The following is a 41,568-nucleotide window of genomic DNA, read 5'->3' on the forward strand; positions in this document are numbered from 1 at the left end:
CAGCATCTCGAACAGCCTTGTAAGACCAATGACAAAGCACGGTTTTTTTGCTTTCCCTTCTTCTATTGAAATCTAATCATTATTTCTCTTAAATCTACATGCAACAAACATAGGATGACAACCTTTTGAATTCAAGATTAATAGTCATGGTTCTTGACTCATGATTCTTGACTCTTAAGTCTCTTTTCTATTTTTCTGAATACTAAATAAATCCGATGTCATTTCAACCCTGCCTCGCCGGCAGGCAGGTGAAGCGGAGCGGAATGGAGAAATATCAATCAAGATAGACGTTCAAAGTTTAAAAATTCAAGGTTCAAAGTTGTTGTATCGAGAAGTCTTCTTTGCGGTAATCCTTTAGGAATTTTTTCTATTTGGACTGAAAATACCATTTATGAATTAAATTATACCCCGGAATATTTAAATGAATCTTGGACAGCGGTGGCTGGGTGCTTGCTACGCCAAGGCTAATTTTATAATTGAGCGTCAAGAAAAAAGAATTGAGATACTGAATTTTTCAACCTTGAACTTTAAATTTTGAATAAAAAAAAGATCTCTCCGCTTCGGTCAAGATGACATACTTTAGAATTCAAGACTTATGGTCTCAAATTCCAACTTTGCCCTTAATGGAATGAGACATCTGTTTTCATTATACATTATACAGTTTACGGTATACATTTTACAGTAATTCAAAATTGACAGTCCTGCTTCCTGACTCTTGATTCTTACGACCCTTTTCTATATTCTAAATACAAAATAAATCTGATGTCATTTCGACTGAAGCGGAGCGGAATGGAGAAATCTCAATCAAGATAGACGTTCAAAGTTTAAAAATTCAAGGTTCAAAAGTTGTTGTACCGGGAAGTCTGTTTTCAATATACATTATACAATTTACGGTATACATTATAAAGTCATTCAAAATTCGCAGTCCTGCTTCCTGGTTCTTGACTCTTGAGTCTTGCTCTAAATTACAAATTATACAAAATACAGGAACTATCGATTGTATTCGAAATAAGGTCCAGTTTTAATAATTGCTGTTGAACTTCTTCCAGATCTTTTTCAGCAATTTGCTTCTGACTCCAGCTCGTGATTTCCATCCACTTTCTAATATCTTCAATTTTTTGACCATAACGTTCAGCAAAAACTTTATCGATTCCTGGAATGTTCAAAATTTCAGAAGATTTTTGATTTACAATATTGATCATTTTGCGCACATCAGCATAATCCAGCCTCAAAATTTCATTTTTTACGGCAATTACAAAACATGGCCATGGAGTAGGGCAGTCTGCAACTCTTCTAAACGTATTATTATCTACAAGTGGCTTGGTTGTAAAATGTTCCCACATAAAATAATCGGCACGTCCTTCTTTTAAAGCTTCAACCGCACCATTAATATCTCCAACAATTTCAAATTCTAATTGCGAAGGATCCCATCCCTGATTTTGGGCATTTACGTAAGCCATTAATTGTGATCCAGATCCTACACGGCTAATCGCTACTTTTTTACCGGCTAACTCTTCAATGCTTTGATAATTGGAATCAGCATCAACATGAATTCCCCAAATAAGTGAAGAACCAACGTACGATTGTACAATTTTAGCCTCGTTCCCAGAAATAATATCTTTTACGGCTCCCTCGGTAAGTAGTACGGCAACATCTATTTCCCCATTTCGCAGTGCTTTTGTCATGGCGCCGGTTCCATCAGGAAAATCTTTCCAGATCACATTAATATCCTGATTTTTAAATTCGTTGTTTTCAATACACAAGTGCCATGGAAGGTTGAAGTGCTCGGGGACTCCGCCTACTTTGAGAGTTTTCATCTAATTACAATTTTATAATTGGTTACCAACAAGTGACTAAAATATCTTTAGAAAGCAATAATCACTTCGTTTTTATTCGAATAAATTTTAAAGTACTAAAACGCAATCTCTTGTTTTAGAGCTTTAGGTATATTCATTGCCTCCTGATCATCGGGGTAGAGGCATTTGTATTAAAATTTTAAATACAAAGAGCTTTTATCTATTCTGTTTCTCTTCGAGGTACTTATAAATCGTATACTGCGACCTGTTCTTTTTCTCTGCTTTTCCAGCTTTTACATACTGATTAGTTTCCCCGGCATCCTGAATTCTGGCTTTTATATTATCACTCAATTGAATTTCAAGAATATCTTTTAGCTCATTAAAAATATCTTTATCGTAAACCGGCGTTACCACTTCAATCCTTCGATCCAGGTTTCTATTCATCCAGTCGGCACTACCAAAAAACATTAATTCATCACCACCATTTTCAAAAAGATAAATTCTGCCGTGTTCTAAATAACGGTCAACAACACTCGTAATATAAATATTTTCACTCAAACCTTCAACTCCTGGGATCAAACATGTGAATCCGCGTACCAAAAGTCGTATTTCTACCCCCGCTTTATTGGCTTTATAAAGAAGATCGATAATTTCGTAATCTTCCAAACTATTCATTTTAGCCGTAATTTTAGCTTTTTTCCCCATTTGGGCATTTTCGATCTCGTTATAGATGAGGGTCGTAAATTTTTGTCGGGTTGAAAATGGTGAAATTAGAAGGTGTTTTTCTCTCGGGACGATAAGCTCGCCTTCTAAAACCATAAAAAGACGTGCCATTTCTTTAGTAATATGATGATTTGCGGTAAATATGGCATGGTCACAATAGATCTTGGAGGTTTCGTTATTAAAATTACCGGTACCTATATAAGAGTAGTCAACAATATGTTTTCCTTCCTTCCGGGAGATCATCATAATTTTAGAGTGTACCTTAATTTTAGGATAACTATAAATTACATTCGCCCCTTTTTCTTCAAATTTTCTACCCCAGATAATATTATTTTTTTCGTCAAAACGAGCTTTAGCTTCTACAAAAACAGTTACATTTTTACCTTTTTCCAAGGCTTCCAGTAAACTGCTGGTTAGTGGAGAATTATCAGCAACACGGTAAAGTGAAATTTTAATATGAGTTACATTTTTATCTTTTACCGCCTGATCTAAAAAGCGTTCCACATAATGAAAAGACATATAAGGAAAATGAACCAACTGATCTTTTTCTTTTATTACTTCAAAGTAATTAGAAGCGTTTTCTAAAGTTTTATGTGGGATAGGCGGTTGTTTTTCAAAATGTAATTTAGGATTATTGGTAGGATCTTTTAGGGATAAGAAATCTTTAAAATTATGATATTTCCCTCCCGGCATCATATCTATTTTTCCTAAATTCAATAAATGCCGAACCTGTTTTTGTACTTCGCTGGGCATTGTGGCATCATACAGTAGCCTTGTGGGCTGCCCATCGGTGCGCTGTTTTAGGCTGTTGTAAATTTTCTCAGCCAGCACCCCTTCATATTTATCTTCAATATAAAGCTCTGCATCCCTGCTTAATTTCATTTCGTAAATACCGGTAATTTTATCCTCCGGAAATAGGGAAGGAAGTTCACTGCGTACAATTTCATCTAAATAGGTAAGCATGTTTTTTCCATGCTTAAAATAGACAAACCTTCCGCATTTATCTACCGGAATATTAACCACACCCAATTGATTTTCGTTTTCGAAGGTGATTAAAAAATAGATCATGGCATTCTTTAAAAAAAGGTTGTTTTCTTTAGAAATATCAACCTTTTTAATCTCCAGATGTTCCCTTACATGATCTTTAAAGTAGGTATTGGCAAAATCCTGCTGCTCTTTTGTAAAATGATCTGAATCTACTAAATGTATATTATTTGCCGCAAGTTCTCGCAAAATTTGCTTTTTATAAATATCCCCAAAGCGATCCTGCTGGTCTTTAACCTCTTTTAGAATTTGTTTGGTAAGTCGGTTTGGCTTTAATGCCAGTTTTTTACGAATACTTTTTTCTACTCGCTTCATCTGGCGAAGCTGGGAAACACGTACTCTAAAATACTCGTCCAGATTTGATGAAAATATGGCAAGAAATTTTATACGCTCAAAAAGTGGATTTAATTTATCTTCTGCTTCCTGTAAAACTCTTTCGTTAAAATATAGCCAATTAAGGTCCCGATGTCTAAATCGATCTTCGGTGGGTTGTTGCATTTTTAGTTCACTTGTGTTTAACCAAAAATACAAAGTTGCCCATTGTTCGAGTTCTAATTTTCTGTTAAATAAGGTTTAAGAAGTTAGCTTATCTAAGCAATAGCCTATTAATTTTTCCATGGTTTTTTGTGGGGAAGCCGTAAATTCTCCTGTCGCCCGATTGGCCAAAATCACGTTCATAGAAACGGCATTATGACCTAGTAATTTGGACATTCCGTAAATACCAGAGGTCTCCATTTCAAGATTGGTGATTTTTTGATCTAAATATTTAAAAGTTGCCAGTTTAGCATTCATTTGATCATCCTGTAAACCAAGGCGAAGTGAGCGTCCCTGCGGGCCATAAAAACCAATATTGGTAGCAGTGATTCCTTTAAAAATTTCTTCGGAATCTAATGTTTGTTGTAGTATTTTGCTATTTTCAACGATATAAGGATTCGCTTTTTTGGGAAACCAATCCATGTGTTTTATAAAGGCTTCGGAAAAATTCTCATCGATACATTCCTGACTTTGGTAAAAATGAAGTAATCCATCAAAACCAATGGCTTTTTCACTTAACAGGAAAGCATCTATAGGAATTTCGGCCTGAATACTGCCCGTCGTCCCAATCCTAATAATATCCAGTGATTTTAGTTGTTTTTTGACTTCTTTTTTTTCAAAATCAATATTTACTAAAGCATCTAGTTCGTTAAAAACAATGTCGATATTATCTGTTCCTATGCCCGTGGAAATTACACTAATACGTTTGCCGCGATAACTCCCCGTTTGTGTATGAAATTCCCTTTTTTGAATGCTAAATTCGATATCATCAAAATGTTCGGTAACTTTAGCTACACGATCGGGATCGCCAACGGTAATTATAGTATCTGCTAAATGTTCTGGTCGTAAATTTAAATGATAGATGCTGCCATCTTCATTCAGAATAAATTCAGAAGCTTTTAAGGGCATATTATAATTTTAATAATTGGTGTACTTCAGGATCATAAAGAAAATCATACATTCTGGCTCCTCCAAAAACATCATCATTCTTTAATTCCCTGTAAAAATTCTTTTTTGCATCCAGTACTAACTGGCCTTTTTCGGTAAGTGTCACTTTTTGTTCTTCGGCAGCATAAAAAATAGATAACTTTTTCAGGATTCGTTCCATCTGTACATGGCTATATCCATAATAGCCCTGATATTCCAAAGCGTATCCCATAAGCTGCATATAATTATTAATATTGCGTTCTTTTATTAAACGCAGGATATTTCGCTCTAAAGAATTGATGCCGGTGATACTGTTAGGAAAACGTTCGATATGTGCCCTGATACAGCTGGAAAGATACTCGAAATTGGTGTTGGTTTTTATCTGGCGTTTTAGCAATATAGGGTTGTCACTGCAATAGAGTTCCCACATAAGATTGGCCACTTCCACATCGTTTTCTACCAATAAAATCTTATTGTTATAATGATTTAAAAGTTGTTTTGCCGAGAGTTGCGAGAGCGGAGTAAGCTTTTCGTCACCTTTTAATTTTTTACTGCAAACAAGATAAAAGGGCACTTCCTTTTTATGCTCGGTAAGGTAACTAATTGTGGCCAACACGTTAATATGGCAAAAAAGATCGAATTCAAACCATAAAATAATATGGTCGTAGTCTTCGATCTTTTTAAGCTTTTTTAATTCTGAAACAAATCCCTGCTGGTAATCTTCCGGCGAAACCCCATAATAATGGTAAAGAAATTTCTTTCTTACTTTTATAAATTCAGCCGATCCGACTTCCTGCACGGCAGGACCTTCACAAAGCATTTCACGCCAAACAACCTGTTGGCCCGGTAAATCGAGCTCGGCCACGCTTTCAGCAAGGCTATCGCCATTAACAATATGTAAAGGTTTTTTTTCCAAAATTATCCGCCAACGCGTTTTACATTATACCCTTCCTTTTTTAGAATTTGCATCACTTTTTCCCGATCATCACCTTGTATGATAATTTCACCATCTTTAGTAGAGCCACCAACACCACACTTTTTCTTTAAAAGTTTCCCTAGTGCGATAAGCTCCTCATCGGGACCAACAAATCCTTTTACTATCGTCACGGTTTTACCACCGCGGCCTTTATTACTAAAATGAGCTTCAAGTCGCTGGTCTTTTGGTTTCAGGTTTTCTTCCTGTTCATTTTCTACATATTCATTTTCATCAAAATCATCGTTTGTAGAAAAAACAAATCCGCCTAAGTCCTCTAGTCCTAATTTCTTTTTAGCCATAAATTACTTTTTCAATAATCCAATCTCTACAAGTCGCTGGTTTAAAAACTCACCGGCAGTAATATCTTCGTAATGTTTTGGATTTTCTTCGTCTATACATTCTTCTAAACAATCTAAAGGCATTTCACTACGTGGATGCATAAAGAAGGGAATAGAATAACGAGGTTCACTCCATTGCTCTTTGGGTGGATTGATCACTCGGTGAATGGTAGAACGCAATTTATTATTGGTAAGACGTTCCAGCATGTCCCCAACATTAATAACCAGTTCGTCTTCACCGGGTATGGCATCGATCCATTCACCATCTTTCCTAAGTACCTGTAAGCCTCCGGTTGAAGCTCCCATTAACAAGGTAATTAAATTAATATCACCATGGGCACCGGCACGCACAGCACCTTCAGGCTCTTGGGTAATAGGAGGGTAGTGGATAGGTCTTAAAATAGAATTTCCGTTGCTGGCCCAATGGTCAAAATAAGTTTCTTCCAGGCCAATATATAATGCTAAAGCACGTAATACGTAAATTCCGGTTTTTTCAAGCATGCGATAGGCTTCCATCCCCACATGATTAAAGTCTTTAAGTTCTTCTACCTGCACATTTTCAGGATATTCTTCTTTAAGATTCGCATCTTCAGCAGGCTCCTGGCCAAAATGCCAGAATTCTTTTAAATCACCTTCTTTTTTTCCTTTTGCATGTTCTTTTCCGAAAGAAATATAACCACGTTGCCCCGCTAAACCTTCAATTTCGTATTGCTGTTTAGTTTCTAATGGCAGGTTAAAAAAAGCTTTAACCTCTTTATACAATTCTTCAACCAGATCGTCGCTTAAAAAATGATTCTTTAAAGCTACAAAACCTATTTCTTCGTAAGCTTTTCCTATTTCATCAACAAACTTTTGCTTTCTTGCAGGATCATCAGATACAAAATCTGCAAGATCAACACTAGGTATATTCGTCATTGCCATTTAATCTCTTTTTTTTATTGATAAAGCACACAAACTTAATGAAAAAAGGTCAATTTCAACAGTAATTAATACTTAGCTAACAAATACTCCTGTTGATAGTTTTATTAAAATTACATATTTTAAACGGAATATTTATCGATTAAATAATTGTTTTTTTCTGAAATCGATAGAGGCTTCATTTTCTATTTCTTTACATTTGAATATAACTTTTAGCTATGGATCATCTTTCAACAGAAATGTGTTTTGCCTCTGAAGAATATTCGCACGAATTTCTAATTGATTTATATAAAAAGCTTTTAAAGCCACGTCTTGTGGAAGAGAAAATGCTTATTCTTTTGCGCCAGGGAAAAATAAGTAAATGGTTTGCAGGTATTGGGCAGGAAGCCATTTCGGTGGGTGTGACCGCTATTTTGAATGAAGAAGAGTATATTCTCCCAATGCACCGCAATCTGGGCGTTTTTACCACCAGGAATATTCCTTTACACCGCCTGTTTTCGCAGTGGCAGGGAAAGATGAATGGTTTTACCAAAGGCAGGGATCGCAGTTTTCATTTTGGAACCCAGGAATATAACATTATCGGGATGATCTCTCATTTGGGTCCGCAACTAGGCGTTGCCGATGGAATCGCTTTGGCGCATAAGTTAAAGAACGAAAAAAAATTAACTGCGGTTTTTACCGGGGAAGGTGGCACCAGCGAAGGTGATTTTCACGAGGCACTCAATATTGCTTCGGTTTGGCAATTACCGGTTTTGTTTTGCATCGAAAATAACGGCTATGGTTTATCGACTCCTACAAATGAGCAATATCGCTGTGACCATCTGGCCGATCGTGCAAAAGGTTATGGCATGGAATCTCATATTATTGATGGAAACAATGTGCTTGAAGTCTATTCTAAATTGTCCAATATCGCCAGTGATGTTCGGGAAAATCCCCGTCCTGTTTTAATCGAATTTAAAACGTTTAGAATGCGTGGGCACGAAGAGGCCAGTGGTACCGCTTATGTTCCTGAAGAACTTTTTGCCCATTGGGGAGAAAAAGATCCGGTGGTAAGGTACGAAAGGCATTTATTGGAACGCGGAGTTTTAAACTGTGACTGGGCAGCGCATGTAAAATGGGAAATTAAACAAGAAATAGAGGAACACCTGGCCATTGCAGCAAAAGATATATCACCAGAATTTAATGAAACTAAGGAATTAAATGACGTTTTTCAAAATTCAGAAAATCAACACTTTGAATTATCAAAAGAAAAAAAAGAACTACGATTTATAGATGCCATTAGTGAAGCTTTAAAAATAACTATGCGCAAACATCCTAACCTGATTATTATGGGACAGGATATCGCCGAATATGGCGGGGTTTTTAAAATCACCAAGGGCTTTGTTGAAGAGTTTGGTAAAGATCGGGTTAGAAATACCCCTATCTGCGAAAGCGGGATTATAGAAGTTGCTGCCGGGCTTTCCATTAAAGGAATGAAAGCGGTGGTAGAAATGCAGTTTGCCGATTTTGTAAGTTCAGGGTTTAATCCTATCGTGAATTATCTGGGCAAACAGCATTATCGTTGGGGACAAAATGCCGATGTCGTGATTAGAATGCCCTGTGGAGCAGGCGTAGGGGCAGGCCCATTCCATAGTCAGTCTAACGAAGCCTGGTTTACCAAGGTTCCCGGTTTAAAAGTAGTCTATCCATCGAATGCTACCGATGCTAAAGGTTTATTGATTGCCGCCATCAATGATCCCAATCCGGTGTTATTTTTTGAACATAAAGCCTTATACCGAACGCAAAAAGAGGCGGTCTCCACTGGGGAATATGAAATTGAAATAGGAAAGGCAGCCCTCGTGAAATCGGGTAAAAAATTAACGATTATCAGTTATGGCGCTGCATTACAGGAGGCATTACAAATCGTTGAAAAAGAAAATATTGGGGATGCTGAAGTTATCGATCTTAGAAGCCTTCAGCCGTTAGATAGGGATACTATTTTCACTTCAGTAAAAAAGACGGGAAAAGTTATAATACTAACCGAAGATTCGTTGTTTGGCAGTATGGCTTCAGAAATTGCCGCGCAAATTAACGAAAATTGCTTCGAGTTTTTAGATGCACCGGCAATAAGAGTGGGAAGTATGGAAACACCCATTCCATTTTCGCACGTATTAGAGAACGGCTATTTACCCTACCAAAAATTCAGGCAAAAGCTAAAAGAATTAATAGAATATTAATAAATATTGGTTTTTTGATCTTGCTAATTAAGAATTGTTAACAGCACCTCTGTTAAAGTATTAATAATCTTTTGTTCGCACTAAATCCCTGCGCTAATTTAGGCTTAGCTAATCAAAAAAATCTATTATGATACGTTTAATTGTAATTTTCCTAATCATTGCTATTGTAGCAGCAATTTTTGGATTTGGAGGGATCGCTTCCGGAGCAACAGAGATCGCTAAGATCATTTTTTACATCTTTATCGTTTTACTGGTTATTTCTTTATTAAGCAGACTGTTTAGACGATAATAGAAAGCAGCAACGAAAATTTACCCAATGTAGACCTCACCAATATGTTGCGCTGCATTGGTTTTTTATTTATAAAAACTACTACCTATGAAAAAAGTAATTTCAATTACAGCACTACTTATCTTATTAGTGTCTTGTGGCGGGCCAAGTAAAGTAGCCAAGGAAGCCAGAAAAACATTTGATGGTACCTGGACGCTTACCAACATTACGTATCCAAATAATACAGGAACCTTTAATGTAACCTTATTTAACGATGCTTCTGCCAGCTGTTTTGAGGGAAGTACCTGGGATTTTGTGTCTAATAATAATAGGGGGACTTATCAGGTTTCTGGAGCAAACTGTGTAGCGGGCACCCGTTATTATATATGGTCTATCGACGAGGAAAATACACCACAGGGAATGTATGATTTTCTGCTAAAACCTGTAAACGAAAAGTATAAATCTACCAATGGGAATCAGGGGTTCCGATTGAATTTGGTTAGCCTGACCGAAACTTCTATGGTTTGGGAACAAACCGTAACCCTAGAGGGAGCACCTTTTGTTATTAGAATGATGTTCACTCGATAATCAAGAGTAACTAGTAAGGTGCATCGAAATAAAAATAATTTTCTTTTAAATGCCTTATGGGCCTGCCCTTAGGTAGTTTATTGAAAAAGAAATATAAAAACTAGAATATTAAATAAATAAGATGATGAAAAAAGCAATAAATAAAATCGTAGCTGTATTTTTCGCAGCCAGTGTACTTGTTAGTTGTGATGCTATCCAAAATGCCAATAATAAGCAGAAAGGTGCCGTAATAGGATCTGCCAGTGGTGCAGCCATTGGTGGTGTAATTGGTAATAATACCGGAGACGGGAATACTGCCTTAGGAGCAATTATTGGTGGGGTTGTAGGAGGTGCAGCCGGTGCATATATAGGGAACCGAATGGATAAGCAGGCCAAGAAAATAGAAACCGAAGTGCCTGGAGCCGAAGTAGAGCGTGTTGGTGAAGGTATTAACGTAACCTTCGACGAAAATAGTGGTGTTTATTTTGCTACTGAAAAATATAATATCAACGCGAAATCTGAGGAAACACTAAATAAACTTGCTGGTATTTTTAAAGAATATCCAGACACTAATATTTTAGTTGAAGGGCATACCGACAATACAGGTAGTGATAGTTATAACCTAACCTTGTCTAAAAACAGAGCACAGGCGGTTACCAATTATTTAACCGATCACGGAATTTCTGCCAGCAGATTCGATACCAAATGGTACGGTGAAGCACAACCAAAATATGATAACTCAACCGCTGAAGGACGTTCTAAAAACAGAAGGGTAGAAATTGCCATTGTTGCTAATGAAGACCTTAAAAAAGAAGCCGAGAAACAAACTTCAGATAATTAATAGATAATCCGAGTTCCATTTAAGAAAATCCCGCAGGCCGAGTGAAATCTTTGTAAAAGATATTGATCAAAGCTTACATTTTGGTGGTATTTCGATGCAAATTTTCAATGAAAATTCACTCAATGTCCCCTAAATGACTGGGAAAATCGAATAAAATAAACGAAGCCACTCTTTAAATTTAAAGAGTGGCTTTTTTATTTCATGAAAGCGATAACATAAGGCTGATAGTGCGTTAACAGATTCCTAAATACGAGTTAAACCCCTCTAAACAGCCTTGTAAAAAGATAAATGGCTTTGTACCTTCAAAAAAGCTAATAAAAAAATCAATTTATATGAAGACTGTAGATAAAATGGAGGTATTACAAAGCCAGTCGGCAGCGTATATTCAGCAGGGAGAAACCGGTAAATTTCTAAAATTAATTCCAGATACTTTTTTAATTAAAGGAAAAGAGAAAGAAGGCATTTTTAATCAGGGATATGCGATTAGACATATTAACCGAAGAGATATTATCCTTATTGATGTGGTAGAAGAAGAAACCAAAGCTGCTGTAAAAAAGCTGGTAAACGACGGATATCAGATTAAAGGAATTCTTATCACCTGCGATGGTATTTTAGATGATGCTTATGCCGATTTAAAAACAATTTCTGAAGATGCGAACGGAGCACCAATTTATGCGCATCCTAGAAATAATTTTAAAGACGACTTTAAAACAAAAGATATTACCACCCAGGCCAACGATCTTAAGCACTTTGGAATTAAAGTGATCGATCTTCCCGGTAATGGCGGTGCTTCTGTTTTAGTATATTCTGAAATCAATGATGGTATGGTATTTCCTGGTGATGATGCCGTAGGATCTGCTTACGATTCAGATCTAAATACCTTTAAGCGTCCCGAAATGAAACGAGAAAATGATGATTTTGGACTGGCGGAAAGCTGGAACGCTTTTGCTGAAGAATTCACCTATTTCTTTCCACGAAAAGGAAAACCGGCATTTAACATCGAAGAAGGTCAGCAGATCGATATCCTTAACGGCTTAAGCCGAACCAAATAATATATAAATCACTCCGACTATAGGAGCGTAGACCCTGTAATATTTCAAAATAGAAATTTACAGGGTATTTTTTTTCGCGGTTTTAAAAGTAACTAAACTCAATACAAAATTGCTGGCATCTTAAATCAAAAAAGAAACTTCGATATGAAATCTCTATCCGTAATTTTCTTACCTCGCCATCAATGTTCGGCTACGATTATCTAAAAGGTTTAGGTCATCAGCGTACGCTATTTTTTATAAAATACATGAATTCTAAAAACTATGCGAAAATTGGCTAATTTGGATACAACTTCTTGTTAAAGAAGGTTTTTATTAGCCATGTAATTCTTAATTTAAAGGATAAAAGAAACCAACTATGTCAAAATTAAATGTCACTCAAAAACTTATTAAAGACCATCTTCTTGAAGGAGATATGATGACCCCCGGAAAAGAAATTGGAATTAAGATCGATCAGGCTTTGCTACAAGATGCTACAGGGACGTTGGTACAGTTAGAGCTTGAAGCCATGGGACTTAAAAAAGCCCAAACTGAAGTTGCCGTGCAGTATGTAGATCACAACCTTTTACAAACTGATTTTAAAAATGCCGACGATCATAAATTTTTACTCTCTGCAGCCCGAAAATTTGGACTTTGGTTTAGCAGGCCGGGAAATGGAGTGAGCCATCCCGTTCACATGGAGCGATTTGGAAAACCGGGCAAAACCCTGGTAGGATCAGATAGTCACACGCCTGCTGCAGGTTCATTGGGAATGTTAGCCATTGGTACTGGTGGTTTAGATGTTGCCGCCGCTATTGCAGGACAACCCTATTATGTAAAAATGCCCCAGGTGATGGGCGTAAAACTTACCGGTAAATTACCCGATTGGGTAAGTGCCAAAGATGTTATTTTAGAGATGCTTCGCCGACATGATGTAAAAGGCGGAGTAGGAAAAATTATAGAATATTATGGACCGGGAGTAGATACCCTTAGCGCTATGGACCGCCACGTTATCGCCAATATGGGTGCAGAACTTGGGGCGACAACCACTGTGTTCCCTAGCGATCAGGAAACTAAAAAATTCCTGAAAGCACAGCAACGGGAAGAAGACTGGACAGAATTATTGCCAGATGAAGGTTGCGAATACGATTTACACGACGAGATCAACCTAAGCGAGTTAATACCGTTAATCGCGTTACCAACCAGCCCGGGTAATGTGGTACCGATAGAAGAAGTTGCTGGTAAAAAAATTAGTCAGGCGGTCATTGGTTCCTCTGCAAATCCGGGTCTTCGTGATTTCTGGATTGCCGGCGCAATTGTAAAGGACAAATCGGTTAATCCAGATGTTTCTTTAGATATCAACCCAACCTCCAGACAAATTATTCAGAATATGATCGATAACCATGCTTTTGCTAATTTGATAAAAGCAGGTGCCCGTTTCCACCAATCAGGATGTATGGGATGTATAGGAATGGGACAGGCGCCGGCCTCTGGAACCATCAGTTTAAGAACCATGCCAAGAAACTTTCCAGACCGTAGTGGTACCAAAGATGATCAGGTGCATTTAGTAAGCCCCGAAACCGCCGCAGCTTCAGCCTTAACAGGAGAGATAACCGACCCAAGGGATCTGGAGAAACTTTTTGATATGAAATATCCTCAATATGAAGCTCCTGAAATTGAAATCATCAATGAAGATATGTTAGTGCCACCGGCTGAAAACGGAGAAGAAGTTAAACTTGAAAAAGGCCCTAATATCAAATCCTTACCAACGATCGAGCCACTAGCCGATGAAATTAATGTACCGGTATTATTAAAAATGGGCGATAATATTTCTACCGATGAAATATTAAAAGCAGGTGCAGAAGTGCTACCTTTTAGAAGTAACCTGCCAGAAATAAGCAAATTCGCCTTTACCGTAGTCGATGAAACCTTTTACGATCGTGCGATGGAAGCGAAAGAAAAGGAGGGAGGCCATATTGTTGTCGCTAAAGATAATTACGCGCAGGGTTCCAGTCGGGAACATGCGGCTATTGCTCCTAAATATTTAGGACAACATGCAGTGATCGCCAATAGTTATGCAAGGATTGCCTGGCAAAATCTGGTGAATTTCGGGATCTTACCTTTAGAATTTATCGAAGAATCAGATTATGATAAAATTGAACAGGGCGATACTGTTAGTTTTATAAATCTTAGAGAAGACGTTGAAAAACGGAACAATATTAAAGTACACGTGAAAAAGGAAAATGGCGACACTGTAGAATTTGAGACTAAACATACGTTGAGTGACCGACAAATAGATGTGTTGTTAAAAGGTGGAATTATAAATGCCTTTAAACAACGTATTAAAAAAGAACAGGTGGAAGAAGGAGCCTAATTCAGGACGAACTCTATGTTCTTAATGAGAACACCACTAAAAAACCCTTTCAAAATAAATTGAAAGGGTTTTTTAGTATGCTAGTGTGTGTTTGGGAAATAAAAATGTTTTAGTGTGTTTGCATTTGCCCTTTTTTCTTATCTAGTTGCTTATCCAGATCTTTTATCGTTTGGACAGCGGCCGCTTCAAAAGAATTTGAATTAGATTCTGCGAATAGCTGCGGTCCAGGAACGCTTACTTTAATATTACATATAAATCCATTTTCATCATCGGCATGATTTCTTTTAAAATGAACTTCTGCGCGGGTAATGAAGTCATATTTTTTCTCTATTTTTTCGAGTTTTTCGTTAACAAAACTCTGTAGACGCTCGCTTTTACTTAAAGCAACAAATTGATAAATCGTTTCCATAAAAGTTTTTTTATAGGTCTAAGAACGCTAATAATCGTTATTTACACAAGTTTTTATGGCTTCTTTTAGAAACAATTAAGATAGATTTAAAAATTTATAGGTTTACCTGACTAATATTTAATATTTTTAGAAAACAACCCCTTTAAATTAAGAGTTTACTTACAAATATCAACTTAAAAAATAGAATAAACCCTTAAAATTATAGGGTTTTATGCGTTTAATTAATCGATTTAGGAAGAAAAACGACTGTTAAGGTTATTTAAGAATAATTTTATGCAGTTTAGGGATCGTTCAAACTTTAAAAGTTCAAGGTTCAAAAGTTACAGTATGGTCTTGATTCTTGTGTCTTGATTCTTAATCTCACTTCCTCTAATTAATTCATAACTTTTAAGGCTAAAAATAAAGTTTGTTTCGTATCTTACGTGTTGATTTAAAATAGGATAGTGATGAAATACCATAATCCAGAGTATAATATCAATTTAGGAATTTATAGAAGATTTTTAATGAATTTTATCATTACGATAGCGCTTTTTAGTTGTGGGTCGGCAGACTATACCATGAAGGGGATTCATAATTTTAAGGAGTTTAGTGATTTTGCACAGCAAAAGGAATTTAAAATCGAAAACCGTTGGGCTAATCCATTACGAGCGAATACCGTGAGCTTTATAAATAATCCAAATTTTAATAGCGGTAATATCAATTTAATTGGGAATACCAATTATATCAAATTTAAAACGGACTCTGTAGATATTTATCTGCCGTATTTTGGCGTTCGGCAAATGGGCGGCGGTTATAATAATCGTGGCGCTATTAAGTTTAAAGGAATTCCGCAGGAATTATCTTTTACGGAGAATAAAGAGAAAGATTATGTGCGCTATGAATTTAGCGCCAATGACGAATCTGAGAATTATCAGTTCTTTATTACCTTATATCCAAACGGCAATGCCAGCACATCGGTAAATAGTTCGCAGCGCGATAATATTTCGTATACTGGTACATTTGAGCCATTGGAAGAAAAGGAAGCGGAATAGCAAAGCGAAATTAAGCGCGTATTTAAAAAGTTTCTGTATAATTATTCAAATAGGGCGAAGATTTTAATTATTCTATTTTACATAATATAAATTATAGGTCAAAAATCAGTCCTAAAAAAGACGGTTTGGCAGTGTTAGTGACATTTTAAAATTTATAATGAAATATATATAAATTTACTATTTATTTAATTCTATCCCGTTTGCCGGCGTAGTAAAACGAATCAACAAAAATCTTGTCTTAAATCAACTCTTCGCCCCGTTAAAGAGCGCTTTTACCTCCAAATTTATCAGCTTTACCTTTAAAGATTGTTTCCATAAAGCAGAAATATGTATTTTGTATATCGCTTAAGCGCTCACTAATAAAATTAAGGTACAGATGCGTTTGACTTCATTTGAAAAATTTTTTCTGTTCTACGGGTGCCTGTTTATCGCCATCGCCTTAAACATGCACCGGCTGTTAAACTTGTTGGTTCCGGGCGTACAAGCTTTGGGTATCCCCTGGGCTTTCAATCTTCCTGAACTGCTCTACCAAACTTTTTTACATTTTGGTTTTTGTTACGTCCTGGCCCGCTTTAACCTTTTGCAACTCACTCGCTACAGTAACTGGTCTCATCGTAAACGCTTAAGCCTTATACTTTCTAACCTGTTTCTTTTCTTGGTATTCATATATTTTGCGGAGCTTAGTCAGCAGCAGCTTTTCCATAATACGGGTGATTTATTTTTATACCGGGCAGGCTATTTGTTCCGGTATATTGTTGGTGCAGGATTGGTAACCATTTTAGTAAGTATGCTTGTACTCTATCGCCAGCAGCGTCTTAAAGAAGAAGAACATGAGCGGTTAGAACGGGCTTACGCTACGGCACAATTGGAAAATTTAAAAGCTCAGATGAATCCGCATTTTTTATTCAATGCCCTGAGTAACCTCTCGGCATTAATGACGGAGTCTAGCTCAAAAGCGCAGCAGTATTTGGCTAATCTGTCCCAGATTTTACGCTATGGGATTTCAGGAAAGCAAGGGCAACTTGTACCGGTAGAGCAGGAATTACAATTGTTAAAGGCGCATTTGGAGTTGCTGAAGATCAAATATGCAGCGAATTTACAGGCGAAAGTCTGTCTGGATTTAGCCTTAGGCAAACATTTACCTTTTATGGCCTTACCACCACTGTTAGAAAATGTATTGAAACATAACCAGGTTTCAGAACAGCACCAGATGAAGATTAAAATTACCAGTGACGGGGAAAATATTTATTTTGAAAACAATCTTACCCTTCCTCCCGTCAAGATCACGTCAACCGGGATAGGACTTGCTAATTTGCAGGAACGCTATCAACTTTTAACTAATAAATCGCTGGAGATCCAGAAATCATTAACTTATTTTAGGGTGGTCTTACCTTTAATTTAATCTTATGTCTTTAAAAGTTGCCATTATAGAAGATGAACCGGCTATTGCGCAGAACCTGAAACATTTGTTATGCGAACTGGATCCTTCCCTAAAAGTACTCACCATTTTGAAGGGGGTACAGGAAAGTGTGGCCTGGCTAAAAGTACATATCACCGATTGCGATTTACTATTTATGGATATTCATCTTAATGATGGTTTATCGTTTGATATCTTTAAGGAAATAGCTCCAGGGCCTCCAGTAATATTTGTTACCGCCTATAATAGGTTTGCCCTGGAGGCCTTTAGTGTAAACGGTATAGATTATATATTAAAGCCCTTTCAATATCAGCAATTGGCACATACACTTCAAAAATACAACAGCTTGTCTTCCAGGAATGCCAGTATTGACGTGGACACGGTATCTCGGCTCCTAACTGCCTTAACGCCTGCCAGTACTTATAAGAAATCTTATCTTGTACAGTATCAGGAAAAATTAATTCCCGTTAAAGTAAGTGCCATCAGTTGGTTTTATACCGAAAAGGAGGTGGTTTATGCTTTTACTCAGGAAGGCCGTCGCTATATTGTGGAGGCTACTCTGGAAAAAATTCAGGAAGAGGTAGATCCCAATCTTTTTTATAGAGCCAATCGCCAGTTTATCGTACAGCGGCGTGCCATACAGCATATCGATTTTTATTTTAACGGTAGGCTTATCGTTCACGTACTTCCAAAAAGCCATGAAAAGATAATCGTGAGCAAAGCAAAGGCTCCTATGTTTAAAAAATGGCTTGATCATTAAACAGGCTTTACAAGCTATTTCAGGTCGTTTACCCCTTGATTTTTCAGCTTGAAGAATTTAAAACTAAAAATCAAGTAGCAGACTTCGGAAATTTGATCAAAACAATTGTTATGATCGATTTCCTAAACTATTCCAATCAACCCAGATACGGTTTGATCACCTTACTGATATTGCTTATTGTAGGCGAAATGATCTGGAGCTATCGCAATAATAAGCATGTATATGAATTACGCGATACCCTGACCAATCTGGTTATTTTTGCCGGATTTCAGTTGAGTAAACTTGCTTTTTTTGGAATAGAACTAAGCATCGGTGCTTTTTTTACCCGGCATGAACTTTTTCATTTGGAAAAAAATACCTGGGTTTTTGTCAGCTGTTTTATCCTGGTGGATTTTGTGTATTACTGGTATCATCGACTGTCGCACAAAATTAAATTTTTATGGGCTTTTCATCTTATTCACCATTCCAGCTTATATATGAACCTTACCGTGTCCTACCGGCTTAACTGGTTAAGTACCGTGCTTACGCCGTTTATTTATGCGCCACTCCTGCTACTGGGATTTCCTATAGAATTTATACTGCTTTCACTGGCTTTAAACCTTGTTTATCAGTTTTTTTTGCACACTGAAGCTATAGGAAAACTGGGGTTTATAGAGTACATATTCAACACTCCCTCTGCCCATCGCGTCCATCATGGCTCTAATGAACGCTATATAGATAAAAACTTTGGAGGTTTTTTAATCATTTGGGATCTTTTGTTTAACAGCTACGAACGGGAAACCATTAAAGCTACCTATGGCACTACCACCGGTTTTATAGGATACAATCCGCTGAAACTGAACTTTAAGGGATTTATTGACCTGTTTAAAAGTAAAATGACTTATAAAGGGTAAAACTTCACCCTTTTATTTTTCAGCTTCACCCAGAAAACATAGCAAAAGCGAAATATTGCGATTTAATTTTGGACTTAACTTTTAAAATAAGATGGTATGAAACATAATCAAGCAAAAAAAATGTTACTGTTGTTAAGCCTTTTAGGAATAACTTTTAGTTTTATCTCCTGTTCGGCATCTGATGAGGAGCAAACCGCAGAAGAAGCTCAGATAAGTGAAGAAGAGGCTGCTGAATCTTTAGCGCTAGCTATTTCGCCCAAAAGCAACGGGGTTGTACAGTTAAGCATACAGGCAAGTCTTAATATTGAAGCTTCTCTTGATGTAACTTATGAGTGCAATCAGGAATATACCAACAGCTACCAACTGGATTACAATGGTGCTGCACTTTCCTATATTGCAGCCTACAATTGGGCCTGGCAGCTCAATTGCTCCGATAATATCCTTTTGGACTGCGCTCTAGCCCTTAAAGGGACTACCGAATATGAATCGCAACGTATGAATTCTGACGGGGACATGACCGCTACTGTAGGGATCTCTAATCTAGAACAATCTGAACCTAACTACAGCTTAACTATGGATTATACTCTGATTTCTGAACAGGTTTCCAGGGTGCGTATGCAAAAATCTTTTGACAGTACGATCAAGGTTAATGGTGATGTAAGCCTAATGAAAGAAAATCAAAAACTTACCGGAGGACAGGTGGAAGCCAGTTTCACCGGGCTAAGTTCTACCGGTAATACCTATGAATATTCTGGTGTGGTGGTATTTAATGGTGATAACACTGCTACACTTACCATGCAAAGCGGAAACACCTATGCCATTAGTTGGTAATCTAGCCTAATATCTGATGAAATGTCCTTTTCGTGTTCTTACGGGAAGGGCGTTTTATTTTTATACGCACCCGGTTTTTTAGGAAGTTTACTGTTTATTGCCCTCTAAGACTCTTCAATTTTCGGTTATTAAAGCTGGATACCCGGGTTTGATCCTGCCGGTTAATGATGTTAAATACCACTACAATAACAACTAAATTTGCTTAAAAACAAAAAAGCTCACCATTTCTGGTGAGCTTTCTAATAAACCTTAAAAAACTATATATTATATAACTTCTACGTTTACTGCGTTTAATCCTCTTTTACCTTCCTGAAGATCAAATTTAACTTCGTCGCCTTCGCGAATCTCGTCAATTAAACCTGTTACGTGTACAAAGTGGTCTTTGTCTACTCCTTCTTCAGTGATAAATCCAAATCCTTTACTGTCGTTAAAGAATTTTACTGTTCCTTTACTCATGTTAATGTATTAATTAATAAGTGACAAAGGTGGAACTAATATTTGGATAAATCACTATAAGTTTCATTTATTTTAATATTTAACAATTTGATATTCAGTAAAATATTTTTTAATTTATTTTATCCCACCAATTTACCAGGTTTGCGCGGCTATTTATTGTTTTAAATATGTTCCTTTAAACGGCTATCTAAAAAAACTGATTTTTGATGGATTGAAGTTGTCAGCCTTCAATGCAATAGCTTAGCAAATTTCCTCTCCGTCTTCAAAAATGAAGGTAAATATTATAAAAAATGATATCCCCTACTCGATTTAACAATGATAGAAGTAGTAATTGACCACTGAAGTGAGGAATTTATATTGATACAAAAACTACTAAACGGAATGGCATATAAGGGAAGAAGCATTGGCAGAAGCCCTTGGCATTAAAATACTTACACAATCGCAAGAGGAAACTTATGGTGGTGGCTACGGAAATCTATAAAAATACCATAGGTAATGCCAACCTCAGTATCCCTTTTCCTTACGAGCCAGATAATGTAGAACTCCTGAAAATGAAAGACCTCACAGGTTTCAAAAACCTGTGAGGTCTAACTTGAATTCGATTGAAGAATAATAAATTTGATTATCCGTATTTGTAATAATTCGTTTTTTTCGTCATTCCGGACTTGATCCGGAATCTCAAACAGTATTAAAAATCAAGCTATTTTAATGAGACCCTGAATCAAGTTCAGGGTGACAACACTTCATTATTATCTATGGCGGACATTCAATAATAAATAGTTATAAAAGATTTCATATCGAAATCTCCTTGAAAGGGAACTTAAAATTGCGCTTCTATGATCACCGGAAAATGATCTGATATAAATTTGGAACCACGTTGGGCATCTAACACCTGATAACTTTTAATGGTTACATTTCCCTGAAAGAAAATATAATCGATAAGATCCCGGTCCTCTTTTTGTTCCATTTCGAAACCATTAAAAGTATATTCAGGGCCGTATTGTTTTGCGGCACGCAATTTAGCATCCAGTAATTTCAGGCTTTTCCCTTCGTCAGAGATCATGGTTTTATAAGCTTCAGAAGAAGGTGGCACATTAAAGTCTCCCGTCACAAAAACCGGTGTACCTTTGGTGATCTTATCGGCAATTATATTTCGTATTAACAGCGCACTTTGTTTCCGTGCTTCAGTTCCTACATGATCAAAATGGGTATTAAAAAAGAAAAATACTTTTTTATCCTTTTTTCTACGGAATTTCGCCCAGGTTACAATACGCGGCAAAGCGGCATCCCATCCTTTAGAGGCTACTTCTTCAGGAGTTTCAGATAACCAGAGTGTACCGCTTTCTAAAACATCAAACGAATCTTTTTTATAAAATATGGGCGAAAATTCTCCTTCATTGCCCCCTCTTCGGCCTACACCAATATGGCCATAATCCTTTAATCCATTTTGTAGATCTTCTAATTGAGAGTACAACACTTCCTGAGCGCCAAAAACGTCGATATTCTCAAATTTTACCATATCAGTAAACCAGTCTCGACGATAGTTCCAGTAGTTAATACCATCGCTTTCTGTAGCCATTCTTATATTGCTACTCATAATTTTTACTTCCTTTTGCGCGCTTGCGGTAAAAGCAAATAAGAAAAGGAACGCTGCTAAGATGCTGTTTTTCATTGTTGTAATTTATTTACTCGATAATCGAGATTAAAATGCTTCGATCCCATCCCAATCCCGATGGCTATCGGGACGGGAGCAGGATGCCTCTACATAAAATAATTTTCTTATAAATGCCTTATCGGCATTCTCTTAGATAGTTTACTTTATTTATATTTTTAGGTAATGGTATTAAAAAATCATGGCTATAAACTTATGGATTTATAAGGAATTTTGCCGCTCATTATGCAGAAACATATCCCGAAAATAAAGAGATTTGGTGTTAAAAAATGAATGTTGAATTTCAATAAAAACAGCCTAGGATTTATAACAATCTGATGAATATATTTTCGTTTTTTTTGAAGTTCCTGAAGTTTGTAAAAAATCACGATACCAAAGCCCCGAATTTTTAATAATTCGCTTCTGAGTGTTGTAGTCGATATATACCAGTCCGAATCTTGGATGATAACCTTCGGCCCACTCAAAATTATCGGTAAAACTCCATACAAAATAGCCATTAACATTAACGCCATGATTTTTGGCTTTTAATACCGCTGCTATATATTGCTGAATATACTGTTGTCGCTTTTCATCTTTTACCTCTCCGTTCACCAGGTTATCTGGAAATGCAGCGCCATTCTCGGTCACCAGGATATTTTTCACTCCCGGATATGCATCGTATTTTTTTAGGAGCTGAAAAAGTCCGTCAGGATAAATTTCCCAGCCCATTTCAGTAGTCGGCAGGTTTCGCTTTTCTGCTTTAATATTGGTCGCCTGTAGATACGGAATCCACCAGGCATTTTTTACAATTTCACGAGTATAATTCTGGATCCCGATAAAATCAAAATCAAATTTCAGCAGGTGATCATCTTCAGGTTTATAAAATTTATCCACCCTTTTTAAAAATGGTAATTCCTTAAAAGGATAACCATACCCAAGGCTGAGTTCTAAAAACAGCCTGTTAACCAGGCAATCTACGCGATTAGCGGCCTTATGGTCTTTTTCGCGATCCCGATAGGCTTCGATATACGAACAGGAAAAGGTAGTACCAATATTCAGGTTGTTATCATAATCCCTTAAAATACGGCCACCAATCGCCTGGCACAGTGAGGCATGGTGCATTGCCGGAATAAAATTTTTAACCCCTCTCCTACCCGGGGCGTGAATTCCCAAAAAATGTCCTGCTCCCAAAAACACCAAAGGTTCGTTTAAAACGATCCAGTTTTTTACGCGATCGCCAAACCGCGCTACGCAAATTTTTACGTATTCGCTAAACCAGTTAATAATCGCTCTATTGGTCCAGCCACCTTTATTTTCCAGGGCTTGCGGTAAATCCCAATGGTAAAGCGTTACCCAGGGCGTAATTTCCAGTTTTAGGCATTCGTCGATTAAGCGGTCATAAAAATCGAGACCTGCCTCATTAATGGCTCCGGTACCGTCGGGTAAAACCCGTGACCAGGAAATCGAAAACCGAAAATGTTTGATGTTCATCGATTTCATCAATCGCAGATCTTCGCGAAAACGATGATAAAAATCGCAGGCAACATCGGCATTCTGGCCCTGATATATTTTTCCTTTTTTATGCGAAAATTCGTCCCAGATTGATGCTTTTTTTCCATCGCTAAAGGGACTTCCTTCAATTTGAAAAGCGGCGGTAGAGGTTCCCCAAATAAAATCATTCTCGAAATCACCCGATTTTAATGCTGAAAAATATGCTTGTTTCACAAGTATCTATATTGAGAATGTTATTTATACAATTTCAGGAGGAGTAGCCGGAAATTTAAGGTCTTTTTGAGCGATGGCAATAAGCCTATCGATTATTGCTTCGGTTTCATCAGGGAAATTTACCTCGATAATTTCATCCTTTAAGAGCCATTTCTCGATGGCATGACAGGACTTCTTTTTTAAGTTTTTAAGCACCGTGATCCCCATTGTTTTAAGCATCGCGGCATTGCATTGCTGTTCAAACTGGCCTTTCATAGGCACAACCAGCAGTTTCTTCTTTAAGAATAAAGCCTCGGCCGGCGTTTCGAAACCTGCGCCACAAATAACCCCGCTACATGTGCTTAGGCTTTTTACAAAATCTTCGTTATTTACGGGACGGATGATGATATTATAGGTTGCGGAAGCTTTTTTAAAATGTTTTGAAAATATTTCGAATTTGAAATCAGGAAAACTGCTGAACAATTTGAGTAATTTCTTATCGGAATACGAAGGAAGGTATACGGTATAATGTGCTAATTTTTCAGGCTGAATTTGCCTAATCTCAGACCGTATCACCGGAGTAAAAATATAGTCATCAAAAGCTTTAAAATGAAAACCAAAACTAAAACTGCAAGGCGCATACTGTTTTAAGATCTTTAAGCCCAGCCAGTCTTCTTTTAAAGGTTTTGGTGCTAAAGGATGTAATACGGCCGATTGATGACTTAATCCGTAACAATTTTTATGCGCCATCGCACATGCCCAGGCGGTCACCGGTTCAAAATCGTTAATAATCAGATCATATTCTTGTACCGGGACACTTTTTATTTCTTTGTACAGGCGCTTCATTCGGTTTTTACGATAGGTGTTCCAAATATCCACACCGCCTTTTTTCCCGAAGATAAAACTAAGGCCCTTAAGCTGATATTTTACATGGTAAGGTAATTTTAAATCCCCCTGAATGCCGCTAACCAAAAGATCAACTGCTCCTTTTTGCTGTAAAATAGGTATAATTTCAAGTGCCCGGCTAAGATGTCCGTTGCCGGTTCCCTGGATCGCATAAAGTATTTTCATTAATGCGATATTCTAAAAAAATGGATATGATTTTTTTTCTTCAGAATAAATGGTGAGATCATCGCACTTAATCTACGCTGCACAAAAATGGCCACCAATATTTTCTGAAAACCATCTTTTAAATAATAATTTTTAGTGCGCTTAATCTTAGTGTTCCCTTTCAACATCATAAGCTTATCCATAACAGTGATTTATCACCGATAAATATATAAGACCATGACTTAAAGTGTATTACGTGTATTTTAAATAAGTGTATGTTTAAGGTTAAACCTACTCCGGTAATCTTTGATTATCGGTAAAAGCGTGTAACAGGCGGTTTTATTAGCTAAGTTTTACAGAGGTCATCGTGAGCGATCCTCCTACCGCTTTATCATTAAAAAATTCCAATTCATCTTTATCTTCCTGCAGGGCCAGGGTATACAATAAAGGTAAATAATGATCTGATGTAGGGACGGCAAGATTTACCGCTGCACCTAAATGACAATAATCCAAAAGCGAATGATGATCTTTAGATGTGATTAATTTTTTAATTTTATTATCAGCTTCTCTGGCCCAATCGAAAGCGTGATCGATTTTATTTATGTTAGCCCAGTCAATACGGCGCAGGTTATGCACTATATTACCGCTCCCGATAATTAAAATTCCTTTTCGTCGAAGTATCGCTAACTCTTTGGCTAATTTGTAATGTTGGTGCGGACTTTTACGAACATCTAAACTAAGCTGAACAATTGGAATATCTGCTTCAGGATATAAATGTTTTAGTACACTCCAGGCTCCGTGATCTAATCCCCATTGATGATCTAAATGAATCTCTTCGCCTGTGATTAAAGATGCAGTTGTTTTGGCAAGATCGGGATTTCCTTTTGCCGGATACTGCACGGAAAATAATTCTTGCGGAAAACCTCCAAAATCATGAATGGTTCTTGGATTACTCATAGCGGTTACCGCCGTCCCATCAGTAATCCAATGGGCCGAAATACATAAAATAGCGTTTGGTTTTGGCAAAGTTGCGGCAACTTTTCGCCAATTGGCTACAAATTCATTTTCTTCGATCGCATTCATCGGGCTACCATGTCCAAAAAATAGTGCAGGCATTTTTGGGGTAGATTTAAAACTTGTTGCAATATTATGGAGATCGGCTAAATGCATCATTCATCAAATTAAGGTATTCTTGTAGTTTTTGCTGGCCATAAAAAAGCCTTTCGGATAGCATACCGAAAGGCTTATAATGATTTTTCTTTTTCTCTCGGGGAATTTAAGCCATGGATGCTACTAATTCTTTTTCCGCTTTCTCTAAGGCTCCATCTCTTAATTCAGGAATGGCAATACCTTCTACCCGTATCAATTCTACATCGGTCATTCCTAAGAAACCAAATATTTTGATTAGATAATCTGATACGAAATCATAAGCAGGATTTTCAGAATACACTCCGCCTGAACTCATAGCGATATATACTTTCTTTCCATTTACTAATCCCTGAGGACCTTCTTCGGTATATTTAAAAGTAACTCCCGATTTCGCCAGGTGATCAATCCAGGCTTTTAATTGTGAAGGAATCCCAAAATTGTATAAAGGCGCGCCAATCACTAAAATATCAGCATCAAATAATTCCTGGATCGCTTCATCCTGAAAAGCTATTGTTTCTTTTTGTGCTTCAGTTCTATTTTCTTCAGGGGTAATGATCGCCTGCCATTTTTCTTCAGTAATATGTGGAAAATTTTCTGCAACGAGATTTCTTTCCACAACCTCATTTTCAGGATATTCTTTTTTCAGCTGCTCTAAAATTTTATTTCCTAAAGCCAAACTGTAGGAATTTTGCCCGTTTAATGTAGAAATTACATGAAGTATCTTTTTCATAGTATCTGTTTTAAGTAAATTACCTTAGGATAATCCCATAAGGTATGTATTAGAAAATTATTTTGTATTTAGATTATTTACCGACATTTGTATATACAAATATATAAACAATAAGGCTACGATTAAGGGTGCTTCCATAGATGTTACTACTAACATTTAGTATAGTAGATCACACATCCTGCTCTATAAACTGCTCACGGAATTCCTGCGGATTGGTATTATAGACCCGACATAACGCACTTTCGAAATCATTAAAATTGCTAAAACCACAGGACTCGGCCAGACATTCCAGGTCACAATTCTCATACTCCGGGATATTGATCATTTCTTTTACTTCAGTCACTCTTAGATCGTCCAGGTATTGATTGAAGGATTTCCGCTTGGCCTTTTGTAGAATATAATCGAGTTCTTTTGAAGTGAGCATTAAATGCTTGCTGATTTCATCTATTTTTAGATTCTGGATTAAATAAAACTTTTCCCTTTGCATGATTTTGTCGAGCAATCTGGAATATTCCAAAGCCATACCATAATCGATATAATTTAATTGTGAAGAAGAATGCTCACTCTTGTCCAATACCCCACTATTACAAATCATAATGAGAAAAAGAGGGAATAAAATAAATAAAACGAGTGTTGATCCGGAAATTGCGAATATCCCCAAACTAATTAGCAACACGAAGCCCACAATGTAAGATATGAACAAACTCATTAATGCGATTGTTTTATCTAAAAGCCTTCGTTAATAGTAGGGTGTAAAAACGCTACGGCTAAGAAATTAATAATGTTCTTTTATACTATAAGTATTTGTAAATAACTAATGCAATTGTAATGCCACAACTTCATTTTGTTTAATCTTTATTGAAATTTTATCAACACAAAGTTTATTCAGCTATTATAACGGCATTTTGTTGGTTAGATTGTATTCTAAAATAGATTGAGCTTTACTTAACGAATTAAGCTGAAATGACCTCTTTGCTTTCTTTCAAGATCGATAGTTGCCTTAAACCAATAATCGTCTTCAGGAAGTGGTTTTCCATTTAGAGTACCATCCCATTCCTCATCTTTTTTAAGGATAGTAATTAAATTCCCGTACCGATCAAAAATCGAGATTTCAATCGCATTATCACCAATTCCAATTGGTTTCCAGCTGTCATTTATACCATCGTTATTCGGTGAAAAATAATTAGGAAATCCAATTAAATAAATCTCTTCTTTTATATAAGCACATCCGTCCACTTCTACTATTTCAATCTTATGAATCCCTGGCGATATACCGTAATAATTTCCTGTAGTATTCTTACTATTATCATCTAATATGAAAATGTAATTCGATTCTTTCTCGGTTTCAAAATTGATATCATAAGATCCATCATGATTATTCTTTTTAGAAAATCGATAATTTATTGGTTTATTTCTATCAAAAAGTGTAATAGTAATCTGTGAAGATAGCACTTCACAGTTAGCGTTTGAAACCCTATATACGTATGTGCCTGCATTATCTAATTGAGGATTGAAAACACCATTTTGTAAAGTAGGTTCCCAATAGCCATTTGAATCTGGAGTGCCCTCTAAATAATCAATTAAGGCAAATGGTGTTTCGTATTTACATACGGAGATATTGGAATCTAATCCTGGGTTTGGTTGAGCCGTAAAAATCACTTCAACTATTGCAGTCTTTGACACACAATAATTATTCACGGTATAAGTATAAAGACCTTCTGCGTCTACAGAGGGATCAAAAATCGAAGAATTTGAAGTTAATCCGGGGCTCCAGGTTCCGCCTGTTTGAGCATCAGGGCCCAAATAATCAAATAAATCCACTAAGCCTCCATTCTGGCATAGATTTAGGCTTGCGTCGTTCCCTGCACTTAGTGTAAATGCTTCCTGAAAGTCATAAATTCCATTGTTGTCTTCATCTAAAGGAGTTGTATAGCCAGTTGTTTCACTAATAATTAAGCCATCTTCATCTACAGTATCTGGAGAACTTCCTAATGTTCCGTTATTATCATCATCATTAAAACCAGCTTCAAGAACATCATAACAACCATCATTATCACTGTCCAGATCTCGCTTATCTGGACTACCGTCATTATCTGAGTCACGATCGAGTATACCATTATCTTCAATGATATCTGGGATTCCGTCATTATCATCGTCCAGATCTATATCATCTGGAATACCATCATTGTCAAAATCTGGTAAACAGTTAGCCTCAATTTCCTGTCTTGTACTACATTCAGAAGGATTATTTAATATTTCAACGTCATCGTAAACTCTATTGTTCGCCAATAAATTACATATAGCGGAACAATCTGTTAATTCTTGATTACTAGAGATTATTAATCCAAGATTTCCAAAATTATTACTTACAGCATTTAAGTTCTCTAGCCCCGTTAATGCGGCCAATTTGTTATTATTTTGAATTATAAGAGCTCTGTCTATTTTTTCCAAATTATAGAATCCACTTATCGATGGTAGTTCTGGATTGCCCGTAATTACCATATTGCCATAAACACGTTGTAAATTATTAAATCCTGTAAAAACAGTTAACTCCAGGGATTCTGTAATTTCAAAATCACCTCCGCCTAAACTACCAATGCTTTCTAATTTGTTAAAACCTTCTATTTCATTAATACCAGTTCTATTTATAAATAGATCTTTACCAACGTATTTTAATTCTGAAAATAAGCCAATTCCATGTGGATAATCCCTAATAACCAGACTCCCTTTTATATATTCTACTTTATTGAAGGCTTGGTAAATACTTAATGCTATACCCAGATCATCCATTATAAGGCTTTCTTCAACAAATTTTAAATTTTGAAAGGCATCAAGGGACATCCCAAGATTGTTTAAATCTATGGTATTTACTTTCTCAAGTTTGTCGAAACCTTCAAAATAGCCACTAATTCGATTTATATTGATATTATTTACCTCGGTCAATTCGTTAAATGAATTTACATGTCTAAGCAAATTGTTATTGATAATGTTAAGATCACCATCAATTTTAGAAATTGAAAGCGTCGTAGTTAGATCTTCAATATTCGTATTGCTAATTGTAAGATTTCCTTTAATCTCTTCGATATTTTGAAGCGGAGATAAATCGATAACCAAGCTAGAGATACTAAGATTACCATTTATAATTGTACAATTTGGATAATTATTTTGAAATTGGATCAAGTCACTTTGCGAATTAATCGTAACATTACCAGTTGGGCATTGTGCTACTAATTTTAGACTAAAAAGTAGAAGACATAATATAAAGATACCTAGCTTAAAAAGATGGCTTAAATTATTCATTTTCAACCTTAAATAAGTCCTGAATACTTAAATTAGAACGATTTACCATCCATTGATAGCTATTTAAAAATAGCTGTTCAAAATAGGTGTTTTCAGCTGTTTTTTTAGAGCTTCTAGGATATTCTATTTGTTTAAAAATGGAATTCCTGAATAATAAAAAGCAGCAAATCAAAACAAAATTTCTCATGCCAGATTATGTAATTTGAGCTTGCTCAAAATTAACTTTTAGGTATAAAATATCAAGAATATCGATAATATTTTTTATGCTTTTTTTTAACATTAATTTTAACTCAAAAAAAAATCCGAAATAAAGATTAGTCCGGATTTTTAGAAATATATAGTTTATACTGAAATTCTAAATTCTTGCAGCAGCTTCTTTATCCACATACCACATAAGTTCTCCCTCGGGAGCAATAATCTGAGAAGGATATTTTTCAATATTTTTCTCTCCTTTTATTACTTCATAAAGTGCATCTGCTTTTTTAGCGCCAAAGGCTATAAATGCCACACTTTTAGCCACATTAATTAATGGTGCGGTTAATGTAATCCGGTACATATCCTGAGGTTCCAGGAAGTAAGCAGCTACTTTCTTCTCTTTTTCGTGGATTACTTTTTCTCCCGGGAATAATGAAGCGGTATGACCATCGTCCCCCATTCCTAAAAAGATGAGATCAAAGGTTTTACCATCTTCTAAAACCTTCTCTAAAATTTCAGCATATTCTTGCGCGTATTCTTCCGCAGAAATTCCGTCTTTATACATCGGGAAAATCTGATCTTTTGGGATATTCACTTTATTAAGAAAATCTTTAAAAGCATTTCCTGCATTGCTACGTTCGTCTTCAATAGGCACCCATCTTTCGTCACACCAAAAAACAAAAAGTTTATCCCAGGCTACCTGATCTTTAAACTCTGTTGTTAGCAAATCGTACATCCCGCCGGGTGACGATCCACCGGTTAAGGCAACGGTAAACTTGTCATGCTCTTCAATGGCAAGATTTGCACGTTCTACAAAATGCTGAGCTGCAGCGCGACTAGCTTCTTCTTTGGTTTGATATATATTCAGCATTCCTCTTGTTTCTTTTCTTTTTTTCCAGGTACGTTTATCGACCATACATGTCCCTGTTGCGCAATAAGGGCTTCTGCATTTTCAGGGCCATAGCTTCCTGCCTGATAATTAGGGAAATTAATCGATTCCCTGCTGTCCCAGGCTTCCTGAACGGTTTTAATCACATCCCAGGCTTCTTCTACCTGATCTGATCGCATAAACAAGGTGGTATCCCCCAGCATGGCATCAAGTAATAAAGTCTCGTAAGCTTCTGGAGTATGGGTAGAACAGCTATCGTAATTAAAAACCATTTCAGAAGGGTTTAGATTCATCTCTAAACCTGGTTTTTTGGTCATAAAACGTAACCTAATATCCATTTGCGGTTGCAAGTTAATGGTTAACTTGTTAGGCATAATGTTATTAGACTGTTCCCCGGGAAATGCCGCATGTGGTACGGGTCTAAACTGAATTGTTATTGAAGAGCTTTTCTCTTGCATACGTTTACCGGTCCTTAAATAAAACGGGACATTTTGCCAACGCCAGTTATCAATAAAAAATTTAATTGCTGCAAACGTTTCGGTATTCGAATTTTCGTTTACTCCTTTTTCTTCACGGTATCCAGGTACTTTTTCTCCTTCTACCCAACCAGCACTGTATTGGCCACGAACGGCATTTTTGCTTACTTCATCCGGTTTTATTCTACGTATAGCACGTAAAACTTCTACTTTACGATTTCGAATTTCTTCAGCATCGGCCGAAATTGGAGCTTCCATCGCTACCATACAAAGGATTTGTAACAGGTGATTCTGGATCATATCCCGAAGTGCTCCCGAGCCTTCATAATAGCCACCACGCGAACCCACACCAACCTTCTCTGCAACGGTAATTTGCACATAATCAATATAATTTCGGTTCCAAAGGGGCTCGAACAACGCATTTCCAAAACGGAAAGCCAAAATATTCTGAACCGTTTCCTTACCCAAATAATGATCGATCCTGAAAATTTGTTTTTCGTCAAAAGTCCGGCGAAGCAATTTATTCAGCTCTATAGAAGATTCCAGATCATAACCAAATGGTTTTTCGATCACCAGACGGTCTTTTTCCAGTTCTTCTACTAATTTCTGGTTTTTAAGGTTCGCGGTAATATCATCGATAAACTTAGGAGATACCGATAGATAAAATAATCTATTGGCACGTTCTCCCCATTCCTTATCGAGATTATCCAGTTTGGTATGTAAATCCTGATAGGATTTTTCGTTGGTGATATCTGATTTAAAGTAATAAATCGATTCTTCGAATTTCTTCCAAATTTTGGCATCCGGATCGCGACGGGAAAATTCTTTTAATTTTTTATAAAGATCTTTTCGGTAAGAAGCATCATCAAAATCTGATCTTCCTAATCCGAAAATGGCAAAATGATCTGCCATTCGATCATCAAGATAAAGGTTATAAAATGCGGGGATTAATTTGCGACTGGCAAGATCTCCTGTACCACCAAATATGACAATGATCGTTGGGGCCGCTTTCTTTTCTGTCTTCATTTTAGTTTTAAATTAATTGAGGCTTAATTCCACTCAGTATGAAAAACACCTTCCTTATCATTACGCTCGTATTTATGCGCTCCAAAGAAATCTCTTTGTGCCTGGATAAGGTTGGTAGGCAAAATTTCACTTCTGTAAGAATCAAAATAAGATACCGTAGTACTAAATACCGAAGATGGGATACCTTTGTCGATAAAGGTTTTTACCACCTTACGTGCTGCACCCTGCTTTTCTTCTAAAGCTTTACCTATAGTTTCGTCTAATAAAAGGTTAGGAAGCTCTGGAGATTTACTGTAAGCTTGTCTAAAATCTTCTAAACAGGCCGCTCTGATAATACAACCACCTCTCCAGATTTTAGCCACCTCTTCCAGATTTAAGCCGTAATCATACTCTTTGGAAGCGATTGTTAACTGGGCTAATCCCTGAGCATAAATGGTAATCATACCAAAGTAGAACGCATCGGTTAATGCATCAAAAATCTCTTCTTCTGAAATTTCTGAAGCATCATTCCATTTTAATTTCTTTGAAGCCTCTACACGCTCTTCTTTATATTTTGAAATATCACGCATTTCTACCGCCGCGTTAATCGCCGGGATAGGCGCCTGAATATCCATGGCGTTCTGAGAGGTCCATTTACCGGTTCCTTTGGCTTTTGCCGCGTCAGAGATATAATTCAGTAAAATACCCTTTCCAGTAACTTCATCTTCTTTTTTAAGAATTTCAGAAGTAATTTCTACCAGAAAAGAGGCTAATTCTGAATTGTTCCATTTTTCAAATAATTGCTGAATTTTAGCATCTTCTACGCCGTATCCTCTTTTTAATAGATCATAAACCTCTGCAATAAGCTGCATGATGGCATATTCGATACCATTATGAACCATTTTTACATAGTTTCCGGCAGATCCTTTACCAAGATACGTTACACAGGGCTCATCGTTTACTTTTGCCGCTACCGCTTCAAAAATAGGGCGAAGTCTTTCGTATGCTTCCGCATTTCCGCCAGGCATCATACTTGGGCCAAAACGCGCTCCTTTTTCACCACCAGAGATTCCCATTCCGAAGAAATGGATACCTTTTTCAGCAAGTTCATCTACACGACGATTGGTATCGGGGAAATACGAATTTCCCCCATCGACTAAAACATCTCCTTCTTCTAAATAAGGTAGTAACGAATTGATAGCCGAATCTACAGGTTTTCCTGCCGGAACCAGGAGCATAATCGCTCTTGGTTTACGAATTAATCCGCAAAATTCTTCTGCCGAGGTTGTTCCTTTTATCGTGTGTTCTTCTGAAGCTTCTTTTTCCAGAGAGGCCGCTTTTTCGGCATCTAAATCCAGTCCGGCTACAGAAAATTTATGGTCGGCCATATTTAGTAAAAGGTTTCTCCCCATTACTCCAAGACCAACAATTCCAAAATCGAATTCTTTCATGATTCAGTTTTAGGTTCTTAACTATTCTATTTATTTAAAATTCTTTTTTTCTATCTCTAAGACTTTATCCAACCGTCTTACAAAACGCTCGTCCTGCTGAAATTCGGCATTTAAAAAGGCCCAAATAATCTCCAGGATAAGTGAAGTCCCCAGCACTCTTCCGCCAACACAAATCATATTCATATCGTCATGTTCTACACCCTGATGTGCCGAATAGGTTTCTGAAATTAACGCCGCACGCACCCCGGGGAATTTATTGGCAACGATAGAAACACCTACCCCACTACCACAAACGGCAATAGCTTTATCAACTTTATGTGCGCTTAAGGCTTTGGCTAAAGGAGTCACCACATCTGGATAATCGTCGTCACTTTTATATTCGAAGGCACCAAAATCCTGTATCTCGAAATTTTTATTTTTTAAAAGTTCCAATAACTTTTCTTTCTGTTCTAAGCCGGCATGATCTGCAGCAATTCCGATTTTCATGAAGTGAATCTTTTGGTTTTAATCATTTCGAATGCTAAAATTAACTAATTAAATCTGTTTGGAGGCAAGACAAAACCTTATAAAAATATTAAAACCTTTGAAATGGCGAAGTTATACCAGTATTTTAGAAAATTGTGCTACACAAAATATCGATTTTGGATGTTTTTGACCTTCAATTTATTAATTGCAGCACTCCGATTAAAGAAACGATACTGATAAAAATCCATATAAAAATGGCTAAAATCACCGGTTTAATGCCCACTTGCATAAAACTTTTATAGTTTAACGTGCTTCCAATTAAAAATAATACGAGCGTTAAGCCCATTTTAGAGACCGAAACAATTTTTGGCGCCACAAATTCGATATTTGGGATATAGGTATTGGCCATGATCGCTAAAATAAAAAGACCAATAAAATATGGAATCTTAATCTTCTTCAGTTCAGTATGACTGCTTAAGGCAAACAAAACAGATACCGGTAAAATCCATAGCGCCCGGGCTAATTTTACCGTAGTAGCAATTTCCAGCGCTTCATTTCCATAAACCTGCGCTGCACCGACAACCGAGCTGGTATCGTGAATGGCAATCGCACTCCAGATCCCAAATTGATGCTGACTCATATTAAAATAATGGCCTAAAACCGGAAATAGAAACAGTGCGAGGCTGTTTAAAAGAAAAACACTGCCAATAGCTATTGAAATTTGTTTAGCATCGGCTTTTATAATGGGAGAAATTGCCGCAATGGCACTACCCCCACAAATCGCGGTCCCCGAACTTATGAGTTTGGCGATTTTTTGATCGATTTTAAAAAGTTTACCAATCAGCATCCCCAATCCAATCGTTAAAGTAATGGATAAGATCGTAAAAATAAATCCGTCTTTTCCTGCCGTTACTGCTTTGTCGATATTCATCCCGAAGCCAAGACCAATAACCGAGATTTTTAATAACCAGTTTATGCTTATTTGTGTTTTTTGCGGAAAGGGATTCTGAAAAAATTGCGCGAATACTATCCCTGCGGCCAAAGCGATAGGCGGATTTATCACCGGAAACAGACATGCCAGGCAAAGTATTACAAATACAACTGAAGTAATTACAGGTTTCATAAACTGAATATTATACTTCAAAAGTAGCTGCAGTCCTGCTCCCAATCAAATGATAAATAGTTATGCCATATAACTAAAAGTTATAATGATGCTGAAGGAATTTTAAAAACACCGAATTTAATTTAGAATGATGTCCCTGTTGCTGAATAAAAAAGAAATCCCGCTTAATTTGCAGCTCTTCGATGTCCACAATATAAAAGTCACCGTGCTTTAGTTCTTTTAAAACCGTATTGATACTCAAAAAACTACCGCTATGTCCATTAGCCAGATACGATTTTATACTTTCTGAGCTTCCTAATTCTAATTCGATATTTAGTGCTTCAACTTTTAAGTTTTCATGCTGAAAGGCTTTTAGGATTACTTCGCGCGTACCAGATCCTTTTTCCCTTAATACAAGCGGAACATCCTGTAATGCTGAAATTGAGATCTGGTTTTTCTTAGCTAATGGATGGGATTTATCGACCACCAGAACGATTTCATCTTCTAAAAAAGCTTGGTAAGCCAATTCTCGGTTCTTCGATTGGCCCTCGATAAATCCTAATTCTACCGAATTATTCATCACCGATTTTTCTACTTTCTCGGTATTCATATTCAGTAAATGGATCTTAATTTTGGGGAATTTTTGATGAAATTTTGCCAGCACTTCTGGTAAAATATACTGAGCGATGGTTGTACTGGCGGCAATTCTTAGGCTTCCTTCGTTTTTATCGATCAACGAATTCATATCAAACTCCGCTTTCTCATATTGCTGAAAAATAAGCTTGCTGTGCGAAAGCAGTAATTTCCCGGCTTCGGTAAGTGCGATGCTGTTTCCTTTACGCTTAAAGAGCTTTTGGTTAAAATGAGCCTCCATTTGCCGAATATGCCTGGTCACCGCTGGCTGTGTGATATGAAGATCTTCTGCCGCTTTAGAAAAACTAAGCCGCGACGCCACACTTTGAAAAACCTGTAATTTAAAATCGAACATTATAATCAAAAGTAATAATAAAGATCCAAAAATGAATTGGTTAGAAGAAGTTATTACAAAAAAAGCTCCCGATTTTTACAATATCGAGAGCAGTTTTAAAAAGCTTTAAAAACTGAGATTGGTTATTTTTTCCAGCTATTATTTTCTGGGGTGGCATCCATCCAGATGCCACCTTCAAGATCGATTGCTTTTACTTCTTTAGCTGTTTCAATTTGTATAGAAAAAGTATCTTCAGCATTCTTCCAGATTGTAGATTTTTGATGTATATTTTTTGTGCTTCCATCAGCGAAAGTCAGTTTTACATCAAAAGGTGCCGGCATTCCACCTACATTATTGACAACAATTTCAACCGAATTGTTATCCTGCTGTACACTTTCAATCTTAACATCGATATAATTCGGTTTAAAATACCAGCGATCCCAAAACCAGTTTAAATCTTTTCCGCTAAGATCATTAATACTGTAGAAGAAATCCCACGGAATTGGGTGTTTACCGTGCCAACGATCCATATAACCCTGTAAGGCTTTCTTAAAAAGATCGTCACCCAACATATCTTTTAAGGCCAGGTAACCAAGCGCTGCTTTTCCATAAGAATTGTTACGATACACCGGGCCGCTTAAAATATTAGACGGTGTAATAATAGGCACATCCTGTTCCATATTATCATCTGTGATCCAACGTTTTATCCTGAAGTTTTTAAAATCTTCAACCGCTTTTTCTTTGCCCAGATCTTCAATTCCTATTAAATGTTCTAAAGTGGTTGCCCACCCCTCGTCCATAAATCCGAATCTCGTTTCGTTGGTACCCATATAAAAAGGGAAATAGGTGTGCGCAATTTCATGCTCTGCCACAAAACGCGCCAGATCGGGATCTTCATGTGAATTATCGTTTACCATCATTGGATATTCCATATCACCATGACCTCTTACCAGTGTAGATTTTGAATATGGATAGGGAATACCAGGATAGTGGTGTGAAAACCAGTTTAACGCATGATGGCCATAATTCACCATTTCATGAAAATCTTTAGATTCATCATCGTAGGCGGCCTGTACACTCACGCGACGATTGGCGGTAGAATCGACCACCACACTGGCGGCATCCCAATTATATTCATTACTCACTGCAATGGCGACATCTGTAATATTCTTAGCCTTCCACTTCCAGGTATTGGTTCCTGCTTTGGTAATTTCTTTTTCTGTAAGATCTTCTGGAGTAACGATACGTATTACTTCATCACTTTGCATGGATTTCTCCAGCTTTTTGGCGTATTTTTTCTGAAGTACTTCTTCTGCATTTAAAAGATCTCCCGTAGACCAGACGATAAAATCTTCAGGAACGCTTACATTAATTTCGTAATCATTAAAATCGTTATAGAACTCCTGCATTCCAAAAAAGGTCATGGTATCCCAGCCCATATAATCATCGTAAACCGCGACGCGAGGATAAAAATAAGCAAGGAAGAACGTATTTTCTAAAATAGCACCTTCCCTCCCACTTTGTTTTGAAACCTCAAAATGCCAGTTAATACTAAGATGAACACTTTCACCGGGTTGAAGCGGCGTCTCCAGCTTAATCATTTTATTGGTGCCGTCATGTTTTGAATTCCATCCTTTTTTTATTCTGTTTTCTACATAAGAATCAATTTGGATTCCGTTGGTCATATAATCATCTGAAGCCATCCCTAAACGTGCTGCACCGGGTTTATGATTATTCAGAATTAATTTAAAATTTAGGGAAGATAAGGTATTCGGACTATTATTGGTATAGGTAATTTCTTCGGAACCGGTTACCTGACGATTGGGAGGATCCAGCTGAAGATTTATCTTGTATTTTGCCGAATTTTGCCAGTAATTTTTACCTGGTTTTCCGCTCTTACTTCGGGTTTCGTTCTCGTATGCTTTTTTAACGTCCCTTGGAACATACAACTCCTGTGCAAAAGAAAAACTTCCCATAACAAGAGAAGCGACGCATGCGGTTATAAAGGATTTTCTCATTGAATTTGGTTTATTATTGTCCTAAAATAAGTGATAGAAACTACATTTCCTTATGCTTTGCATGCTTTTCAATATTTAGTGTCTATTCTGTTGATTTATCGATTTAGTCGCATCATTTCTAACAATAATTCAAAGTAAATTGTCTTTTATTTTGAAGCATGCCGAAAGCTACCAGGACGGAAAGCGAATAAAATCGAATTTGAAAAAGCTCCAGATTCGGTTTTAATTTATGAACTATCCATTCCCTGAAATAAACTTAAAAACATGCGATTCCTCTTAAATTAAGTTAATAATTTTACAGCTCTTTCCCGATTGATTACATTAGAAAAAAGCGGAAAAAAAGAAATGAAGAAAATTGCCATTATTGGCGGTGGAGCCTGTGGATCTGCTGCTCTAATTGAGCTTATCATCCAAAGTATTAATGCCAGATTAGAGCAACAAATTTCGTTTGTGCTTATAGAGCGCAGTGAAAAAGCGGGATATGGATTAGCATTTGGATCTAAACAACGGACGCATATTTTAAATACACAGGCTGATCTTATGGGTATTTATGCCCATGAACCCACTCATTTTGCAGAATGGTTAAAAGAGCATGGCGGGAAATACCGAAGCGATGTAAAAAGCGAAAGCGACGAGGAAAATGCGTATACCAGCAGGTTGCTCTACGGTCATTATGTAGCAGAACAGTTACAGGAAACCATCAAAAAGGCCGAGGAGAAGCATATTAAAGTAGAAAGAATTGAAGCGGAAGCTTTTAATATAAATCGATTAGAAAATGAAAAATTACGTATTCATTTAACCAATAATGATACAACTGAAGTAGACGAAGTATTGTTAGCGCCCGGCACACCAAAACCTAATACTTTTAAAGAGTTTAAAGATCATTTAAATTATATCGATTTTCCCTGGCCAACTAAGAGGCTACTGGAACGAACCGGCAAAAAAGATCACGTAGGAATTTTGGGAACCAGTTTAAGTGCCATCGATACGGTAATGAGTTTGGTAGATAACGGGCATACCGGAGAAATTACCATGTTCTCTCCAGATGGCATGCTCCCCAGAGTACAACCTGATGAAAACAACATTTTTGAACGCAAATACCTAACACTTTCTAACATACATAAACTAAAGCGTGAACATGGTAAGCCTCCCAGGGCTAAAGAATTATTCCGGTTATTTATAAAAGATATCGAAGAAGCTGAAGGAAAACCTGTTGACTGGAAATCTTTAAACCGGGATGCTAAAGATCCGCTACCATTGTTAAAATACGACATCAGGATAGCTGAACAAGGTGGTGATGCTTTGCTGAATATGGCCTATGCGATGCGTTACGATACTTCAACGATATGGAGTTGGATGAGCTTACATGAACAAATTATTTTTACCAAATGGTTAGGCAGGCATTGGACTATTACACGACACGCTATTCCGCTTTATAACGCAAAAAGACTGGTCGAATTAATAAAAAAAGGGCAACTGGAAATCATACCACAGAATAACGACGTTAGTTTCCTGAAGGATAAAAACTGTTTTAAAATTACTACGGGACAGGATGGGATTTTTGAAGTGGATCAACTGGTTAATGCTACGGGAAGCGCCACGAAATTGGAAGAAATGAAAAATATTTTAATAGAAAATTTAGTAAAGAAACAATATTTAAAACCCCATCCTATTGGTGGCGCGGTGATCAATCCCCATACCATGCAATGTATTTCAGAAAATGGAGGCAGCCATATTTATGCGGTTGGCCACTTAGTAAATGGAATGTTGATGGACGTAAATGCGGTTTGGTTTAATGTAAAAACCATTGCCCGGTTAGCCTCTGAGATAATCTTTAAAACCAGCGCTAATGGACACGTTTAAATCGCTTTATCTAAGCTTGCTTCCCTATTTATGTTGTATCCCCGTTGGTTATTTAATTAATAAAAAAAAGTGGATCCCAAAGTCGTGGATCCATAAACCGCTTTTGTTTGTTTTACTGCCTATTCTGGTGATCGATCATGTTTTAGATGCCGGATTTTCGAATTTGGTAATTTTAGCGATCCTTTCTTTTTTAATGGCATTTTTAATGATATTCCCGGCAATGCTTGTCAATAAATCCATCGACAGCTCCGGTGATATTAATATTCTAAAAAGTGGTTTTTCTTATTTTAATATAGCCTTCTTCGGAATACCAACCGTTAAATCTTTATTTGGTGACGAAGCGGTAACCACACTTATCTGTATTTATGTGGGAACGGCACTCTACGGAAATATTATTGGCTATATTCAGGTAGCAAAATCTAAATTTAGCACCAAACAGGCCATTTTAGAAGTCCTGAAGGTTCCTTTTATTTATGTGATTATCCTTGCCCTAATCTTAAAAGGCTTTAAAGTTGAAACTCCTGAAGCTGTAAAGCCGGTCGTTAATGTGATGGGAACCGTTGTTTCGGTAATGGGAATGCTCATTATCGGGATGAATTTAACCAATATTCATTTTAAATCTTTAAACTGGGGATATTACGCAAAAGTACTGGGTGTAAGAGCCATTTCTGCAATTTTAATTACCGCTGTCTTAATGGGTTTAGAATATTGGCTTATAGATGGGTTGGATAAAGAGCAGCGCCAGGTGATGGCTTTAATTCCGCTTTTTCCCATTGCCGCAAACCTGGCCGTATTTTCTTCTTTCTTAAAATCCCAGGAAAAACAGGCGGCTCTACTTATTGTGTTTTCCATGATCATTTCATTAATTCTGGTGCCTATCGGAGCATTAATTTTCGCTTAAATAAAGGATGAGTTTTTTAGCGATAGAAGTATCCTATTCCACGAAAATCAGTACCAGTAATCTTGTTGCTAAAGATTCAATAAAACCTTTCCAATTCCTATTTATAATATCGATTTATCAGGTGGAAATCCTCTTAATGAGGGATTAAATAAATGTCAAAGTTTTTGCCAGAGCCAATGCAAATATTGAAATGATTTAAACTTTTTTTAAAAATAAAAAAGGGTTGCAGATATTTGTGTTGCGAAACATACAATTATCAAAACCAACCCTTTATGTACTCTGTACTTGACAAAGATACAATAGAA

At 36.8% G+C, this 41,568-nt stretch carries 37 protein-coding genes; 14 read left to right on the forward strand and 23 right to left on the reverse strand.

Annotated features, from left to right (window positions below):
- Nucleotides 1–965: 965 nt before the first annotated feature.
- The 6 genes from L1967_RS18900 to L1967_RS18925 all read right to left on the reverse strand — a co-directional run bounded on the left by L1967_RS18900 (nt 966) and on the right by L1967_RS18925 (nt 7,253).
- Nucleotides 966–1,817: a substrate-binding domain-containing protein gene (locus L1967_RS18900; protein WP_249603066.1), complete on the reverse strand. Its 852-nt coding sequence runs from the start codon at nt 1,815–1,817 to the stop codon at nt 966–968.
- A 195-nt stretch (nt 1,818–2,012) separates the two neighbouring features.
- Nucleotides 2,013–4,061, reverse strand: a complete 2,049-nt coding sequence (ppk1, locus tag L1967_RS18905) for a polyphosphate kinase 1 (protein WP_249603067.1) — start codon at nt 4,059–4,061, stop codon at nt 2,013–2,015.
- Between the two features lie 75 nt (nt 4,062–4,136).
- Complete coding sequence (locus L1967_RS18910; protein ID WP_249603068.1) at nt 4,137–5,006, reverse strand: nucleoside phosphorylase; 870 nt, start codon at nt 5,004–5,006, stop codon at nt 4,137–4,139.
- Between the two features lies 1 nt (nt 5,007).
- Nucleotides 5,008–5,940: a DUF1835 domain-containing protein gene (locus L1967_RS18915; RefSeq protein ID WP_249603069.1), complete on the reverse strand. Its 933-nt coding sequence runs from the start codon at nt 5,938–5,940 to the stop codon at nt 5,008–5,010.
- A gap of 2 nt (nt 5,941–5,942) precedes the next feature.
- Nucleotides 5,943–6,299, reverse strand: a complete 357-nt coding sequence (locus L1967_RS18920) for a translation initiation factor (RefSeq protein ID WP_249603070.1) — start codon at nt 6,297–6,299, stop codon at nt 5,943–5,945.
- A 3-nt stretch (nt 6,300–6,302) separates the two neighbouring features.
- Nucleotides 6,303–7,253, reverse strand: a complete 951-nt coding sequence (locus L1967_RS18925) for an isopenicillin N synthase family dioxygenase (RefSeq protein WP_249603071.1) — start codon at nt 7,251–7,253, stop codon at nt 6,303–6,305.
- A gap of 221 nt (nt 7,254–7,474) precedes the next feature.
- Between L1967_RS18925 and L1967_RS18930 the strand changes: the two genes are divergently transcribed.
- The 6 genes from L1967_RS18930 to L1967_RS18955 all read left to right on the forward strand — a co-directional run bounded on the left by L1967_RS18930 (nt 7,475) and on the right by L1967_RS18955 (nt 14,550).
- Nucleotides 7,475–9,472 (forward strand): alpha-ketoacid dehydrogenase subunit alpha/beta, encoded by a 1,998-nt coding sequence (locus L1967_RS18930; RefSeq protein WP_249603072.1) that lies wholly within the window; start codon nt 7,475–7,477, stop codon nt 9,470–9,472.
- 127 nt (nt 9,473–9,599) lie between these two features.
- Nucleotides 9,600–9,761, forward strand: a complete 162-nt coding sequence (locus L1967_RS18935) for a DUF1328 domain-containing protein (protein ID WP_013072114.1) — start codon at nt 9,600–9,602, stop codon at nt 9,759–9,761.
- Nucleotides 9,762–9,848: 87 nt separating this feature from the next.
- The gene (locus tag L1967_RS18940) at nt 9,849–10,328 is read left to right on the forward strand and encodes a lipocalin family protein (RefSeq protein ID WP_249603073.1); all 480 of its coding nucleotides are present in this window, start codon (nt 9,849–9,851) and stop codon (nt 10,326–10,328) included.
- A gap of 124 nt (nt 10,329–10,452) precedes the next feature.
- Nucleotides 10,453–11,148: a YiaD family glycine zipper/OmpA-like lipoprotein gene (locus L1967_RS18945; RefSeq protein ID WP_249603098.1), complete on the forward strand. Its 696-nt coding sequence runs from the start codon at nt 10,453–10,455 to the stop codon at nt 11,146–11,148.
- A gap of 332 nt (nt 11,149–11,480) precedes the next feature.
- Entirely contained in the window at nt 11,481–12,200 is a 720-nt protein-coding gene (locus tag L1967_RS18950) for an MBL fold metallo-hydrolase (RefSeq protein WP_249603074.1), read from the forward strand.
- A gap of 355 nt (nt 12,201–12,555) precedes the next feature.
- Nucleotides 12,556–14,550 (forward strand): aconitate hydratase, encoded by a 1,995-nt coding sequence (locus L1967_RS18955; RefSeq protein WP_249603075.1) that lies wholly within the window; start codon nt 12,556–12,558, stop codon nt 14,548–14,550.
- Nucleotides 14,551–14,659: 109 nt separating this feature from the next.
- Here the strand turns inward: L1967_RS18955 and hpf are convergent, their stop codons facing one another.
- Nucleotides 14,660–14,959, reverse strand: a complete 300-nt coding sequence (gene hpf / locus L1967_RS18960) for a ribosome hibernation-promoting factor, HPF/YfiA family (protein ID WP_249603076.1) — start codon at nt 14,957–14,959, stop codon at nt 14,660–14,662.
- 446 nt (nt 14,960–15,405) lie between these two features.
- Between hpf and L1967_RS18965 the strand changes: the two genes are divergently transcribed.
- From L1967_RS18965 to L1967_RS18985, 5 genes are all read left to right on the forward strand, one after another.
- Nucleotides 15,406–15,990, forward strand: a complete 585-nt coding sequence (locus tag L1967_RS18965; protein ID WP_249603077.1) for a DUF4251 domain-containing protein — start codon at nt 15,406–15,408, stop codon at nt 15,988–15,990.
- A 376-nt stretch (nt 15,991–16,366) separates the two neighbouring features.
- A complete protein-coding gene (locus L1967_RS18970; protein ID WP_249603078.1) occupies nt 16,367–17,392 on the forward strand; it encodes a sensor histidine kinase in 1,026 nt (341 codons plus the stop codon).
- 4 nt (nt 17,393–17,396) lie between these two features.
- A complete protein-coding gene (locus tag L1967_RS18975; protein ID WP_249603079.1) occupies nt 17,397–18,167 on the forward strand; it encodes a LytR/AlgR family response regulator transcription factor in 771 nt (256 codons plus the stop codon).
- A gap of 110 nt (nt 18,168–18,277) precedes the next feature.
- Nucleotides 18,278–19,060, forward strand: a complete 783-nt coding sequence (locus L1967_RS18980) for a sterol desaturase family protein (protein ID WP_249603080.1) — start codon at nt 18,278–18,280, stop codon at nt 19,058–19,060.
- Between the two features lie 96 nt (nt 19,061–19,156).
- Nucleotides 19,157–19,891 carry a hypothetical protein gene (locus tag L1967_RS18985; protein ID WP_249603081.1) on the forward strand — a complete coding sequence of 245 codons (735 nt, stop codon included), beginning with the start codon at nt 19,157–19,159 and terminating at the stop codon, nt 19,889–19,891.
- Nucleotides 19,892–20,155: 264 nt separating this feature from the next.
- Here the strand turns inward: L1967_RS18985 and L1967_RS18990 are convergent, their stop codons facing one another.
- A complete protein-coding gene (locus L1967_RS18990; protein ID WP_013072074.1) occupies nt 20,156–20,347 on the reverse strand; it encodes a cold-shock protein in 192 nt (63 codons plus the stop codon).
- 455 nt (nt 20,348–20,802) lie between these two features.
- On the opposite strand from L1967_RS18990, the gene L1967_RS22305 reads away from it, so the two are divergent.
- Complete coding sequence (locus tag L1967_RS22305) at nt 20,803–20,931, forward strand: hypothetical protein (protein ID WP_262917468.1); 129 nt, start codon at nt 20,803–20,805, stop codon at nt 20,929–20,931.
- A 236-nt stretch (nt 20,932–21,167) separates the two neighbouring features.
- Here the strand turns inward: L1967_RS22305 and L1967_RS18995 are convergent, their stop codons facing one another.
- The 15 genes from L1967_RS18995 to L1967_RS19065 all read right to left on the reverse strand — a co-directional run bounded on the left by L1967_RS18995 (nt 21,168) and on the right by L1967_RS19065 (nt 38,499).
- On the reverse strand, nt 21,168–22,019 hold the full coding sequence (locus L1967_RS18995; protein WP_249603082.1) for an endonuclease/exonuclease/phosphatase family protein: 852 nt from the start codon (nt 22,017–22,019) through the stop codon (nt 21,168–21,170).
- A 297-nt stretch (nt 22,020–22,316) separates the two neighbouring features.
- Nucleotides 22,317–23,723 carry a GH1 family beta-glucosidase gene (locus tag L1967_RS19000; RefSeq protein WP_249603083.1) on the reverse strand — a complete coding sequence of 469 codons (1,407 nt, stop codon included), beginning with the start codon at nt 23,721–23,723 and terminating at the stop codon, nt 22,317–22,319.
- A gap of 24 nt (nt 23,724–23,747) precedes the next feature.
- On the reverse strand, nt 23,748–24,773 hold the full coding sequence (locus L1967_RS19005) for a glycosyltransferase family protein (RefSeq protein WP_249603084.1): 1,026 nt from the start codon (nt 24,771–24,773) through the stop codon (nt 23,748–23,750).
- Nucleotides 24,773–24,955 carry a hypothetical protein gene (locus L1967_RS19010; RefSeq protein WP_249603085.1) on the reverse strand — a complete coding sequence of 61 codons (183 nt, stop codon included), beginning with the start codon at nt 24,953–24,955 and terminating at the stop codon, nt 24,773–24,775. The genes L1967_RS19005 and L1967_RS19010 overlap by 1 nt, the downstream gene beginning before the upstream one ends.
- 139 nt (nt 24,956–25,094) lie before the next feature.
- Nucleotides 25,095–25,922 carry a 4,5-DOPA-extradiol-dioxygenase gene (gene ygiD / locus L1967_RS19015; protein ID WP_249603099.1) on the reverse strand — a complete coding sequence of 276 codons (828 nt, stop codon included), beginning with the start codon at nt 25,920–25,922 and terminating at the stop codon, nt 25,095–25,097.
- Between the two features lie 106 nt (nt 25,923–26,028).
- Nucleotides 26,029–26,631, reverse strand: a complete 603-nt coding sequence (locus L1967_RS19020; RefSeq protein ID WP_249603086.1) for an FMN-dependent NADH-azoreductase — start codon at nt 26,629–26,631, stop codon at nt 26,029–26,031.
- Nucleotides 26,632–26,800: 169 nt separating this feature from the next.
- Entirely contained in the window at nt 26,801–27,205 is a 405-nt protein-coding gene (locus L1967_RS19025; protein ID WP_249603087.1) for a helix-turn-helix domain-containing protein, read from the reverse strand.
- Between the two features lie 371 nt (nt 27,206–27,576).
- On the reverse strand, nt 27,577–29,931 hold the full coding sequence (locus tag L1967_RS19030; protein WP_249603088.1) for a T9SS type B sorting domain-containing protein: 2,355 nt from the start codon (nt 29,929–29,931) through the stop codon (nt 27,577–27,579).
- Between the two features lie 355 nt (nt 29,932–30,286).
- Nucleotides 30,287–30,997, reverse strand: a complete 711-nt coding sequence (pgl, locus tag L1967_RS19035) for a 6-phosphogluconolactonase (RefSeq protein ID WP_249603089.1) — start codon at nt 30,995–30,997, stop codon at nt 30,287–30,289.
- Nucleotides 30,991–32,517 carry a glucose-6-phosphate dehydrogenase gene (zwf, locus tag L1967_RS19040; protein WP_249603090.1) on the reverse strand — a complete coding sequence of 509 codons (1,527 nt, stop codon included), beginning with the start codon at nt 32,515–32,517 and terminating at the stop codon, nt 30,991–30,993. Before zwf ends, pgl begins: the two co-directional genes overlap by 7 nt.
- 23 nt (nt 32,518–32,540) lie before the next feature.
- The gene (gene gndA, locus L1967_RS19045) at nt 32,541–33,947 is read right to left on the reverse strand and encodes an NADP-dependent phosphogluconate dehydrogenase (protein WP_249603091.1); all 1,407 of its coding nucleotides are present in this window, start codon (nt 33,945–33,947) and stop codon (nt 32,541–32,543) included.
- A 30-nt stretch (nt 33,948–33,977) separates the two neighbouring features.
- Nucleotides 33,978–34,433 (reverse strand): RpiB/LacA/LacB family sugar-phosphate isomerase, encoded by a 456-nt coding sequence (locus tag L1967_RS19050; protein WP_249603092.1) that lies wholly within the window; start codon nt 34,431–34,433, stop codon nt 33,978–33,980.
- Between the two features lie 172 nt (nt 34,434–34,605).
- Entirely contained in the window at nt 34,606–35,535 is a 930-nt protein-coding gene (locus tag L1967_RS19055) for a YeiH family protein (protein WP_249603093.1), read from the reverse strand.
- A gap of 73 nt (nt 35,536–35,608) precedes the next feature.
- Nucleotides 35,609–36,502, reverse strand: coding sequence for a LysR family transcriptional regulator (locus L1967_RS19060; protein ID WP_249603094.1), 894 nt, complete (start codon nt 36,500–36,502; stop codon nt 35,609–35,611).
- A 122-nt stretch (nt 36,503–36,624) separates the two neighbouring features.
- The gene (locus L1967_RS19065; RefSeq protein ID WP_249603095.1) at nt 36,625–38,499 is read right to left on the reverse strand and encodes a M1 family metallopeptidase; all 1,875 of its coding nucleotides are present in this window, start codon (nt 38,497–38,499) and stop codon (nt 36,625–36,627) included.
- Nucleotides 38,500–38,844: 345 nt separating this feature from the next.
- On the opposite strand from L1967_RS19065, the gene L1967_RS19070 reads away from it, so the two are divergent.
- On the forward strand, nt 38,845–40,362 hold the full coding sequence (locus tag L1967_RS19070; RefSeq protein ID WP_249603096.1) for an FAD/NAD(P)-binding protein: 1,518 nt from the start codon (nt 38,845–38,847) through the stop codon (nt 40,360–40,362).
- Entirely contained in the window at nt 40,349–41,263 is a 915-nt protein-coding gene (locus L1967_RS19075) for an AEC family transporter (RefSeq protein WP_249603097.1), read from the forward strand. The genes L1967_RS19070 and L1967_RS19075 overlap by 14 nt, the downstream gene beginning before the upstream one ends.
- The last annotated feature ends 305 nt before the right edge of the window (nt 41,264–41,568 follow it).

The organism is Zunongwangia pacifica, assembly GCF_023499215.1.
Classification (GTDB): Bacteria; Bacteroidota; Bacteroidia; order Flavobacteriales; family Flavobacteriaceae; genus Zunongwangia; species Zunongwangia pacifica.

Excerpts from the sequence above, each read along its gene's own strand:
- hpf (WP_249603076.1), bottom strand. The coding sequence starts at position 14,959 with ATGGAAACGATTTATCAATTTGTTGCTTTAAGTAAAAGCGAGCGTCTA.
- L1967_RS18985 (WP_249603081.1), top strand. The coding sequence starts at position 19,157 with ATGAAACATAATCAAGCAAAAAAAATGTTACTGTTGTTAAGCCTTTTA.
- L1967_RS19060 (WP_249603094.1), bottom strand. The coding sequence starts at position 36,502 with ATGTTCGATTTTAAATTACAGGTTTTTCAAAGTGTGGCGTCGCGGCTT.
- L1967_RS19005 (WP_249603084.1), bottom strand. The coding sequence starts at position 24,773 with ATGAAAATACTTTATGCGATCCAGGGAACCGGCAACGGACATCTTAGC.
- pgl (WP_249603089.1), bottom strand. The coding sequence starts at position 30,997 with ATGCTGAATATATATCAAACCAAAGAAGAAGCTAGTCGCGCTGCAGCT.
- L1967_RS18940 (WP_249603073.1), top strand. The coding sequence starts at position 9,849 with ATGAAAAAAGTAATTTCAATTACAGCACTACTTATCTTATTAGTGTCT.
- L1967_RS18995 (WP_249603082.1), bottom strand. The coding sequence starts at position 22,019 with ATGAAAAACAGCATCTTAGCAGCGTTCCTTTTCTTATTTGCTTTTACC.
- L1967_RS18950 (WP_249603074.1), top strand. The coding sequence starts at position 11,481 with ATGAAGACTGTAGATAAAATGGAGGTATTACAAAGCCAGTCGGCAGCG.
- L1967_RS19030 (WP_249603088.1), bottom strand. The coding sequence starts at position 29,931 with ATGAATAATTTAAGCCATCTTTTTAAGCTAGGTATCTTTATATTATGT.
- ygiD (WP_249603099.1), bottom strand. The coding sequence starts at position 25,922 with ATGCATTTAGCCGATCTCCATAATATTGCAACAAGTTTTAAATCTACC.
- L1967_RS22305 (WP_262917468.1), top strand. The coding sequence starts at position 20,803 with ATGGTGGTGGCTACGGAAATCTATAAAAATACCATAGGTAATGCCAAC.
- L1967_RS19010 (WP_249603085.1), bottom strand. The coding sequence starts at position 24,955 with ATGGATAAGCTTATGATGTTGAAAGGGAACACTAAGATTAAGCGCACT.
- L1967_RS19070 (WP_249603096.1), top strand. The coding sequence starts at position 38,845 with ATGAAGAAAATTGCCATTATTGGCGGTGGAGCCTGTGGATCTGCTGCT.
- L1967_RS19055 (WP_249603093.1), bottom strand. The coding sequence starts at position 35,535 with ATGAAACCTGTAATTACTTCAGTTGTATTTGTAATACTTTGCCTGGCA.
- L1967_RS18935 (WP_013072114.1), top strand. The coding sequence starts at position 9,600 with ATGATACGTTTAATTGTAATTTTCCTAATCATTGCTATTGTAGCAGCA.
- L1967_RS19065 (WP_249603095.1), bottom strand. The coding sequence starts at position 38,499 with ATGAGAAAATCCTTTATAACCGCATGCGTCGCTTCTCTTGTTATGGGA.
- L1967_RS19050 (WP_249603092.1), bottom strand. The coding sequence starts at position 34,433 with ATGAAAATCGGAATTGCTGCAGATCATGCCGGCTTAGAACAGAAAGAA.
- L1967_RS18925 (WP_249603071.1), bottom strand. The coding sequence starts at position 7,253 with ATGACGAATATACCTAGTGTTGATCTTGCAGATTTTGTATCTGATGAT.
- L1967_RS18920 (WP_249603070.1), bottom strand. The coding sequence starts at position 6,299 with ATGGCTAAAAAGAAATTAGGACTAGAGGACTTAGGCGGATTTGTTTTT.
- L1967_RS18955 (WP_249603075.1), top strand. The coding sequence starts at position 12,556 with ATGTCAAAATTAAATGTCACTCAAAAACTTATTAAAGACCATCTTCTT.
- L1967_RS18945 (WP_249603098.1), top strand. The coding sequence starts at position 10,453 with ATGAAAAAAGCAATAAATAAAATCGTAGCTGTATTTTTCGCAGCCAGT.
- L1967_RS18990 (WP_013072074.1), bottom strand. The coding sequence starts at position 20,347 with ATGAGTAAAGGAACAGTAAAATTCTTTAACGACAGTAAAGGATTTGGA.
- gndA (WP_249603091.1), bottom strand. The coding sequence starts at position 33,947 with ATGAAAGAATTCGATTTTGGAATTGTTGGTCTTGGAGTAATGGGGAGA.
- L1967_RS18930 (WP_249603072.1), top strand. The coding sequence starts at position 7,475 with ATGGATCATCTTTCAACAGAAATGTGTTTTGCCTCTGAAGAATATTCG.
- L1967_RS18965 (WP_249603077.1), top strand. The coding sequence starts at position 15,406 with ATGAAATACCATAATCCAGAGTATAATATCAATTTAGGAATTTATAGA.
- L1967_RS18980 (WP_249603080.1), top strand. The coding sequence starts at position 18,278 with ATGATCGATTTCCTAAACTATTCCAATCAACCCAGATACGGTTTGATC.
- zwf (WP_249603090.1), bottom strand. The coding sequence starts at position 32,517 with ATGAAGACAGAAAAGAAAGCGGCCCCAACGATCATTGTCATATTTGGT.
- L1967_RS18970 (WP_249603078.1), top strand. The coding sequence starts at position 16,367 with ATGCGTTTGACTTCATTTGAAAAATTTTTTCTGTTCTACGGGTGCCTG.
- L1967_RS19075 (WP_249603097.1), top strand. The coding sequence starts at position 40,349 with ATGGACACGTTTAAATCGCTTTATCTAAGCTTGCTTCCCTATTTATGT.
- ppk1 (WP_249603067.1), bottom strand. The coding sequence starts at position 4,061 with ATGCAACAACCCACCGAAGATCGATTTAGACATCGGGACCTTAATTGG.
- L1967_RS18975 (WP_249603079.1), top strand. The coding sequence starts at position 17,397 with ATGTCTTTAAAAGTTGCCATTATAGAAGATGAACCGGCTATTGCGCAG.
- L1967_RS18900 (WP_249603066.1), bottom strand. The coding sequence starts at position 1,817 with ATGAAAACTCTCAAAGTAGGCGGAGTCCCCGAGCACTTCAACCTTCCA.
- L1967_RS18910 (WP_249603068.1), bottom strand. The coding sequence starts at position 5,006 with ATGCCCTTAAAAGCTTCTGAATTTATTCTGAATGAAGATGGCAGCATC.
- L1967_RS19020 (WP_249603086.1), bottom strand. The coding sequence starts at position 26,631 with ATGAAAAAGATACTTCATGTAATTTCTACATTAAACGGGCAAAATTCC.